Below are 57,671 nucleotides of genomic sequence, written 5' to 3'. Positions count from 1 at the left end.
CCGGCTCCACCCCTGAATACCATGCGATAAAGAATTCTGTAATGTATGCCACACCTACAATGGAACCAGTGATAATGATGACAATATTCATCAATTCAATGTGACCGATGGTAATGTAGTCTTCCAGTTTGAATACCTTTCTCGTGACAATCATCAAGGTCAATACCATGGCAAAACCTGAGAAAATCGCTCCAGCAACAAAGTAAGGAGGGAAGATCGTAGTGTGCCATCCTGGAATTACTGAAGTTGCAAAGTCAAAGGATACAATCGTGTGTACAGAAAGTACAAGTGGTGTTGCCAAACCTGCAAGGATCAAGGAAACTGATTCATAACGCATCCAAGTTTTTGCAGCGCCATCCCAACCGAATGAAAGTGCACCATAAATAGTCTTTCTAAGTCCTGTGGCTCTATCTCGGATGGTAGCAAAATCAGGAATCAATCCGATGTACCAGAATACCAAAGAAACTGAGAAGTAAGTAGAGATTGCGAATACATCCCAAAGGAGCGGGGAGTTAAAGTTAACCCAGAGCGAACCAAATGTATTTGGAAGCGGAAGAGCCCAATAAGCACCCAACCATGGGCGGCCCATGTGAATCACAGGGAACATCGCTGCGCAAATTACAGCGAAGATGGTCATCGCTTCAGCTGCTCGGTTGATGGATGTTCTCCATTTTTGTCTGAAAAGCAACAATACCGCTGAGATCAAGGTACCGGCGTGACCAATACCAACCCACCACACGAAGTTGGTGATATCCCAAGCCCAGCCTACGGTTTTATTAAGACCCCACATACCAATCCCTTCCCAGAGTGTGGCAATAAGGGCAATCGAACCAAGTGCTAGAACTCCGGCTGCGGTAAGGAAAGCCAAAAACCAAAGCATGGAAGGTTTTCCCTCTACCTGACGGGACACATCATGTGTCACATCATGGTAGGTTTTACCTCCGGTAACTAACGGTTGGCGTACGGATGAAGTAACCTGCATAGTTTATAAAATTATGATTACGCTTCGTTTTTTTCTTTATTTCTGATTTTGGTGAAATACCAAACGTTAGGGCTAACGTTGATGTCCTCCAATACGTGATACGCTCTTTCCTCTCCCACTTCCTTCAAGGCTGAAGTGTTTTCTTCAACTTTCAAAAGCCTAGAGACTTTACTGTTTGGATCATTCATGTCACCAAAAACCAAGGCATCAGTAGGACAAGCCACAGCGCAGGCCATGTTGATTTCTCCATCTTGAACAGCACGCTTCTCACGTTTTGCGGTAAGCTTTCCAGCTTGGATTCTTTGCACGCACATGGAGCATTTTTCCATTACTCCTCGTACACGAACCGTCACGTCTGGGTTCAAGACCATTTTACCCATATCATCGTTTTGAGCAATGTTTACTGCTGCAAAGTCTTTGTTATCATGGTATTTAAACCAGTTGAATCGACGCACTTTATATGGACAGTTGTTGGCACAATATCTAGTACCGATACATCTGTTATAAGTCATTTGATTGAGACCTTCTGAGGAGTGCGTAGTCGCAGCCACCGGACATACTGTCTCGCAAGGTGCATTGTTACACTGCTGACACATCATTGGCTGGAAAGTCACTTCAGGATTTTCCGCAGCAACTTCCATTGCTTTTAGATCGTCCGCTGGGGCATCCGAAGAATAGTAGCGGTCAATTCTGATCCAGGCCATTTCTCTTCTGTTGAGCACTTCCTGCTTACCGACAACTGCCACATTATTTTCAACCTGACAAGCCACTGTACATGCTCCGCAACCAATACATGAATTCATGTCGATTGCAAGACCCCAATGGTGCTGACTGTATTGATGTCCCTTCCAAAGCGAAAGCTTAGATGGCTTTACAAATTCGCCATCCTTATAAATTTTCGGTCTATATCGACCGGCAGAATTATCAAGTTTATATTCAGACAATACTGATTCTTGGATCACGTTCTCACGCCCCATGAAAGTCTGATGAGTTTGGGTGCGGGCGATTTTATAGGAATCTCCAGTGGCGGCAACTTCAACTCCAGTAATAATGTCAAAATTGACAAAACCTTTAGAAGCATCCAGCAATTCGTAAGCATTAACACCGACTCCATCAGCAACCCGACCAGCTTTAGTTCTTCCGTAGCCAATTGCCAATCCGAAAGTTCCGTTTGCTTGTCCTGGCTGAATCAAAATTGGGACAACCAACGACTTTCCATTTACAGTTATGGAAGCTTTTTGGGTGTTTTCCTCATACATGGTAACTCCATTGTCTGCAGCCCATTTTTGTGACACGGTAAGGTAGTTATCCCAAGTGGCTTTGGTAATTGGATCCGCCATTTCCTGAAGCCAAGGATTGTTGGCAAAAGCTCCATTTCCAATTCCGACCTTTGAGTAAATCACTAATTCAGCACCGGCATTGTCTGCTTTGTAGGCTTGGGCAACTGCAGCCGCTGCAGCAGAAGCATCACCGGAGGCTGATCGAGCGCCAAGTGTAGTTTCTACTGAAACCACACCATTATATAATGCCTGATCCCAGAACTCTTGGAAAGAAGCACCCTTTCCTGCTACAGGGAATAGAGTTGCATTCCAGTTCGCCTGAAGATAGTCGTAGTAATTGGTGGTAGAACCAGCCCAAACCAAGAAGGATTCCTGAGCTTGTCTAGTTTTGAAAAGTGGAGAAATTGTCGGCTGAGACAAAGAAAACTGTCCTTGCTTCGGCTGGAAATCATTCCAAGATTCTAAGAAGTGATGATCTGGAGCTACAATTTGAACCAGAGATGAAGTCTCATCCAAGGTGCCGTTAGTAGAGATACTTACTCTGGCTTTTGCAATACCTTCAGCAATTTCAGCTCCACGAGCATGATCATAGACAGGGTTACAATTGTAAAAAACAACTCCACCCACTTGACCAGACTTCAATTCGGTCACAAACTGATTCATTCGCTCGTCATTTCCTCTTCTGAAGAAAACAGGATTTGCGAAATCTACCGTTGCTCCGTTATTTCCAAGCAATTCATTGATTGCGTTGATTACTATTTGAATGTTTGGATCGTTTGATCCGGAAACGACAAGAGAAGCTCCTTTTGAAGCCAAGAGGTCAGTTGCTGCTTTATCAAGGTTCGCAATTTCAACTTTAGGGGCATTTACCGTAGCCGCACCTGATTTTCCTGCGATAGCATTGTAAAGTGCCAAAACAGCCAAACCACTTTGCGAGGCTTTGATTGGCGTTCTGTAATCAGCATTCGCACCAGTCATTGAAAGGTTGGATTCAAACTGATAATGTCTTGACATTTCAGGCTTCTCCGAACTGATTTTCCTTGTTTTAGCGTAATCAGCGGCAAATTCAATCGGTGAAATCCAAGTTCCTAGGAAGTCGGCACCGAAAGAAACGATGGTTTTTGCCTTATCGAAATGGTAAGATGGAATTACGCTAGATCCAAAATAGGTCTCTGCTGCTTTTGCAATACCATAATTTGAAATCGGATCATACATGATCAATTCAGCACCACCAAAAGCTGCTGCAAATTCCTGAAGCGCTTTTTCAGTAGATGGAGAAAGAATTGTGTTCGCAACAAATTTAACAGTACCGGCAGAAGCTAATTTGCCTTTTACTTCGGTATCAACAGCCGCCCACTCAGCAGCAGCGCCACCGATCATTGGACCAGCTAATCTTTGCTTGTCGTATAATGAAAGCACTGAAGCCTCTACAATAGCATTGACTTTACCTTTATTAATAGGAGAAAGGTCATTTCCATCAATTTTGATTGGACGACCTTCTCTAGTTTTCACTACTACAGCCGCATAGTCACCACCTGAGGCAAATGTCGATGCATAATAATTAGGAATAGAAGGGTTGATATCAATCGGCTTATTTACATAAGGGATTGCTTTTCTAATCGGAGCTTCGCAAGCTGCCAAAGAAGCTGCTGCTAAGCTGAAACCCATTACTTTGAGAAAATCTCTTCGGGATGCACTTCCGTCTTCGCCAAGAGTTTTAGGCATTTCTGCAAACTCCCCGTCGGCGTGCTTTACAAACTCCGGATCGTTGCTGAGTTGCTCGAGCCCTTTCCAGTAGGTTTTTTTATTTTCCTTCATTTTTATTTCTAGGAATGAATTAGCAAATAGGATAAGGAATTAATAGTGGCACTTTGCGCACTCCAAGCCACCGATGTCTTTGACTTTCAAAGCATCCTTGGAATCGGAATGAAGTTGAACCAACTTATCGTAATAGGCATTGCCTTGAGTGGCAACTTCAGTCTGTCTGTGGCAATCAATACACCAGCCCATTGTCAATGAACTATGCTGTCCTACCACTTCCATCTCTTGAATTGGTCCGTGACAAGTCTGACATTCAATACCACCAACAGCTACGTGTTGAGCGTGATTGAAGTAGGCCAAGTCAGGAAGGTTGTGAACCCTCACCCATTCAATAGGCTGATTATTATCGACAGATGCGTAAATTTTTGCAATTTCTGGGGAAATCCCTTCTTTTCCACCCACATTCTGAATGTGTGTATGACAGTTCATACAAATGTTTGCGGAAGGAATGTTTGCCGATTTTCCTATCTCAACACCGGTATGGCAATACTGACAAGCTACTTCATATTGTCCAGCATGTAGTGCGTGAGAGAAAGCAATTGGCTGTGCAGGGGCATATCCTTGCTGAACACCTATTGAATACAAGCCATCAATTGCTGTCTTTGCGACGAGCGCAATTACCAAGGCAGTAATTACTATTATAAAGGCGTCACTTTTAAACACCTTAGCGAATTCAAACTTTTGAGAAACGAATTCTTTATCCTCTTCTGGAAGATCCTGCTTATTAATATACTTAGTCAGTACAGAAATAATCAGGCCTAGAACAACCAGGATAAGGATTAATACTAAAACCAAAACCCCTATGATTACTGTGAGGTATTCATTAGGTATTCCTGATCCAGCTCCACCTGCAACAGCGTCACCACCTGCTCCAACTGCTGCTGCTGCCGCAGGGTCAACTTTATCGCCATATTCAATGTAAGATAAAAGACCATCCAGTTCAGCATCACTTAAAAAAGTGTAGGACGGCATAATTGAATTATTGTACTCTTTATAAAGTGCGACTGCATAAGCATCTCCTGACGCAATCACAGCTTGCGAGTTAACAATCCATTTCTTGACCCATTCTGCGGTGTTTCTTTCTGTTGCACCCCTCAAAGCGGGACCAATATATTTTTGATCCAACTTGTGGCAAGTCTTACAGTTGGCATTAAACACTGTTTTTCCAACTGCAATAGCCTCATCACTGTCTGAAACAGAAGGATCAATGGCAAAAGCAGAGGAGCCTATCACCATGAAAAACAGCATTGCCAGCGTCTGGAAACTCAATCGAATCCCTACTAACGAGCGTTTAGATAACATATACTAGCTAATTAAATAGTTTTAAAGGTTCTCTTTAACCCCTGCAAAGGTACTACCCGAGGTTAATTATTCAAACAAGAATTCGGGGGCTTGAAATTGTCACTATTGACAAATTTTCAAGCTTTATTTTATTGATATTCAATTGATTGTAGAATATTTTTCATTCAATCAATTATTTAGAATAATTATAAATAGTGCATTTTTTTATTCAAAATCGTACACTCCTGATAATCAGGTTTTCTGGCTCAGAAAAAGATTATTTCTACTGATTTTGCTGAAAACAAATTTCAAGCTGAACCTATATTTGTAATATCAATGTTTGATGAAGTAAGGAATAATTCTAAATTTGCATTCCGAAAATTATGGTCGAGTGGCCGAGTGGCTAGGCAGAGGTCTGCAAAACCTCGTACAGCGGTTCGAATCCGCTCTCGACCTCATCCGTAAAGCATCTGCCAAAAGCGGATGCTTTTTTTGTTTAAAAAAAAGCATAATCTCCGTCAGCAATCAAACAGCCTCCTTTTTCAGACTCGACCTAATTTTTTTAAAATGTATATACGCTACTTTGCAAGTAGATCAAAATGGCCTCGACTTCGCTCGGCCACCGGATTTCAGATTAATTAAGGAAGGGGAGGAATATGCGGCTGCGCCGCATATTCCTCCCCTTCCCTATAACAAAACTATCGGACACCGAGCAGCCTGGCCGTGGAGGGAAGACGAGGTGAAACTTATTAAAATTTGGCTACAGGTAGAATTGCGGATATACATCTTTTTTGAATCACCAATCCTATGTTCTGCCTGCCGTCCAAAAGAGAATCAAGACATAAGAACCAGTCTTAAATTGGTTTTTGCTTCTTGATTTTTTATTTTGAAGATTAACTATTCTTCAAGAAAATGACAAAAAGCCTGAAATTAAAAGTCAACTCGGTTGAAAAATCATTCACAGGAGACACCTCAGAGCCACTTTTGTACATTTTACGTGAGGAGTTTGGGATCAACAGCACCAAGTTCGGTTGCGGCCTTCAGCAATGTGGGTCATGCATGGTCCTTATTGATGGAGAGGCTCAAACTTCCTGTCTCCTCCCCTGCAGTTCAGCGCAAGAAAAGAATATTCAAACATTGGAAGGGTTGGCCAAAGGCAATCAACTTCACCCCGTTCAAGAAGCCTTTATCGAAGCCCAAGCGGCACAGTGTGGCTATTGCCTGAATGGAATGGCTATCGCCGCAGTCGCACTTTTGAAGAAAAATCCAAATCCCTCAAACGCTGAAATCCGAGCGGCCCTTCAACCGATAATTTGCAGGTGCGGAACACATTCCAGATTTATTCAAGCAGTAAAAATTGCCGCAAAGTCAACCCAAAGCCTTTAAATCATGGGAAATCACGCTAATTCAAATCTTTCCAGAAGGAAATTCCTCAAATCCTCAGGCCAACTTCTTGTCGGATTTCAGCTTGTCCCTTTGTTCGCATGCTCCGGAAATGCAAATTCACTTCCCGAATCTTACGATGGCATACCGGTTCGCCCCCACGGTGATAAAGATTTGATCGATTCCTGGATTCGACTCGATGCCGATGGGCATGTCACTATCCTTACGGGAAAGCAGGAATTGGGGCAAGGAATCCGAACTACACTTCTCCAAATAGCAGCAGAAGAACTCGATGTCCCAATTGAGATTTGCCACATCATCAATGGGGATACAGGACAGACGGCCAATGAAGGCTACACCGCCGGAAGCAATTCAGTGGAAGGAAGTGGAAAAGCGATCCGACAGGCTGCCGCTGAGGCAAAACTCTATATGCTTACTTTGGCTGCCCAAACATGGAAAGAAGATATCAACAATCTAAGGGTAGAAAAGGGAATCATCAGAAGTAATGCCAATAAAGAGATTTCGTATTGGAAGCTACTGGAAGGAAAAAATCTCGAGGGAAAAATAACAGGTAATGCAGTTCCCAAGAAGTATCAAAACCACCAACTCGTCGGTAAACCAATTTTTCGAGATGATATTAAGATTCTGGTGAAAGGCGATGCCCATTTTGTTCATGATCTTCGGCTTGATGGAATGGTCCATGCCCGAGTGCTCCATCCACCAAGCTATGGGGCAAAGCTTAAAACAACAGATTTTTCTGAAATTCTAGCTCTCCCAGGAGTGTTGAAAGTAGTTCGGAATGGGAGCTTTTTGGCTGTGATAGCTACTCGGGAATATCAAGCTGTGAAAGCTTGGCTTTACCTCAAATCGACATGCGAATGGGAAGTTACAAGAATCAAGGTTTCTCAGGAATCCCTTTTCGAAGACATGAAAACCAAGTCCATGTCACCGGAAACGATCGAGAATTCACCGGATTTGGCAGCCAAACTGAATAATGCATCCAAAAAAGTAAAACAAGAATATCACCGCCCTTATCAGATGCATGCATCCACTGGTCCTTCTTGTGCCATTGCGGAATGGAAAGCGGGTAATTTGACGGTGTGGTCACCAACCCAAGGTGTTTATCCACTTCAGAACTCGCTTTCGGATTTACTGGGATTAGGCAAGGAAAAAATCAGATGCATAGGAATGTCAGGTTCAGGGTGTTACGGTCACAATGGTGCGGATGATGTATCTGCCGAAGCGGCACTAATAGCCAGAGAATTCTCCGATAAACCAGTGAGACTTCAATGGATGCGAGAAGATGAGCATCAATGGGAACCCTATGGCTCAGCTATGGTCGTCCAACTTGAGGCTGGTTTAGATAATGAAGGTAAAATCATCGCTTGGAATACGAATCTATTCTCGGATACCCACAGCACGCGTCCCAATGGAAATGGAGGACATTATATATCCGCCAGACATCTCGAAAAGCCATTTGAATTCCGAAAAGGAGGATTTTCAGGAGGATCTTATCGGAATGCTGTTCCCCTTTATACCATTCCTTCCAAACGGCTTTTGCTTCATAATTACGAAGGACCGCTTCGTACTTCGGCCTTGAGAGGATTGGGAGCTTTTGGGAATATTTTTGCACTAGAATCCTTTATGGATGAACTGGCTTTGGCAGCTGAAATGGACCCGATTGATTTCCGAATAAAGAATCTGGATGATGGTCGCGCAAAGGCAGTATTGCAATCAGTTGCTGAAAAAACAAACTGGAATTCTGCTCAGCAGACCGCAAACAAGGGTTTTGGAGTAGCCTTTTCCAAGTACAAAAACTCAGCATCCTACTTTGCTGTAGTGGCAGAAGTGACTGTTGACAAAGTTTCCAAAACCTTCAAATTGGAGAAACTAACAGGGGTTATTGATTCAGGTCAATGCATCAATCCTGATGGGCTGAAAAATCAAACTGAAGGAGGAATGATCCAATCTGCAAGTTGGACTTTGCTGGAAAAGGTCAACTTCGATGAGGACGGAATTCAGAGTATTGACTGGAACTCCTATCCAATTCTCCGAACCAAGGAAGTTCCCATTGTCGAAGTACATATCATAAACAGACCGGAACTTGCTCCAATGGGTGCGGGTGAGGCTGCCCAAGGACCTGTTGCTGCGGCAATTGCAAACGCTGTTTTCAACGGGACTGGGACGAGAGTTCGGGATTTACCGATTCAGTCAGAAAAGATTGATTGGGGAAAAGTCTAAGTTTTGACAAGGTTAAAACCTGTATCCTTATCCAAATTGAACCCCAAACTCCTATAAAAAAAACTCTCCAAGGGATTTTAAACCCTTGAAGAGTAAAAAAAAACGCTGACTTTTCAGCCAGCGTTCTTCTATTTATTTAAGATCTTAAGTCTTTCGTCTTAAGTTTTACTTTTTACCACCTTCCATTTTCTCCTTCAATTCAGCAAGAGCGCCGATGTCACCAAAGGTTGATTTCTCAGCTTGGGCAGGCATTTCAACTGAATCTTCCTTCTTCTTCGCAGCAGGAGCCGCAGCAGCTTTCTTAGGCGCTTTAGCTTCTTCTTTGAAAGTAGCAGTGTGAGAAAGTACAATTCGCTTATCGTCTTTAGAGAATTCGGTCACTTTGAAATCCAAAGATTCGCCGATCTCAACCTGAGAACCGTCTTCTTTCTCCAGATTCTTCACAGTTGCGAATCCTTCAAGTCCATAAGGAAGCTCAAGAACAGCACCTTTGTCATTCTTAGAGTTTACTGTACACTTATGAACAGAACCTACAGGGAATACAGTTTCGAAAGTATCCCAAGGATTCTCTTCCAACTGCTTATGACCTAGAGCCAATCTTCTGTTGTCAACGTCAAGTTCAAGAACTGCAACGTCAAGCTCATCACCAACTTTTACAAATTCAGATGGATGCTTGATTTTCTTAGTCCAAGAAAGGTCAGATACGTGAACCAAACCGTCGATTCCCTCTTCCAATTCAAGGAAAAGACCGAAGTTGGTCAAGTTTCTTACCACGCCTTTGTGCTTAGTGCCGACTGCATACTTAGCAGACATGTCACCTTTAGTCCAAGGGTCTTCGGTAAGCTGCTTGATACCCAAAGACATTTTTCTGTCGTCCTTGTCCAAAGTCAATACTACTGCTTCGATTTCGTCACTCACTTTCACGAAGTCAGCTGGGTTTCTCAAGTGCTGAGACCAGCTCATTTCAGAAACGTGGATCAAACCTTCTACACCAGGAGCAAGCTCAAGGAATGCACCGTAGTCAGCTACGTTTACAATCTTACCCTGTACTCTTGAACCGATCTCAAGGCTAGATGCCAAAGAATCCCAAGGATGAGAAGTCAATTGCTTCATACCCAAAGAAATTCTTCTCTTGTCGTCATCAAAGTCAAGAACAACAATCTGAACTTTCTGATCAAGCTGCAATACTTCTTCCGGGTGGTTGATACGACCCCAAGAAATATCCGTGATGTGAAGTAGACCATCTACACCACCCAAATCGATGAATACACCGAAATTGGTCATGTTCTTGATCACACCTTCCAACACTTGACCTTTTTCCAGGTTGTTGAGGATTTCCGCTTTTTGCTTCTCCAAATCCTTCTCGATGAGGATCTTATGCGAAACAACTACGTTATCATTTGCGTGGTTGATTTTCACCACTTTCACTTCCATTTTCTTACCTACATAGATATCGAAATCTCTGATAGGCTTCACATCGATCTGCGAACCTGGCAAGAAGGCTTCTACACCGTAGATATCTACGATCAAACCACCTTTGGTTCTTCGCTTCACAAGACCTTCGATCACGCTGTCATTTTCAAGCGCTCCTTCGATATCTGCCCAAGCACGAACGATTTTTGCTTTCTTACGGGAAAGGATCAATTGACCCAAAGCATTTTCCTGCTCCTCGATATATACTTCAACTTCGTCACCTGGCTTGATGCCGGCTACGTCACGGAATTCAGAAAGCGGAACAAGTCCGTCAGATTTGAAACCGATGTTGATAATTACATCTTTGTCATTTACTCCAACTACCACACCTTTGATCACCTCTTTTTCAGTGATTTCGCTCAAGGTGCCGGTGTACATGGCTTCCATCTGAGCTCTTTGCTCTTTGGTATAGCCTTCTCCGAAACCTTTGGTATCGAACGCTTCCCAATTAAATTCTTTTGTACTAGACATAGTAAAATTTGACTCTGATTAGCCTCGGTCTTAGAGTCGTGGGACCGAAGTTTTGTAGTTAGAAATCAGCACTTTGAACCTTCAAAGCACGCCGCTCACCCGAACGGACTGCAAAAGTACTGATTTTCTTTTATTTCAGGTTAAAAAGATGAAAAAAACCAATCCATGGGATTTACTCTAAAGTCCACTGACTTGCAAATGTTCAAGTAGAAATTAACAAGGAATAGAGTCGGTAAAATCGAAGGCGAGGCTACTTTGGTCATCGTTCATCGGTGCTCATGCTGAAAAAAATTGAAAATATAGTTTACTAAAATGCCGGAATTACACTGGAAAATTGGATTTTTAAAACACTTTAAATCTGCAAGCATCTGCGATTTAATCTACGTTTATCTGCTGGAATTTTTTCTACTTTAAAAAAATAAAAGCCCCTGATCGCTCAGGGGCTTTGCAAGCAAAGAGTTAAAGGATAATTTTCGAACCCAAATTTAACGAATATTCCGGATGATCAAATTCTTCCAATGGATTTATACCATTTATTCAGTACTCATATTTTATGTTTTAATGCTGATTTTTGGACTGTTTATCGTACTTCCACTCTTAATCAGCCAAAAAGGCGACAAAATTTCATTCTTCTTTATCCGACTTTGGGCCAGTATTTGGTCTTTTCTTTCGGGGATTCGCTATGAAGTTCATGGGCTAGAGCACATTGACCGAAGTAAACCCTACATCTACATTTTCAACCACCGCTCCTTTATCGATGCTCCGGTGATTCCCATGGTTATTCCACAGGAAGTCCGTGCGATTGGAAAAAAGGAATTGTCAAAGATCCCCGTGTTCGGTCAAGTTATTGGGAAGCTTGCTGTATGGGTAGACCGCAGTGATGTCGAATCCAGAAGAATCAGTTTGGAAAAGCTCGTCAAATTTCTCAATCAGGGAAGTTCGATTGTGGTTGCACCGGAAGGAACAAGAAATGATACGAGCGAAACGCTATTGCCTTTTCAAAAAGGAGCTTTTCGGCTTTCCATCGAAACAGGAATTCCGATTTTACCCATGGCTGTAATAGGAGCAAATCAGATTATGAAGCGAGGCTCACTTTTGCTTTCTCCGGGAAAAGTAAAGGTTTACTTTTCGGCACCAATCAACCCACCAATGACTTCAGAAGATGCTGTGAATGACTTTACAGAAAAGTGCAGAAATCGGCTGGAAGCTATGATTGTGGCTCATGAGTAAAACAGTTTAAATTTTTTGGTTACAAAAATTTAAAATTTTCATTACTCCGTTTTCAAACTCCGAACAGGATTCTCTTGTGCTGCCTTGTGAGCAATCACTCCTACAAGTAAGCTCACAAAACCTAGAATGGATATTCCCACACCGACAAAGATCCAATGCTGAATCTCTATCCGATAAGCAAAATTTGACAGCCAGGAATCTGCTATCCAATATCCTATCGGCCAAGCAATTACTAAAGCTATTGCTACCATGATCACATATTCAGAAGTTGAAGAACGAACAATTGAATAGGCTGAAGCCCCAAGGACTTTGCGGATTCCAATTTCTTTTCTTCTGGCTAATGTCAAAAACATGGTAACACCTACAATCCCCAATCCAGCTAAAAAAATTGCAAAAAAATTGAAATAAAGAAGTAAATCAGCAGTCCGACGATCCTGCTGATATAGCGAATTGAGATTTTCTGAAAGGAATTCCATCTCAAGTGGAAAAGCTTCTTTCATCTCAGAATAAACAGATGCCACGGATGAAACAACCTCCTGCTCAAGTGTGGGATCGTAGGAGACTATACTTCTTCCGTCCATGGCAAGATTTTCCTGAATAGTCAAAAAGTAAGGATCCATTCGCTCGTGAAGGGAAAACAAATGAATATCCTCCACTATCCCTGCAATCGTAAATGGGAATCCCTCCTGCCCAGTTTCAGGATCTGTGTACTCAGGCTCGTTGAGAACTTGAGTTCCAATCAAATCATTAGCTTGTACCCCTTTCAGCCGAGCAAATTTCTCCGCAGCAGTTCGATTGATTAATGTAAATCTACCTGAAGGAATTTGAGTCAAGGAAGTCCTCAATTCATAAGCATTGACCCCTTCCGGATCTAAATAAAGTTGGTTTGCATCGTCAAAGACTGTTTCTACACCCTCAATCTTGTAGGTGCCTTGATTGAAAACCTGAATTCCAAACGAACTTCCGTTTCCAACCGCAGAAACACCTGGAATTTGTCGAATCTTTTGTTGAAATAAACCAGCGTTTTCAGGTGAAGTATAAGCGTAAATTATTCCTTTCTTTTTATAACCCACATCTTTTTGTTGGACAAAATCAAGTTGCCGAGAAATCAAAACAGACACACTAGTAATCCCAATAAGTATTACCAACTGACTTATTACGAGATATTTTCTAACAGGAAAAGATTGAAAATTAGGTTGCTTCCAATCCTCTTTAAATAGATCCACTACATTTCTCATACCCAAGAATATGGCAGGACTTAGACTTGACAGGAACCCTATTCCAATAGCTAAACCAATTAAACTCAAAAGTGATAGCGGGTCTCCCAAAAGATTAGGAGAAATACTCGTCTCCATGAGTGAATTGAAAAATGGAACAAGAACTGAAATCAAAATACCAACAAAAGGGATGGCCAAAAGAGAAAGTAGAATTCCCTCAAGTAAAAACTGAAATCCTATCATCCTGTTTCGGGCACCCAGTGCCTTTCGGACTCCAATAGATTTTCCCTCTTTTGACTTAATTGCCAAAGTAATATTGGCATAATTAAATAGTGTGATGAAAAGAATCAGGATTGCGAAAAATCCGATCAATGTTATGTAAAGTCTACTCCCGGGAGATTTGGACTCGTATAGCACATTTGAATTCAAATGAATGTCTACTATAGGCTGGAGGAAGTGACCACTATAAAGTTCATCCTGAGCCAAATTGGGATTGAGCAATGCAATTGTTGCATTGAGCTGTTTTTCAACTTGCTCAGGATTAGAATTCTGATCCGTCTCAACATAGATTCGACTACCCCAATAATTAATTCGATCTGCACTTAGGGCCAACTGAAAATCAAAATGGGAATTGTCAGGTATATCTTCAATTATTGCCGCCAGTTCATAGAATTCTGATCCAACAGATATCATTTCCCCTATCAAGGCTTCTTCATTCATAAATTCCGAACCAAATAGCTTTTCTGCCAAAGTGGAAGTGAGCAGGACTTTTCTGTTGCCCGAACCAAAATTTTCGAGGCCACCCAAAGTTGGTTTCCAAGTAAACATTTGGACAAAAGCAGATGGCGTATTGGTTGTCAAAATCCCCTTTGTCGGAATTTGCTGCTCCCCATACTTTACAAATTCAGAATATGGTGATACAAGGAATTGAGTCACATCAGTGACACCGGGAGAAGATCTAAGAGATTCATATTGAATTTGCTGAATTTCAGAAGTAGATTCCGACCAAGAAGGAAATCCAATAATGCTATATTCCTGAGATCGGTAAGTCCGGATAAGCCTGAAGATGTTTTCTGACTTACTATGGAAGTTTTCAAAGCTGGTTTCGAATCGGATATAGGCCATCCCCATATACGCCACAAAAAGTCCGGCGATCAAACTCAATAAAATCAATCCCGTGAATTTTTTGTTTCTGAGGTAACCCCTGAAGGCAATTTTTAGATAGGATTTCAACATTTGTAGAAAGATTTTAGAGTGTTTTTATTTTTAGGAAATATGCAGATCATCCAATCCCTATTCATTTTTTATCGCTTCTACAGGATTAGAGTTAGCAATCTTAAAAGAATTAACCGAAACGGTCACATAAGCTATGAGTAGGGAAACTGTAGCTGAGCCAACAAAAAAAACCATAGAAATTGGCATTCTATAAGCAAACTGTTCAAGCCAACTGGACATCAGAAAATAACCCAAGGGGAGCGCAATGAATAGAGAAAGAATCACAGGCAAAAGAAACTCCCCAGTAAGGCTATTGACAATCTTTGAAGCTGAAGCTCCAAGGACTTTTCGAATCCCTATCTCTTTTTTCTTGGTCTCGGCGGTAAAGATGGATAGTCCAAGTAGGCCCATAGCCGAAACTATTAATGTAATTAAAGCGAAAAATCCCAGTAGCTTACTTACCCTTGCTTCCTGTTCGTACTGAGCCTCGATTGTTTTATCCAAGAAATTATAGTCAAATGGTAACCCTGTTTCAGCTGTTTTCCATTCAGCTTTCAAGTCCTCAACTAATGCCTCTTCAAATTCACTTATAGTTTTAATTAATAGATATCGACTAGCATCAAAAGCAGCATTGATGACAGGCAAATAGACAGTTGGTGCAATTTTCTTTTTCAAACTTTCGGTATGGTAATCTTTGACTACGCCTACAACCTTTCCTTTGTAATTGGAAAAAAGCTGCCCATTTTCCTCGGTAAATACACGAATGTCACTCCCTAGCACACTGTCCTTATCTTTGTTCATCCATTTGACTGCAGATTCATTGACGACCACACCTACTTCATCAAGTGCTGCAAACCGCTCCCGCATCATGGATTTAATGCCCTGATCATTAAATTCTTCGGTAAATTCTCTACCGGAAACAATTGGTATTTCCAGGCTTTTGAAGTAGTCTTTGTCTACATATTGAACATTGAGGTATTCCCCTTGACCTGATACCATTCCTGGAAAATCAACTGAGGGACTCCAGCCAGGATCAATTCCCGGTTGATCACTTGTCAATTGGACCGAAGCCACTCCCCCTACTTTTTCCAATTCTTGTTTCAGCATTTCGCCTTTTCCACCAAAACCTCCCAATCTTATGGAAACCAATTTACTGGCATCAAAGCCCATCGATGCTTTGGACATAAAATCATGTTGGAAATAGGCCACGGAAGCGCAAAACACAAGCAGGGTAGAAAGCACAAACTGAAATACCACTAAACCTTTTCGCAGGCTTACTTTTCCCCTTCCAATTGGTACTGATTTCAAAATCATCTCAGGATTAAATCCGGAAAGATAAAATGCTGGAAAAACACCAGATAGCAACGAGGAAACCACCCAAATTGTAAAGAGTAAAGATTGTAACTCCAAATCTTCTAAAAGCTTAAATGGTATTTCTATTCCAAGTGAACCGCTGATTAAAGGAAGACTCAAATAAACTAGAAACAGTCCAAAGACCATAGCAATCAGATTTACTAAAAATGCTTCAGCCAAGAACTGACCAATCAATTGTTCTCTGTTTGCTCCATTTACTTTACGAATTCCGATTTCCTTCATTCGCTTAATCGCCCTCGCTGTGGACAGATTAATGAAATTGATAGCGGCAAGAATGAGAACAAATACCCCAATAGATAGAAAAATCCAAAGTGTTCGATCTGATATACTCGGAGTCCAATCCGATTCCATGGATGTATCTAAGTGAATACTGCTAATCGGTTGGAGATAATGCACATAGTTTTTGGCTTCTTCTGGATTTCGATATTCCCCGTTGATTTTAGGAATTCTTTGGCTTATATCAGTAGAGTTCTGTCCGGGTTTTAGCTTAAGGTAAGTATAAACCTGAGGCCACCAAAAACTTCCAAAATCAGCAGTCAAGGGCATGCCGTTCAATGACTTGAAGCTCGACATTCCAGTGACAAAGTTGAATTTCATGTGTGTGTTAGTCGGTAAATTTCGGATAACTGCCTTTACTTCATAAGGAGTCTTATCTACAAGTAAAATTTTACCAAGCGGACTTTCACTTCCAAAGTATTTGATAGATGCGGCCTCTGTAATTGCCAACTGAAATGGATTTTCAAAAATCCCCTTCCACGAACCCTGAATTAATCCGAACCCAAAAACTTGATCGAAACCCGGATCTGAAAAAATGAAATTATCCTCACGAAAACTCTCTTCTGGACTGTTTCCTTCGGGCGCAGAAATAAATGTGCTTGTTTGATGCAGGCTTACTACTTCATCAATATTTTCTGGAAAGGCCTTTCGCATCATCGGAGCCAAGGCACCGCCAGTCCATGACCAAGTCGAGCTCAAATTAGCCGTTTGAGCAATCCTAAAAATTCGATCATAATCAGGGTGAAATGAATCGTATGATCGCTCATGTTTAACAAACGCCATTAAAATCAGGCAAGAAGCCAATCCCAGAGAAAGACCAAGGATATTGATTACTGAGAATACACGTTGTCTAATTAGATTTCTCCAAGCGATTTTTAGATAATTCGAAATCATTTCCTATTCAAGTAAAGTTGTTGAGTGAATCAACTTTTTCCACTTCTGTGCCAGATCAAATCACTTAAATTGACCTAGAAAGGGCAATGATATTCTAAACCAGAAAAAACACCGAACGTTTTTGATCGCTTTCGGACAATTCGAAAAACTTCTGAAAAACTATAGAGATATGCCGAATTCCGGCACTTAACGAATTATTTCTTCAGAATCGACTGGAAGCTATGATTGTGGCTCATGAATAATATTAAGTTGAACAAAAAAATGAAAATAAATGGTTTACAGAATATAACCACTCTGAATCCTTAAATCAATGACAATCTTTATTTTCGATTGTTAGATTAATTAGAGAGAAACTCACGAAAACCCTAGAAACTATGAGAACACAATTTGTAACCGACGATCAAGGAGAAAAAGTTGTTGTTATTCTCTCTATTAAAGAATATAGTAAACTGATGGAAGACCTAGAGGAATTAGAGGACATCAAACTCTATAATGCTGCAAAAAAGGGGGAATCGGAATTTATCGATGCCGACCAGGCTTTTAGAGAGATTGAGCAAAAACGCGGACAAAAATAATTAAGATGTGTAAAATCCGCATTGAACGGAAAGCTCAAAAAACTGTCCAAAATTCCTGAGCCACAATACGCTAATATCAAAATTGGCATCCTTGATTTAGAAAATAACCTACGACAAAAAGGTTGCAAAAAACTAAAAGGTAGGGATGGTTGCCGTACTCCGACCAAAACTATGGGCTTTAATTGTGTCTTATAATTATATAATTTTGCTATTACTAATAAATATTATGAATGCATGCGAGATTCCACCTGCCTGCCGGCAGGCAGGTGTGGGCATTAAAAAACAAATTATAAACAAATGAAAACGGAAAACACTTTCATTATCCATCCAGAGACCATCGAGCAGGAAAACGCTCTAAAGGCATTTGTCAAAGCACTCAAAATGAAGTTCGAGGTGGCCAAGGAAAAACCATATGATCCTGAGTTTGTAGTCAAAATTCAGGAGAGTAGACAGCAGGCAAAGGAAGGAAAAACGGTAAAGATGGCCCTGGACGATATATGGAAAGAATAATCGAATTCACCCTTAAAGCCCTCGAGGACATTGCTTTCTTCAAAAAGTCAGGACAGCCCAACATCCTAAAAAAAATCCGGCAACTCATTGAATCCATTCAGCAAAACCCTTTCAAAGGTATTGGTAAACCTGAATCTCTGAAACACCAACTCTCCGGATGCTGGTCCCGCAGGATCAACCGCGAACACCGCCTGGTCTATCAGATTACCGATGATAAAATCTTCATTCTTTCGACCAAAGGGCATTATTAGTGAAAAAGTCTGATCTCTCAGAGCCCCCCTACTCTTTTGGTCTCTGCTCAGCTCCTTTGAAGTCCAAAATCTAGAAAAAGTTTGCAACCCCAATATCCTTACCAATTATCAATTGGATTGATAGTATGATTTGCCTTCAGCAAATTCGTATTTATATAAAGGTGTAGATACAATCTACCCCCCCATGTTGCTTCTACTTCTAGTAAGGGAAGTCTGTTTTTCAGCACCGATCAACCCACCAATGACTTCAGAAGATGCTGTGAATGACTTCACAGAAAAGTGCAGAAATCGGCTTGAAGCTATGATTGTTGCTCATGAGTGACTTCCACCTCAGCCAAAGCATCCGCAGTCAATTCCTCAAAAATCGAATAAATCGCAAAATAACTCACGGGAATAGTCACCAACAGTCCGACGAAGAAGAATACTAATCCAAGGATGTTCATCCCAACCAAAACAATCACAAATCCGAAAAACTTCCACCAGTTCATCGTGATGAGCTTACGGCTTAATTCAAGTGAAGTCCAAAAATCCATTCCTGAAAAGAGCGCAAAAGGAATCCCAAACATAAAGGCTACTGCCAAATAAATTCCCGGTATCACCAAAGCCAGAATTCCAAAAAAGGTCAAAATCCCTGAAATTAGAGAGGTAATTATCACTATCCCCCAATAAGAAAATCCATCAAAATAATTGGAAAAGGAAACCTCCACTCCCCGACTGATTCGATTGGCAACCAAAAAGAACCCGGCAGTGAGTGGAGGTGATATAATTATACTTATCAACAGACTATAATTGTCCAAGTAATAAGTAGAAAAACCCTGAATAGTGAAAACTAGCAGTGAAAATGCAATCGTGTTCAACCACTGCACTTTGAACATCTCCCAACCCTTGGAAATACTTTCTTGAATACTAAATTCCGGAAACTGCCGAAATAGCTTTTCGATCTGAGTTGGGGTCATTATTTCAAAATATGCTTTGGCTCAATTAGAGGGAATTTTGAAGTCCCGATATTTTAGATTTTTGATTTACGAATTACGGATGGACAACAGAGGTAAACTCCTTAACGACTTCCGACTTAGTAACTTTCTAAACCTCCTGGGTTTGCACCAAATTACCGATCTTAAACCTCCGATGTTGAATATTGGATCACCAAGTCAACTCCTTTGTCTTGTGTCTTTTGTCTTGCTTCTCCCGTCTCTTATTTCGTAAATGCTTCCAAAATATCGTGTTTGGTAATGATATGGATGTTGTTCATGGTATCTCTCACTAGCACGGCCTTTTCTTTTTCTACCATAGACGAAAGCACATCCAAGGTAGAGTCCAAAGCCACGAACTTCATGGAAGCTTCCATGACATCGGCCACTTTCCCATCTTTCAAATCTGGGTTATCAATAATTTTGGAGAGCAACTTATTGTCTGTCAAGCTTCCTACTACTTCGCCATTTTCCATTACTGGAATCTGAGAGACACTTTTTCCATTCATGATTGCAATCGCTTCTTTGACAGAATCAGACTTTTTCACACCCAATAGCTGATAACTTCCATTACGCTGCGCAATAATATCACGGGCAGTAGAATAGGTTTTGTCTTCCAAAAAGCCGTGGTTTCTCATCCACTCGTCATTGTAAACTTTACCCAAGTATCGCGTGCCATGGTCCGGTAAAATGATCACCATCCGATCACCTTCTTTCAGGTGTTCTTTGGCATATTCCAATGCGCCATGGACCGCTGATCCACATGACCAACCCACAAAAAGACCCTCCTCTCGCGCTAAGCGACGAGTCATCACTGCGGCATCTTTATCAGTCACTTTAATAAAATGATCAATCAGGCTGAAGTCGACATTTTTCGGCAGTATGTCTTCTCCGATTCCTTCAGTCAGGTATGGATAAACCTCTTTTTCGTCAAAAATCCCTGTCTCCTTATATTTTTTAAAAACTGAACCATAGGTGTCAATACCTACTGTTACCACATTCGGATTTTGCTCTTTCAAGTATTTGGCTGTACCGCACATAGATCCACCTGTACCTACACCGGCTGCATAATGCGTGATTTTGCCATCGGTATCTTTCCAGATTTCCGGTCCTGTCGTCTCGTAGTGAGCCGCAGTGTTGGAAAGGTTATCGTATTGATTTGGATAAAAGGAATTAGGAATATCAGCATTCAGCTTTCTCGCCACTGAATAATAAGATCTTGGATCATCGGGGGAAACGTTTGTTGGGCAAACGACCACTTCAGCACCTACTGCTCTCAGGATATCAATTTTTTCTTTGGACTGCTTGTCTGCCATGGTGAAAATGCACTTATAGCCTTTAGCGATAGCAGCCAAAGCCAAACCCATTCCAGTGTTTCCGCTTGTACCTTCGATGAGTGTTCCACCTGGTTTCAGAATCCCGGCTTTTTCGGCATCTTCCACCATTTTGATCGCCATTCGGTCCTTCATGGAATTACCCGGATTGAAGTATTCGACTTTGACCAAGACCTCTCCTTTGATGTCTTTGGCAAGTTTATTCAGGCGGACCATTGGTGTATTTCCGATGGTGTCGATGATGGAATTGTAGATCATAATGAAGTTACATTTGGATGAGTCAAAATTACAGGATTTTTTCTGCACTCAGCCAATAGCTGATTTTTTAACCAAATAATATTTTGTGAAAAATTCTAATCTGCTGCTACCAACTGCTGTCTTTCAGTTCTCGATCTTTCAGCTTTCATACTTTAGCTTTCATACTTTAGCTTTCAATCTTATAACTCACCAGCTGTTCTATAGGAATCTGCCTACTGAGACTGCTCACTGAACACTTTTTTCACATTTCCTTAAACTCCAATCGCTTCAGCACATCCAAGGAAACATGAAGTAAAATCGCAGCAACCAATGTCATCCCAATTACACAGGTAAATAATGTCCATACAAACTGCTTGGTAATAATAAATACCAGCACGCTCATGACCACAGTTGGAATGATTCCAAAAAGGAAAATCCCACCTATCATGAATGGTTTGATCAGTTTTCTGTCCCAACCTTCGTCCAAAGCAACCTGCGGAATAAGGTTAATCGCAAATCCGATCAAGTAAAATACCACGATCCCAATCAAAAACAAGGGGATCAAACCGAGGCTGATATGAGATAAAAATACGGAAGGCACAATCAAAACTGCTGCGAAAATCAACGTTTGCACAATATCAAGCTTGATCATATTCCAGAATTTGACAGACCAACTCGCAGGCACAAGAATGAAAAATGGCTTTTTCAGGTCTCCAATATTTGCTCTTCCTATTCCTGCCATAAAATAAAAAAAGAGCATAAATAGTAGATAGACATAAAACACTTTGTGAGAGAACCAGTCAAAATTAGACAGTCCTGCCATCACAATTCCGATCCCAGCCATGCTGAGTGAATAGATTCCAAACAAAGGGTGAAAATCCTGCCTACTGCTATGGACATAATTCCTCCAATAAAAAGCCTTTGCGCCAGCACCAAAATCAGGTAAAGCCAATTGCTTTTTGGCATTCAAGCTGTAAGTTCCTTCGTCCACTTCCTGCTTGCCTCGAGCCTTATCCAGCTTGTCTTCATTGGTTTTGGTAGCTTCTAGGACATCTTCATAATAATATCCAGCATATTGAATTACCAACTTGACTATAGTAAAATAGGTCAGGCCATATAATCCAATAAATGCAATGGAAAGTAATGCATTGCCATGAGCAACATACCCCATAATCCCTCGACTCCAACCTACGATCGGGAATAAATCAAACCAAGGGGAAGCAATCCCAGAAAACATTCCTTGCCAGAATTTTTCAGCCATAAACCCCGGAATCAAAATTATGAGTGCCAAGCCGACACCCAAACCAATAATTCCTCCCCTTATGTATTCCATCACCCCATATTTGGTATGAAGTGTATAAATCAGGAATCGGATCGGGAAAACCATAAAGAGAAACAAGGCAAATCCCACTACCAAAAATGTAGCATTGCCAAAAGTGATTTCAAACTGACCTGCCATCTGACTGCCACCATAAATTAAAAAGAGTAGGGATCCACCCAAGGAAGGTAAAATGGATCTTCCCATGTAATAAAGCAGCAGGTTTTCAGGCTTTACCGGAGCAGTGAAAAGCAAATTCACATCGGCCATTTTGAAAAAACTTACGTTGTTTTTGGTGGCTCGATAGAGCTGAAAAACCAAAAACCCCAAAGCTAAAATGGTGATTCCTCCGATGATATTCTGAACAGCAAAATCCACTTCAGGCATTCCATCGATGTTCAGGTTTTGGACATCGTCCAATCCCCTATCTTCTCGGTTTTTGGTCCGCTGCCAATAAATGAATGAAAAATAACCAATCAGCGCACCGTAGGGAAGAAGTCTAAGCGGATTTCTTAAAATAAGCTTGAGATTATTCAGGAGGATAAAAAGATCCTTCCTTAGTAAAAGTCTTATTTCATGCATCTTTTGTCATTTCTAGAAACAGATCCTCAAGGGATGAAATCTCACTTTGCGCAGCCTGTAGCTTAAGGTTTGCAATGGTATCGTTGCCGATGATTTTACCATCTTTTAAAATCATAATCCGGTCAGCTATTGTCTCCACACTATCGATCAAGTGGGTACTAACCAAAATAGTTTTACCGACTTCTTTGAGGTTTTTAAATATTTGCTTGGTGTTCTTTATCGCTTTTGGATCCAGCCCAATCATCGGTTCATCAAAAAACAACAGCTGAGGATCAGGTAACAAAGCACAGCAAATAGATACTTTCTGACGCATCCCTTTGGATAAATCACGACCCAGTTTATTGGCTTTGTCATCCAATTCAAAAAGCTCTAAAAGTTCCGCTCCCCGACCTTCCCAATCATGGACACCGTAGGCCTGCGCCACAAACTGCAAATGTTCTTTGACTGTGAGCAAATCATAGACATAAGGTGTTTCGGGGATGTAGCTGAAAAACCGCTTTGCCTCCACGCTAAGATGGTCATGACCTCCGATTAGTATGTCACCTGAAGTTTTGCGAAGCAGGCCCACGATACACTTCATCGTCGTACTTTTCCCCGCACCATTAGGACCAAGTAAACCAACCACTTCTCCCCCATCGAGATGAAATGAAATATCATCCACCGCATTTTGCTTTCCGTATTTCTTGATCAGATTAGTTACTGTAAGCATCTCAAATTATTTTTCTTGATTTTCGGCAAATTAGCGAGGATGTCCTAGTATCCTGTGGAGAAGTGCAGAAAATAATCCATCAGCGAGGAATTAAAAAAATAACTCATTAATACTAAGGGTAGTTTCGAATACTTGGACTCTTTTTTGGTATTAGATATTAAAAAATGACAGAATTATGAAAAAACTTTTCGCAGTGATGCTTATCATGTTTATGATGCAAACAGGTTTTGCACAACAAGCAGGAGGATTTAGATTTCAAATGGATTTGGGAGCAGCCATTCCAAAAGATGGAGGAATCGGAGCTCTGGTAAATCTGGAACCACAGATTTTGATTTTAGACAACCTTGCCTTCGGTCTCCGTCTAGGAATGGCTGGATTGGCAAAAGACGTAGTTTATACTAATAGTACTGAGGATTACGATGGAGATATCGCTGGAAATGCTTCAATCGTTAGTACACTAAATTACTATCTAAACAATGGCAGTAGTCGAGTAGCACCATACGTTGGTGCTGGCTTTGGATACTATGGATTGAGTAATATTAAAATTGAAGATTCTAATATTGCCAAAGAAGATATTGGAGATTTGGAAGCTGCTTTTGCTTGGGCCCCTATGGCCAGAGCGGGTGTAGAAGTAGGGAAATTTCGGATGGGAGTTGAATATAACTTTATCCCAAATAGTAACCTTCAGAATGTAAACGGTCAGGTGATTGGTCAGGCGGTTAATAAGTACTTTGGTTTTACTCTCGGGTTCTTCGTAGGAGGAGGGAAATGGGGGAAGTGATTTCTGATACTTCGACAAGCTCAGCACAAGTTTGAGATTTCGGATTGCAGATTTCTAAATTAAAAATGGCCGTGAAACTCAATTCTCGGCCATTTTTTATTAAAGGATTAGCACAACTATCCTTTGATTCCTGCCAATAAATATAAGACAGCCATTCTGATTGCAACTCCATTTTCTACTTGATTGAGAATGATGGAATGCTCAGAGTCAGCAGCATCTGAACTCAATTCCACTCCTCGGTTGATCGGACCGGGATGCATGATTACGATTTCTTTTTTCAGTGCCTGAAGCATTTTTTTATTAATCCCGTAGTAGAGCGAGTATTCCCTCAAGCTCGGGAAATATTTGATTTGCTGCCGCTCTAATTGAATTCTGAGCACATTGGCCACATCGCACCATTCCAATGCCCTTTTTACATCCAATTCCACTTTCACTCCTAAGCTGGAAATGTACTTTGGCAATAGTGTGATCGGTCCGCAAACCATCACTTCAGCCCCGAGTTTTTGAAGGCAAAAAATGTTTGAGAGTGCAACTCTTGAGTGTAGAATATCCCCAATGATTGCAACTTTCTTCCCGGTAAGGTCCCCCAGTTTTTCCTGCATAGAAAATGCATCCAGTAAGGCTTGAGTCGGATGCTCATGGGTTCCGTCTCCGGCATTGACGATGTTTGCATTGATATTTCTCGAAAGGAAATGTGCAGCTCCAGGACTGGAATGTCGCATCACCACCATATCCACTTTCATCGCCAGGATGTTGTTAACCGTATCGACGAGTGTTTCGCCTTTTTTTACCGAACTATTGGCAGATGAAAAGTTTACAACATCAGCGCTTAGACGCTTTTCGGCGAGTTCAAAGGAAAGTCGAGTTCGGGTAGAGTTTTCGAAAAAAATATTGGCAATTGTGATATCTCGCAGGGAAGGGACTTTCTTGATCGGACGGTTGATCACTTCTTTGAAATTGGCTGCCGTCTCGAGGATCAGACGAATATCTATCTCAGTGATGTCTTTGATTCCTAGCAGGTGTTTGGTGCTGAGTTGCGACATGATTAACTTTTAACTTTCTCTGTGATCCAAATTGCATCTTCAGGATGGCCTTGCTCTTTCCATTCCACCACCACGTATTGACTATCCAGCGTATTCACTTTTACTCCAAAGTAATCCGGCATGATAGGATAATCCCTAGTCAACCGGCGATCTACCAAAACCATCAATTCCACTTTCTGAGGTCGTCCAAATGCGATCATCGCATCCATTGCAGCGCGTACAGACCTTCCTTGATAAAGGACGTCGTCGATCAGAATGACTTTCTTTCCTTCAACCAGAAAATCAATTTTGGTTTCATTGGCTTTAAGAGGAAGATCTCTTCTTCTGAAATCATCCCGATGAAAAGTAGCATCGAGGTAGCCTGAGGGAACTTTTATGCCGGCAATCTCTTCGAGCAAAGCAACAATTTTATCTAAAAGTAAAGTACCTCTTGGCTGAAGACCAAGAATTACGGTATTGTCAAAATCGTCGTGATTTTCTATGAGTTGGTAGCAAAATCGCTTCAGAGTGATGGCAATCTGCTGCTGATCGAGTACGAGCCGCTTCTGCATGGGTTGGATTTGGGCATAAATATAGAAAATAAAACTAGTCCCGAACTTTCTCAGGCTGATACAAATCCCCATCCACCAGAATTTTACTCATAAAGAAGACATCACGAGTTTCTTCCCTATTGCTGGAATTGAGAAATCGGATAGATTGCTGACCTGTCAGAATAAAATACCGATCATACCAATGAACCAGTCTTAAGGTACCTCCGTCTGTATTTTTCAGTCGGTCACCAGGATCAATAAGCTCCAATTCAAAACTCAAGAAATCAAACTTTTTCTCACCATTTCTGAAAAAACTAGCCATTATCACATTGTTATCCACATATAGATGATAAAGGTCATCCCCTACGATAGCCATTTCTCCAAAGGGCTCTGGATAGTCTGTGGTAAAATTTTTATAAGTCGCTGAATTATCCCAGATCACTTGCCCTTCTTTGGATACTTTGATAAAATGTGCGGACTGATATTGGTACTCATTGCTCATATTGAACGACTGAATTGGCATAATTGGTGAAAGTAATGGATCCATATAAAATGGTGCATATCCCATCCGGGTCGTTCTATCGTAGCGGTATGCATTGGTGGGTGAAACTCCTCCCGGTCGTCCACCTCTGGCACTAACAATATTAATCTGGTCAAAATAAAGGTAATAGGCATCAGGAGTCTCCCTGACATCCCGGATGGAAAAGGTATTTCTTATCACAGGAATTTTTGACTTGCCCAACTCCCTGATGACTTCCTGATCCCGTTTGTTTTTTTGCTTTTCCGGGAGATAATTGAAGAAATTAGGAAGGTCTTCCAGCGTATAAAGCTTGAATCCATATTCACCAAACTCATTGATCTCCATAATATAAGCGCCCTGGTAGGCATTTCGGCCATCCAGTCCAAATGACCCGATCATTACTTGCTGATAATTCTGATCCGCCAGAAGCAGGCCCTCCAGAATCTCCTGACCTGGATTTCCAAACTGATCCACCTTCACCTCGCGAATCAGATTCCCTAACATATCAAATGTAATAATGGAGGTTTCACGGTTTTTGTAAAGCCCTCTTCTGCTTAACACGACTTCAAGCGATTCCAATTCCGGTATTTTTCGAATTTGCAGCACTTGAGTATTGTTGCCATATATACCCTGAACCGTGTGGATGCTTTTATCATCCAAATCAAAAATCTGAAGCGCCGGTCTTCCTTCAGCATTACCCATGAAGACAGCTTTTCGATTTTGAACAAGAAACTCCACTAGCTCCATATTGAGGAGGTTTTCTGCGGAAAATTCAAAACCTTGAGATGTCTCCAAATTGACCTGCAGGATATACTTTTCAGCATTGGTATTGTAGCCCCTTGAAAATAAGACAAATAGATACTTTTCGTCTATATCATATCCTACCATTTCAAACCCCGGCCTGATAGTTAGCTCAATCAGTCCCTTGGTATTGAGGTCCAAATCAGAAATAAAAAATTGGAAGACTTTACCTTTGGTAAAACTCCTTTCTTGATAAGTACGAAATGAAACCAAGCCGTCTGGAATTCGCATCATTTCAAAAACAGGGTCAAAAGGCTGCCCCGGCACCTCAAATCTGGACAAAAACTTCACTTGAGCCTGTAGCGCAACAATGCAACTCAAAAATAGAAAAAGGGTCAGAATGCGCTTCATTTGCTCAAATTCAAGATTAAGTTAAACTCCTCTTTGGTCACAGACATCACCGATAGCCTGGATTGCCGAAGCATCAACATGTCAGAAAGTCCGTCTTCCGATTTTATCATTTCCAATGTCACGGGATTTTTCAGGGCTTGTTTTACTTTCAGACTTATAGCTACCCATGCTTCATCTTTTGGATCAGGAAATGCCTCTTCTGACACTTCCGCCAAACCCACTACTGCTTTATCTTTCCCACTGTGGTAAAATAAAACCGGATCACCTTGATTCATTTCTTTAAGGAAATTTCGTGCTTGATAGTTTCTTACTCCATCCCAGACATCTTCTCCCTTTTTTGAAAAATCCTCCCAGGAATAAGAGCTAGGTTCAGTTTTGACCATCCAGTAGTTCATAGGTAATGCTTGGTTTTTGGGTTCTTTTAGTTAACTGTAAATAGTAAATTGTAAGTGGTCTCGGAAACTTCATTACCTCTTACAACTCACTACTTACTTTTAATTTTTCTAATACCGACCACATTTTTATAACTGCCAGCCGACATGCATCGGTCTCCTGCCAACTTCCCACTGTGACTGAATACTGTCCACTGGCAATCTTCCGACATAAGTTACCCTAATGGACTTTAAATTGAAACAATAATTAAAGACATTTGTCTCACTACTGACACGAAAATCTGACTGTTTTGGATCATAAAACAATATTAAAGAAACTAAAGCTGAGCATTCAGCTCATGGAGTTGCACGACGAGAATTCATTTAAAATCCGTAGCTACCAAAGTGTCCTGACTTCGTTGGAGCGTGGTGATCAGGATATTATGGGTCTCAGCGATGCCGAACTCAGTCAGATTAATGGAGTTGGAAAAAGCATAATTGAAGCCATTCAGAATCTAAAAGCCACCGAAACTTTTCCTGCTTTAGATTTACTCTTAGAGAAAACTCCCACAGGAATTCTTGAAATCCTTCAAATAAAAGGCTTAGGTCCGAAGAAAGTAAAAACACTTTGGGAGGAATTGGGAATCACCTCCACGCACGAGCTAATGGAAGCCTGCCGAAGTGGGCAGGTGGCGCAGATTAAAGGGTTCGGAGAAAAAACTCAGGACACCATCATCCAAAATCTGGAATTCAAAGCATCCAATGCAGGAAAATGGCTGTATGCAGACATTGATAAAGTCATTGATTCTTTAGAGTCGACTCTGAAAAATCTGATTCCTACTGCTCAAATTGCTTTGGTTGGTGATTTTGCACGAAAAATGGAAATCATCTCCTCAGCCCAAGTTTTAATCGGATCAGCAGACCTAGCTCAAACCAAGAAAAGTATTAAAACGCTGGAATCAATCCATTGGGATTGGAATATCTCAGGACCAAAAACCTGGAGAGGGAAACATGATGAATTGGACTTGTTGATCGTTCTTCATTTTTGTTCGGATGATGACTTTTCATGGAAGAAATTGACTTTTACCGCTTCCAAAGGACATCTTTTGAGCTTGGTCGATGACAATGAAACTTTAGCCGAGAGGCTTATTAAGAGGGATTATGCATCCGAGGATGAATTTTTCTCCAAAAATCAACTTCAGTTTATTCCTGCTGAGATGCGGGAAGGCTACGGAGAAGTAGCTCTTGCTAAGGAAAATAAGATCCCTGAACTACTTCAGGACTCTGATCTGAAAGGAATCCTTCACAATCACTCCACTTACAGCGACGGGAAGCACAGCCTGAGGCAAATGGCTGAATATTGCAAATCGCTCGGCTACGAATACTTGGGAATCTCTGACCACAGCCGAACCGCCAGCTATGCAGGAGGATTGGATATCGAGAAAGTGATGAAGCAACTGGCTGAGATTGATATCTTAAATCTAGAATTGGCACCTTTCAAAATCTTCAAAGGGATCGAAAGCGATATTTTAGGAGATGGAAGTTTGGACTATCCTGCGGATGTACTGGCTAGCTTTGATTTTATAGTGGCTTCCGTTCACTCCATTTTGAATATGGATGTCAAGCGGGCAACTGACCGCTTGATTCGGGCGATTTCAAATCCATATACTACGATTCTTGGCCATCCTACGGGCAGACTTTTACTCAGAAGAGAAGGCTATCCGATAGATCATCGGGCGGTGATTGATGCCTGTGCTGCAAATAACGTAGTCATCGAAATCAATGCCAATCCTTGGAGACTGGACTTGGATTGGAGATGGATTCGCTATGCAATGGACCAAGGTGTCAAACTCTCTATCAATCCCGACGCACACGAAATGGAAGGTTATTCCGACATGAAATATGGAGTTCTTATCGGAAGAAAAGGAGGCTTGACCAAAGAAATGACACTAAATACACTCAGCGGAGAAGAAATTGCTGCTTACTTTGCGGGCCGTAAGGCTGAGTTAAAGTAGGGAGTATGCAGTGGCAGTTTGCAGATGGCTAAAGGGTAAGTGGTTATTAGTTATTGGTTATTGGTTAGCTGTACACTAGGGACCTACATCGGTCATCCAACACCCGACATCGGTCCATCCAGCCTCGCTTCTCATAAGACACCTTTCATTGTCTTGATACTTGATACTTGCATCTTAATACTTAAAAATACTAGATACTAAAAAATGAAATGGTCTGACCTACCTGAACCCGTGCTATTGCAGCGATCCTTTATTTTTGGAATCGTAGGAATTGTATTGGGTGCACTTTCAATTCTGAATACTACCTGGCGATTTGTCGAAGCCCCAATGGGACCGCTCAATGGAGTCAGTTTACTTTTGCAATTTGCAGGCTTGGGAATGGCAATTTTGGTTTTGCGAAAGCGAAAAGTTTCAAAGGAATTCAAAGAGAAGTCACAAATGATGATCCTGATCTTAGCTGTAGCTTTGGTCTTTTTCATTCTTTCACTTTAAAAAATATGGATAGACGGAATCCTGCCAGTAGGCGAATTTTCATAGGTTGTTGGCAGGAAGACCGGAGGCCGAAGAGCGCTTGAAAATTAGATTTTAAGCCTATTTCCAGTATTCGTTTTTATGTACTGGCAAAGAAGCGGATAACCATAATTACAAAATCAAAAAAACTTATGGCTGAAATCAACTGATTTCCAGCCCTTTATTTTACGGGGAAATATTTTTAACTTTTTTTCATATCTCAACGCAACCAATTTTTATAAGCCCGCATCTACCTATTTGAAAGCCAACCGGAATGTTTACCAGAACCAATTTTTCTACTGAAGAAGGACTTATCAAGGGATGCCTCAAGGGTGATCGGTCAGCCCAGCGTCACTTGTATGACACCTATTCAGGGAAATTTTTGGCCATCTGCATGCGATATCTTAAGGATCGCGAACATGCCGAGGATGTGATGATTGAGAGTTTTATGAAAATCTTCGAAAAGCTTCCACAGTTTCAAGCTAAGGGAAGTTTCGAAGGATGGATGAAGCGAATCGTCGTCACTCAGGCGCTCATGACCTTGAGAAGCAATCGTCATCTGATGATGGAAGTCAATCTGGAAGCGGAACAAGAATACAGCAACCATCACTACGAACTGACTCATTTGGAGGCAGCCGAGCTGATGGAGCTGATTCAAAGTCTGCCTGTCGGATACCGAACGGTATTCAATCTGTATGCCATCGAAGGATATGCACATCAGGAAATTGCGGATCTGCTCGGAATCACGGAGAGCACTTCCAAATCTCAACTCAATCGGGCTCGAACAGCCCTAAAAGAAAAAATTGCCAGTCTGCAACCCAAAACCAAGACGAATCATGGCTAAGACAAACGAACAATTCGATCAGCATTTCAAGGAAAAGCTGGACGGACACCTCGAAAAACCAAGTGCTCTCGCATGGGATAGGCTCGAAAGCCAACTTCCTAAAGAATCCAAACCCACTTTCGGGATTTGGTGGGCGGTCGCTGCCTCGGTTACTGCATTGCTTGTGGCTGGTTATTCATTTTGGCCGCGGGAGACTGGAATATCTGAGGAAATACTATTGGCAGAAAAGACCGAACTACCGATGGTTGCTCCAAATGAAATAACAGCCGAATCAACAATTGAAACCTCACAGACACCAGCTGAAAAAATTGAACCGACTCTGAAATCAGAAGTAACACCTGAAATTGAAAGCACTCAAGCCCAACCTCAAGTAACCTCAAAAACCCCAGAGAAAACTAAACCAACTCCTTCACCTGCATTATCCCAAGCTCCAAGAAACCTGGTTGCGCAGGCTGAAACTGAAACGATCAAAACATCAATTACAGTCGCTGTTCCTGAACTTAAGACCGAAGAGATTCAGGTAGTATTGCCAGAACTGAAAGCTCCGATAATGGAAAAAACCATTGCCCAGACTGCTCCTGAAGATGATGCGCCCCTCTATCGAGTGAGCATCTATTCAAACGGAGTGAAAAAAAGTGAGCCACAAGAGAAAAACCTGATCACCGAACTTGGTAAGACTGTAAGCCATGTGGAGGGACTTCTCAGTAAAGTAGATGAAGGATTGATCAGTCTTCAGGACAAAAAAGACAACCTATTCGCTTCGCTAACAAGCAAGAAAAATCAAGCGGACGAAAAACCTTAAACTAAGCCAACCCACCTCATTAAATAGTCTCTAAATCATGAAAAAATACCTGCTTTTATTTTGCCTAATGGCAGTGGTTCAGGTTGCATTTGCATCCAACCTGACAGCATACTCCCACTTAACCGAACACAAAGTTTCGAAAGATAGCGTAGTGATCGAATTCGGGAAATCCGGAAAAGTAGTCATCATCGTTGACTCCAAGGAAGACTTTGAGAAACTTAAACTGATGAATATCAATCAAATCATCAGCGAATTGGACCTCGAGGAAAACAAAGAAACCGGTGAACTCACCATCGTCGAAATAAAGAAGCGTGATGGATCGATAAAAGAAGTCGTCAAGGTCTACGAAGACGGCGGAAATACTGAAGTAAAAGTCGGGGGAATGAGAGTGTACGTCGACGAATCCGGATCAAACACCCGAGTCAAAGTCGAAACCGGGGCCAAAAAGAGATCAGACCCTCAATTCAGAACTTATTTCAATCTGGACCTCGGCATCAACAATTACTTGGAGAATGGTTCATTCCCTACTTCTGATAATCCTTACGCTGTAAAAGGCTGGGGTAGCTGGATGGTTGGCCTCAACTGGATGGCCTCTCAGCGAATTGCCAAAGGTTTTCACTGGGATTTTGGGGTAGGGTTCCAGTTCAATAATTTCAAATTCGAAAATCGCGATTTCCAAGCAATCCGTGGAGAAGAAGGCATTGGCTTCATTCAAAGAACTGATGTGAGTGGTTTCAAAAGCAAAATTTCCGCGAGCTACTTAACCGCAATGACCATGTTTAAACTTGATTTGGGCGGATCTGACGGATCCAGCGATCGAGGCTTGCATCTCGCAGCCGGACCTTATTTAGGATATCGACTAGGAGGCCAGTCAAAGTTTGTCTATCGTGATCTTGATGGGTCTGGCCGAAGAAAAGACAAGGAGAATACTGGACTTTACCTTCAAAACCTACGCTATGGAGTTCGCGGAGAATTAGGAATTGGTCGAGTGAAATTCTTTACCACTTATGATCTAAATGAGCTTTTCCAGGATGGAAAAGGTCCAGCACTCAATCCGATCACCTTCGGAGTTATATTTTAAATCAAGAGGCGGTCTTTTAAAGGCTGCTTGTCACATTGAGCGAAGTCGAAATGTATTTGTATTCTCTAAAAATAGTCTTCGTACTGCCCAACTCTCGTTGGTCAGGTTCTCAGGCTGACATCTTGAAGCATTTTAAGACAGCCTCTTTCTTTCTCCCTTTAAACTAGATCAACAAATGAAATCATTTTACATTTCCGCCCTTTTATTCCTCTTTCTAGCTCAACCACTTATAGCTCAAGAAAAAACAGCTATGGAGGGAGAAAAAACCAAAGTCTATACCATGTTTGGCAAAACATGGCAAGTCACCAAATATGCCGATGGCTCCAAGACTTACGAATGGGATGTAAAGGACATCGACTACAGCAATCACGAAAGTCATAAATCTTCAAAATTTGCTTTTAATTTTCCTGAGTCTGAAGTAGGGATCAATATTTGGCCCTCCAATCAAGGGGCACCTGCGGTGAAACCATGGGGAAGCTGGTATGTAGCCTTAAACTCTACCGGAACTTATAAGGCAAGCAAAAATTTCCACTTGAAATCCTCCTTAGGTGTGAATTGGTATAATTTCAAATTTGAGGATCGCAATCAAATTGCTGTAAAAACGCCTAACGGCTTGGAATTTCAGGATTTTAGAGACGACCTAGGAATACTCAATGGTACCGCAACAAAATCAAAGATCTCTGCATCTTTTGTCAACCTTACTCTTGTTCCAACTATCCTCTCCAATGATGGAAATTTCAGATTTGGTGCCGGTGGATACGCTGGCCTGAGAGTAGGCGGTAGAGGAAAATATGTGTATGAAGACGCTGAAGGAGACAAAAAAAAGCGCTTCGAAAAGTCCAATATGTTTGTTTCTAACTATAGATATGGCCTGCGATCTGAAATAGGAATCGGAAAAGCCACTGTCTTTTTCAATTATGATCTCAACGACCTCTTCCAAGCGGGCAAAGGTCCCGCCTTCCAAGCTATGAGCTTCGGAATATTTCTTGACCAATAAACAACCCAACAATTATGAACACGCTATACTCAAAACTTTCCCTTGCCATGGTTCTGCTACTGATAAGCATGACCACATTTGCACAAAATGTCCTCATAGACACCAAAAAAACTTATCCAGGAATCAAGAAAATAGAAGTCGACAGCGGATGGCTGACAGTATCTTATTCTGGCGGTTCCAGTTCTTCAGTGAATGTGGAGGCTTATCTCGAGTCAAATGACAATCAACAAGACATCATTTTCGTAACGATCGGTGACGTGTTGAAAATCACCCATTCCAGAAAGCAGAACAACTATAACTGGAATTCCAAAAACAAAGGTTATATCAACATCTCAGGTCCTGAAATTATTGCACTGGACCTAAAGGGTAGTTCTGGAAATATCACCGTGGAAAATGTGAAGAATGAAAACACTTCTCTTCGAGTTTCTTCAGGAAATCTGAAAGCGACCAATATCGGCGGAAACCTTACCATTAAAGCTACCTCTGGAAATCTCAACGTGACCAATGTGGATGGAAATGTGGTTGCTGGAATAACTTCAGGCAATGCGAATTTCTCAGGAATCGGTGGAAATCTGGATTATGAATCGACGAGTGGTTCACTTGAGGCCAATGAGGTGATTGGAGAACTCAATGTGAGCCTCACTTCAGGAAATGCCAAACTGAATACAATCGGTTCACTTGGATCAATCAAGTTTACTTCCGGGAATATTAAAGCAACTAATGCCGGATTGGGTGGGAATACTCGATTCAACGGTAGCTCCGGAAACTTCAATATCCAAACTCCATCTAACTTGAAGGACTTCAATTTTTCACTTAAAGCTTCTTCGGGAAATCTCAAAGTAGGGGGAGTAAATACCGGAAAAACGCTGGAACTGGAAAACGGTTCAGGACCATGGGTCAGAGGCAATATCACCTCAGGCAACATCACAATTGTGAATTAATGAATTCGAAATTTGAAGTTTGAAATTTCAAATCTCAAACCGTTATGCTGAGCGAAGTCGAAGCATCAAATCTCTAATTATCTCGAGGCCGGGAAGCTTCTCTAATGAGTTCCCGGTCTTCTTTTTTCAACTTCATCAGACGCGCCATCCGATCCGGACTGGGTTTGGCAAGTGAAAAAAACACAAGCGTCACAGCAAAAATCACGGTGTACACAGGATTTTGATTAAAAAGCAGGCCGATTGTCGCAAAAATCGAAACAATAAACAGAAAAAGGTATCGCTGGTTTGTAGCCTCTGAATAGATCCTTACTTTTTCCAACAAGTGCTCAGATGAAAAGGTCAGCTTCAATTTTTGGTGAAAAATCAAATACTGTCCAATCAAAAATACAACACTAAACCCGATCAAGAAACCATGGATAAAACCAGGCAATCGGGGTAGATCCCAATTCAAATTACCTGATGTATCATAAAGATATACGACACCAAAAAGTGGCAGCGCTACCATTAAAATAAGTAAAGTTAACCGCTCAGTTTTGCGATAAATTACGCCTATTTCTTCCTTGTCCAAAGTGATGTTTGAATTATTCAATGGTGATTTTGATGTCATCTGTCAAAGGTCTAGATACACAGCAAAGTACATATCCTGCCGCAATTTCCTTTTCGCTCAGTCCTGCATCCTCATCCATTTTCACTTGTCCACTGAGCAATTTACCGCGACATGCCGTGCAAAGTCCACTTTGGCAGCTGTAAGGCATATTCAATCCGGAAGCCAGCCCTGATTCCAAAACAGTTTTGCCCGGTTCTACGGTCACTAAATGTTCATCGCCTTCCAGGATTACAGTAATATCCCGCGAAAGGGCACCCACATTTATTCCTTTGAGTGCATCTTCATGCGCTTGGTGTGCAGCTGCAGAAAAAAAGCTTTCCCGATGGATTCTTTCCTTATCGATTTCCAGATCATTCAAGACATCGTGCGCGATGTCCATGATTCCATCAGGACCACACATGAAGTATACCTCTTCGTAGCGCTGCTCGTATTCTGCCCTGAGGAAAAGCTCCCGAAGCAATTCAGAAGAAAGCCTACCCTTTAGTCCGGTCCAGCTTTCTGTTGGCTGACTCAGGTTATGAATGACTTTTAAGCGGTCTGGATTTGCTTTTTCAAGCAAACTCAGCTGGTTTTTGAAGATAATTTGCTCTTCATTTCGGCTGCAATAAATCAGCGTAATGATAGAATTCGGTTCATTAACCAAGACAGTTTTAAGGATCCCCATAATTGGAGTAATCCCACTCCCTCCTGCAATCATGAAAAAATGCCTTCTGTTTTTGGAATGAAAATCTGTGGTGAAATTCCCAAGAGGCTTCAAGACATTAATTGTCTTGCCAGGAAAAATCTTTTCATTTAGGAAATTTGAAAAAAGGCCTTCCTTCACCCGCTTCACAGAAATTCCTGGAAATGGATCTACAAAAGGTGAGGTACAAAGACTGTAAGATCTGCGCTGCTCTTTGCCCTCAAACTCCATCACCAAAGTCAAAAATTGACCAGGCTTGTAATCCAAAATTGGATCAGGTTGCTCAAAATAAATGGTAACAGTATCCTCTGTCTCCCGCACTACCTCCCGCACTTTCAAAGGCAAATAGGTATTTGCTTTTGGCTCTTCTTTCTTTTTCTTAAATAAATTGAACATCTGCTATTATCTGATCTTTTTGTTCGGCTGCAAAATTACGCCCCAAGTCGGTATAATTGCTCACTTCCTTGAGAAATTCCCCTTCAGAACCCCAAATCCTAAAAGTAAGTTTGGACCAATGGGAGAATTTCTGCGCCCCCAACCTGATTTTGATCCGAATGACCTAAATTGCACGCTCCGAATATCGGAGCTGATTCATCTCTTCGAAGCAAAATCTAAAAAAATGGAATTAACCGCCCTCACAGCAGTATCCTCGGTGGATGGCCGCTATGCCGGTAAAACTGCACCTCTTCGCGCCTTTTTCTCAGAATTTGCGTTGATAAAATATCGAGTTCACGTCGAGGTAGAATACTTTATCGCCCTTTGCCAATTGCCTTTGCCGCAGCTTGCCGAATTTGATCATGACCTGTTTCCAAAGCTTCGTGCAATCGTCAAACAATTCAGCATCAATGACGCCGAATGGATCAAAATCACCGAACGCACCACCAATCACGACGTCAAAGCAGTTGAATATTTTTTGAAAGATAAGTTTGATCAAATGAATCAGGGTGCATTCAAAGAATTCATTCATTTCGGACTTACCTCTCAGGACATCAACAATACGGCAACACCGCTTATGTTGAAACTTGGGCTACAGGAAGTGATTATGCCTTTTTTGCAGGAAATCATTGAGCAATTGAACGATCTCGCTGAAGAGTGGAGCGTGATTCCAATGCTGGCCAAAACACACGGACAGCCCGCCTCTCCTACCCGATTGGGCAAAGAGATCAATGTCTTTGTAGTCCGATTGAAAAAGCAAATCGAACTCCTAGAGCAGGTTCCTTATTCAGCCAAATTTGGTGGCGCAACAGGAAATATGAATGCACATCAAGTCGCCTATCCGGACATGGATTGGAATGAGTTTGCTTTTCACTTTGTGGAAAATTACCTCGGACTAGAGCGCTCCTATCCCACTACGCAAATCGAGCATTACGATAATATTGCAGCCATTTTTGATGGATTGAAGCGTATCAACACCATTTTGCTGGACCTGTCAAAAGACGTGTGGCAATACGTGGCGATGAATTATTTCAAGCAGAAAATCACAGCAGGAGAGGTAGGTTCCTCTGCTATGCCACATAAAGTTAATCCGATTGACTTCGAAAATGCAGAAGGAAATCTTGGGATCGCAAATGCACTTTTGGAGCATTTATCAGCCAAACTTCCGATCTCCAGGTTGCAGCGTGACTTGACGGACAGTACCGTTTTGCGAGTCATTGGAGTTCCCCTAGCGCACATGTTGATTTCCTTTGAGTCTTTAGAAAAAGGCTTGGGCAAGCTCGAACTGAATCTAGCCGCCATTGATGCTGATTTGGAGGACAATTGGGCAGTGGTTGCTGAGGCGATTCAGACGATTCTGAGAAGAGAAGGCTTTCCAAAACCTTACGAGGCACTTCGCGATCTGACCCGCACCAATTCAAAAATCACCAGATATTCCATTGCCGAATTTGTGGATGGTTTAGACATTACGGATGAAATCAAGGCGGAATTGAAGGCGATTACACCGTTTAATTATACTGGAATTTAAAGAAATAGTTATCAGTTATAAGTCGCAGTGGGTAAGTAAGTAGTAATGGGTAAGTAAGTAGCAAATAGTAAGTTGTTTTGAATCTTTCAAAATCTGCGATAATCTGCGCCTTTTTCTGCGGGGATCAGCGGGAAACAAAAATTCCTTCCACAAAAAAACCGATAGCATTCCCACTATCGGTTTTTTAATTTCCCCGCTTGAAATTTCAATTCTTCGGTCTCACGTCGCTTGTACTGAGCGGAGTCGAAGTATCGGTCTCCCAACTGCTTCAATTAATCGTCATCAGTTCAATTTCAAAAATCAAATCCTTGCCAGCTAGCTCGTGATTTGCATCTAGGACGATTTTTTCTTCCGTCATATCCACAACAGTCACTTGCATAGGTTGACCTCCACCACCCTGAAGGGTCAATTGAAGACCGATCTCAGGCTCAATATTAGGCGGAACTTGGCTCAAAGGGACATCGATCATCATATCCTGTCTACGCTCTCCATACGCCTCTGCAGCCGGGATTGTCACAGTTTTCTTATCTCCGATGACCATGCCGTACACTGCAGCGTCAAAACCCTTGATCATATTACCGTCGCCCAGCGTGAAGCCAAGCGGTTCACGGGAAACCGATGAATCAAAAACACTTCCATCCTCCAGTTTACCTGTGTAGTGGACTTTCACGGCATCCCCTTTTTTAGCTTGCATATTCTTTTGTTTTTGTGATTTACAAAGGTAACAAAATGATTATGACCGCCCAAGCGGACAATTCTGTCCGAAAACAGTATACTTGTGTACATTTCCGTACATTTTCTATTAAAAAAAGCGCTCAATTCCCCTTATTTGCACTTGGCATCATTTTCCCCCTACTGAGGCAAAACAATCAACAATGGAAGCTCAAAACTTAGGTAAGATACTTATCATCGACGACAACGAAGACCTGCTTTTCGCAGCAAAAATGCTCTTGAAAAAGCATGCAAAAGAAGTCATAATCGAAAAAGATCCCCGAAGGATTCCCTTTTTGATCAACAACAACAGCTACGATGTCATTCTCTTGGACATGAATTTCCGGGAAGACACCACCTCCGGTAAGGAGGGTTTCTATTGGTTAAATCAGATTAAAGAAATCGACCCTAAAGCTGTTGTGATTTTGATTACTGCCTTCGGGGACGTGGAAATGGCAGTGCAGGCCTTGAAAGAAGGTGCAACGGACTTTATCCTAAAGCCTTGGCAAAATGAAAAACTGATCGCCACACTTTCTTCAGCTATTAAGCTAAAGGAAAGTTACGATGAGGTGGACAAGCTTCAGAAAAAGCAAAAGCAACTTCAAACAGATCTCAAGAAGCCTTATGCCGATATCATCGGTGCAAGTGCTTCCATGAAAAACATATTTTCCATCATTGACAAAGTCGCTCAGACGGATGCCAATGTGCTGATCTTGGGAGAAAACGGAACGGGAAAGGAACTGATTGCCCGAGCGATTCATGATCGTTCACTGCGCAAAGACGAGATATTTGTCGGTGTGGACATGGGAGCAATTACCGAGACGCTATTCGAATCGGAGCTTTTCGGACATAAGCGTGGTGCTTTTACCGATGCCAAAGACGACCGTGCGGGCCGATTTGAGATTGCTGACCAAGGAACCCTTTTCCTCGATGAAATTGGGAATCTCTCCATGCCGCTTCAGTCCAAACTCCTTACAGTGCTTCAACGTAGAGAGGTGACTCGCATCGGAACAAACAAAGCCATTCCGGTTGACATCCGATTGATTTGCGCCACCAACATGCACGTGCATGAGATGGTGATGGAAAATACCTTCCGCCAAGATTTACTTTATCGAATTAATACCGTGGAGATTTTCCTTCCTCCGCTTCGCGAAAGACAGGACGACATTCCAACTTTGGCCAATCACTTCCTGAAAAGCTACTCTCAGAAATACCGAAAGAATTTCACCGGATTCCGTCCTGCTGCCATGGAGCTTTTGCAGCGGTATCAGTGGCCGGGCAATATCCGTGAACTACAACATGCTATCGAGCGGGCGATCATCATGGCCGAAGGAGACGAGTTGGATTCGAGGGATTTCTTTTTCCTTTCGGCAAAGCCGGCATCTGAAAAAGCTCCGACCGCAGTCACGCTAAATCTGGACGACATGGAGCGAAGTACCATCCGGCGCGCGATCGACAAAAACGGTGGCAACATCTCCAAGGCGGCCAAGGAACTCGGACTGACCCGGGCTTCCCTTTACAGAAGATTAGAAAAATATGGATTATAGAGTTGGGTTGCTGGGCCGAATCGCACTGGTCGCAGCATCACTGTTTTTGCTTTCGTACGCCATGATTGACGGTTGGGGAGTCTTCATGATTTCCCTTTTCCTGATTTTGGTGGTTTTTCAAATCATTTTTTTGGTGCGGTACTCTGAGAGCTCTTTCAAAAAAGTGCGGCTTTTCCTCGATAACATCAAGCAGGACAAGTATTCGCAACTCTATCCGGTCAAGTTTGACGGGACGGAGACGGATGATCTGCACATTGAATTCAATGCGATTTTGGCGAAGTTGAAGGAAGATCAAGCGGAAAAAGAAGCCAATTACCAGTACTTCCGATCTGTATTTAAGCATCTGAGTATTGGCTTGATCACCTTTGGGGAAAATGGAGAAATCCAAATCCTAAACGTCGCTGCTAAACGAATCCTCAATGTCGATGACCTCAAAAGCATCTCCGATATCGAAAGAATTAACAAGGAACTTCACCTTGCGATCCAAAATCTCAGAACAGGTGGCTCCGAACTGATCAAAATCGCCCATCCGGACGGAATTATGCAGCTCTCGGTCTATGTTATCGAGCTCTTGATGCGTGGTGAAAAATTCAAACTTGTTTCACTGCAAAACATCCAATCCGAACTCGAAGAGAAGGAAATGGAAGCTTGGCAGAATCTCGTCAAGGTGCTTACACATGAGATTATGAATTCCATTGCACCAATTTCTTCCTTGGCTGGCACGCTCAAGGGCGAGATCGAATACAGGATGGATCATAACGAACCGCTGAGTCCTACCGATATGGAGGACTGTCTTTTGGGCATCACGACGATCGAAAAGCGAAGTGAAGGTCTGATCAGTTTCGTGTCGGATTTTCGAAGTTTGGCTCATATCCCCACGCCGAAATTTGGGAGTATCGGTATCTCTAGGTTATTTGATCAGCTGGAAGTATTGCTTCAAAATCAGTTGGAAGCGTATGAAATCAAATTCGTTAAAGAGCTAAATCCGAAGGAACTGATCCTCTTTGGAGATCAGATGCAGATCGAGCAGGTGATGATCAATTTGCTGCAAAATGCGATTCAAGCGGTGGAAGATTCCGAAGAAAAAGTGATTACGCTGCGAGCATTTATCGACGAAGCTGGCAAGATAATCCTGGAAGTCAGCGACACTGGCAAAGGCATCGAAGAAGAAGCCTTGGGCAAGATTTTTATTCCATTCTTCACTACCAAAAAGAAAGGTTCGGGCATCGGACTAAGTCTCTCCAAACAAATCATGCGCCGCCACAAAGGCAATATCCAAGTGAGATCTACCCTTGGCGAAGGGACGACTTTTAAGTTGATTTTTAATGGGTAGAGGGATTAGTTTTGGCGAAATTATATCCAATCAAATAAGGAGAAAATTTTAACACCTGATTTCCCCTGTCAATCATTTCACTCCTTAGAGAAAAATTAGTAATTTCTACGAATGAATTTTGATTGTTTCCTATGCAAAGATTTTATTTTGACACTTCAGTTTTCGGAGGTGCATTCGACAAGGAATTTGACGAAGTAACTTTGCAGCTTTTTGAGAGAGTAAAATTGGGAAAAGTTGCCTGTTTATTTTCAGACTTAACTGAAACCGAATTACTTAAGGCGCCAGAAAAAGTGAAAGGCCTATTCAAGGATCTACCTAAAGGTAGCATGGAAAAAGTAGTAGTAACAGACGAAATATTGGGCCTTGCCTCGACCTATGTGAATGAAGGAGTTGTAGGTAAAACCAGTTTTGACGATTGCATTCATATTGCAACTGCAACAATTTACAAAGCAGATATTTTGGTAAGTTGGAATTTCAAACATATCGTGAACGTTTACAGAATTAGAGGCTATAATTCAATAAACATTCGTTTAAATTATCAAGTATTAGAAATAAGGTCACCAAAAGAAATTTTAGAATATGAAGACTAGAACCAAAAAAACTGAACCCGAAAAAGGATTTGATACGGTTAAAACCTTCAGAGCCATAAAAGAAAAAATTTCTTTAGAAATGGCTGACATGAGTTTTGACCAAATCAAAGAGTATTTAAAAACAAACAGCGCTAAGCTTTACGAGAAATAACTTTAATAAGGTATCTGACGAATTGATTATTGAATTGCTTTTGATCAACTGAGCCTTACCTCCTCCAAACAAATCATACGTCGCTACAAAGGCAATATCCAAGTCCGATCTACACTGAGTGAGGGGAGGACTTTTAAGTTGATTTTTAATGGGTGATTTGGAAAGTTTTAGTGAATAATCTTAGGAACAGGATTCCTCAGCTTTCATTATTTTCTTAAATTGATGAAAAAAAGCATGGCTACTCTCACGCTCAGCAATAAGATTTTGGAAAAACATGTAAGCCTTTTGAAGGTGCTTGATACTGATTCGAAGAGAAAAATCATCGCTAGGTTGACTGAATCTCTAGATACAAAAGAAGAGAAAGTGGATTCAAGTACACTTTTTGGGGCTTGGGAAGACAATAGAACTTCCGATGAAATCATTAATGACATTAGAGAGTCTAGGATTGAAAAAGCTGAAAAAATAAGCTTTGAATGAAATACTTGCTTGACACCAATATCTGCATACACTTTTTACGAGGGCAATTTGGCCTTTTGGAAAAATTCAAGGAAATCGAATTAAACAACTGTGGGATCTCTGAAATAACCTTTGCGGAGTTAGTTTATGGTGCTGAAAAAAGACCAAATCCTACTAAAAATTTAGCCTTAATTGAAGCATTTACCAACCAAGTGGTAATACTCCCTATTTTCAACGCCGTTTATCTTTATGGTAAAGAAAAAACTCGGTTAAAAACAAAAGGAATAATGATAAGTGATTTTGACCTGTTTATTGGTTGTACCGCTGTTGAAAAAGACTTGGTCATGGTCACTGAAAACCTTAAAGAATTCGAAAGAATTTCAGAAATTAAAATTGAAAATTGGGTTAGAAGATAAGGTACAATTTCAATAGCAGCCTTCAGATTTCTTCTCTACTAAAAAGAAAAACTTTGGCATCGGCCTCAGTCTCAACAGACAAATCATGCGTCGCCACAAGGGCAATATCCAAGTCCGGTCTACCCTTGGAGAAGGGACTACTTTTAAGTTGATTTTTAATGGGTAGAGGGAAGTTGGCAGTTTGCAAGTATGAGGTCAATGCTAGAAAAATCAGATTATGCAAATCAAAAGTAGTTATATGAAAGTTAAAAAATTAATGCTTATATTATCTATACTGACCTCCTGTGTAAATAAGAATTATACTAAAATTGAAAATCTTGAAAAAATTACCCTTCCCATTGAAGTAGGAAATGCTAAAATAATTGGTTTAGGTGAAGCAACCCATGGGACAATAGAATTCGCAATCACTAAATCTTCAATCATAAAAGATCTAATTAAAAATCACGAATTTAATCTTTTAGCGATCGAAGCCCATAATTCCGATGTTAAAGAAATCAATAGATGGTTAAATGGTGGTGAAGGTGATATTGAAATATTAATAAAAGGTCTTAAATATTGGGCCTTCAACAACTATCCTTTTTTAGAACTACTCAATTGGATTAAAGAACATAATTCAAAAAGTCAAAATCCTGTAACCATTTACGGAATCGACATGCAATTTGTCCAAAAAACAATACATGAACCTTTTGAATATGTCAAAAATTATTTACCGAGTGATTCAAATACATTTTACCAACTTCAAGAATTGGACACCTTAGCTTTAGATCAACTTGGAAAAAAATTTTCTAATACCTCTTTAGATGAGTTCCAGCGAATAAAAAAATCAATAAACCTTGCTCTACAAATAGTTGATGAACATCTTAGAGAAGATAAAATATCCGATAGTTTAGCTTATTGGCATCAATTTGATTTAAACAATTCGATGAATGCTATAAATATGTATGAAAATGATGTATATTATTTGGAGAACTCAAATTATATAAATATTAGAGATTTTAGCATGGCAAACAATTTAGGTTCGATTATTCGTAAATCTCCTGAATCAAAAATTATTATATGGTCACATAATTTCCAAATAAAGAATAAAGGAGATGTAATGGGAGGTCACCTCAAAGAGCAATTTGGAGAAAAATATATAAATTTTTGCCTAACTACTCGAAAAGGATACGTAACAGCATATGATTTAAATGATTCAAAAGAAAACTTATCTAATTTTAGTTTGAATATGAATAATGAAAATACATTAGAACAAGAAATCACGAAATCTGAATTACCAAAACAATTCTTAATGGACACTAGGAAATTAATAGATCTACTCAAACTAAAGGATTCGATTTTCATGCTGGACATTGGCGCTGTTTACGATCAAGAGGTGAAAGAAAATAATTTAGTAATTACATTTTTAAATAAAGAATATGACTATATAATTTATTTGGATTCGACAAAAGGATATTTAGAACAATAAAAAAACACTCAACGGATTCGGTTTATTTTCATCTTAGGAATCCCGCTAAGGCTTGATTAGATAATTCTTCAACTTTTCATTTTTTTGGATTTGTATTTCCATTTTCAATAAGTTCAACACCCTTCGGGGTTGTTATTCTGTTACCCGTTTACATTCATCCCTAGGTTTCACCTAGGGCTATTGAAAGGTTCGACCACTCCGTGGTCATTATTCAAGTTCCTTACATATTATTTCCGGTCTTTTTCTCGACCCCGAACGAGGTCAAACTTCTCAATACCTGTGCGCTACGCCACTGGCGCACAGGCGTGGCCTAGCCGCGGGTGAAACCCGTGGATTTGAAACCAATGACAAGAAACCTCACGGCCCTGAAGCGACAGTCCCGATGAGCAATGCGATTTCGGGAGGTGTCGAACTATTTTGGATTTCACTTTACATATCAGACCTAATTCTCCCTCACCTCATAGACCGGCACTATCTCGCGATACCATTCTTGCAACGAGTTATTGGCAAATACAAAAAGGTAAATTTCCCTTTCCTGTGGATAGTTACGATAGGAAAGCACTTCGATAAGATTTCCTTCTTCTATTCGTTTTTCCGCAATGGTGTATCCTCTGCCCAGTACAGCTGTCAGCTGTTGTTTGGACATTCCCAGTTCTAGTTTGTCCATTTTATTCCCATTCATATGAGAAAAAACCGCCGGGGAACAAGAGTATAAAATGGTGCCCAAGATAACTGCAAGAAGGATCTGCTTCATTTTTAACTTTTTATTCAGGAAACGTAAATCAAGGTTTCTGGAGTTGTCTTTTGAGAAAAGAGATCTTTTTCTGGACTGATTATCAGGGCAAAAAAATTCGCTTCAATTTTTATTAATTTGGTTGACAAATTCATACTTGCCTGAGTAAGACAGGCTCGAAAACTAATTTCTCCAACCTCCTGAAGCACTATGAAAGCTGCCGTTCGATATTCTTATGGTCCGATCGATTCCATCCAAGTCCTAGAAATTCCAGTTCCCGAACCCAAAGCAAATGAGGTACGCATCAAGGTGATGTCTGCGACTGTCAACCGAACAGATTTGGGCGTGTTGACGGGAAAACCATACATCATGCGAGCTTTTGCTGGTTTCCCAAAACCTACCAAACCAGTCACCGGGACGGATTTTGCGGGAATTGTGGACAAAGTCGGTGAAAAAGTGACTGAATTCAAAATTGGGGATCGAGTGTGGGGATTTCAAGACAATGGTGCCGGTACTCAGGGGGAATTTGTGTGCATTTCAGTGAAAACTGCCATAATGAAAATTCCTAAAGAAATCAGTTTTGCGGAAATCGTGGCCTGCGCTGAAGCTGCTCATTATGCTTACAATTTTCTGAATAAAGTAAAATTAGTACCTGGAAATCATGTTTTAGTCAATGGTGGAACAGGTGCAATCGGTTCGGCGGCCATTCAGTTAATGAAAACTCAAGGAATCTTGGTAACGGCCGTTTGCCATGAAAACAATGTGGAGAAAGTAAAGGCCCTCGGTGCAGATCGTGTCATTGCTTTGGAAAAAGAAGATTTTACAAAAGAGAAAATTGAATACGATATTGTGTTAGATGCAGTTGGGAAAAGTAGGTTTTCATTATGCAAGTCAATTTTAAAGCCGGGAGGAATCTATATTTCATCTGAACTTGGTCCTAACTGGGAAAATCTGACATTAGCATTGACCACTCCGATTTTTAGAGGAAAAAAAGTAGTATTTCCACTTCCATTGGACATTTTGAATAGCATGAACCACATCCAAGACCTGCTGTTAAAAGGTCAGTTCAAACCTTTGATGGATAGAACTTTTCCACTTGATCAAGTTCGGGAGGCTTATACTTATGTGGCTTCTGAAAAGAAAATCGGGAATGTGATTCTTGAAATTTCAAGAGACTCATAGTTCTAGCTACTTCTTAAAGCTTTTTCTGCCTAAAAAAATATCCAAGAATACAGCATCACGCTGGCAAAAGCCATCAGTGGACCTATCAGAATCATTAGCAATCCACCTGGTCTGAACGATTTTTGTTCGACCATTCCTGTCGAAAAAGCAATGGCATTCGAAGGCGTAGAAACAGGCAAAAGCAAAGCACAAGAACAACTCAAGGCTACAATCAATGGCACGGCCATGCCCCAAATTCCGGGAAGAGACAATCCGAGTGGGACCAAGATTGATGCAGCAGCGGTATTGCTCATGATGTTGGAAATCAAGACTGCGATCAGAGCAAAAACCAAAGCAACACCGAAAAACGGGATCGGAAGTGCATCTATCTTTGACATAATGATATCCGTAAGCCCTACTTCCACCATGGCAATACCCAAAGAAAGACCTCCTGCGACGAGCATCAGCGTATCCCATGGAAGTCTTCGGACATCTTCGGCCTTGATTACCTGAAGCACAGTCAACAATAAGATTGGGATGGCAGATGTGGCGGCAATCGGAATCCCATGTATGGGCTCTGTTATCCACATCGAAACTGTCACAAACAATACAAAAATGACTGCATTTCGTTCGAATTTCTTGTGTACTGATCTTTCTCCCATGATTTGGTTTAGATCAACTCCAAGTTCTCCCAAGTTCATTTTCCGCTGCAAAAATCTCCAAAAAATATAAATAGAAATTAAAGCCATCGGAACACCAAAAATCATCCATTCAACAAATGTCACATGAATCCCAATTCCTTGAAGCCCGCCCACTGCAATGGCATTTGGAGTACTTCCTATTATAGTTCCCATTCCGCCGAGTGTGGCGGCCGCTGGAATTCCCACTAAAAGGGACTTGGCGAAAGCAGAATTTTTACCTATCAAATGAACAAGTGGCAAAACGGATGAAACCATCATGGCCGTAGTAGCTGTGTTGGACATCACCATACTGCCACATGCCGTGGTCAACATCAACCCAAGCAAAAGGCGGTCGGGTTTTGTACCAAATTTTCGAACCGCAAAGCGAAAAAGGGAGCGATCCAATCCTGCGATGCTCATACCTTCAGCCAAAAAAAATCCGCCCAAAAGCAGCCAAATCACGCTGCTCGTCCAAGTACCGAGGTACATCTCAACTGGTGTTTTAATTTCCGTTGCGATAAAGTCAGTCCCGAATCCAAAGACCAAACCGACTATAATAAAAATCCCAACTGCAAATGGTGGTATCGCCTCAGTCACCCAAAGCCCAATAGCCAAAACACTTAAGAAAAAAACATAATTAATATCAACACCATAATCCAACTCCCTGAAAAATGAAGTGAGAAGCAATGCCATTCCAAAATTCCCCACAAAAGTGGTAGAGGTATAAATCCACCCAAATCTAATTTTTCGAAAAAGCCGGATGGCGGCAAGCCTTGAATCACTATAAGCCATAAAAGTTTAATCTTTTTATGTAGGAACTAATCAGAAAGAGGAAAGACAAGAAATCTTAACTCTGAGTAACCAGCAATTTTGAAAAAAATCGAAAACTATAATTTATTTAGAAAAGGTTAGCTTTTCTTTTTTGTTCGATTTTAGTTTCATGAAAGCCCCATAAATAGAGCCAATAATTCCAAAAACCGAAGAACGGGTAGTAGAATTAAACATTAAACTGGATAAACAGGCAAGTCTTACTCCCATTTCAGAAGCTACTTGTGCCTAAACCAACAATCTGTCCGCTCGGCTTCATAGCTTTTGAATCGAGTATTGATTGGTGGTCCATGTTTGAGTCGATCCCCAAATTGGGTTCTCGCCACGAAATTAAACGCACCCATGTCCAGGGTAAATGGCGTCTGATTACTGATTGTGTACCGAGTATGAATCCTGGCTAATTCCTCCATCAGCGAAAGCACCAATTCAATTTTCCCACCCATCACACCACAGTTCAGGAGGGTCTCGGCTCTATTCTTTCGTTCAAATTCGGCAAACTCAGGGATCAAATTCCTCAAATGCGTACAGTGGTCTCGCATCCATGCATTGTCCAATAGCTTATCTTCATCTCCACAAAAAAGACCATCAAAATTTTTAATGAAAAAGGGATCGATAAATGGATTTTTTACAACTTCTACATCTGCAATGTCGGTGAAAAAGACATTTTGAATTTTATGTCCATGCTTTTTTAAAAAATCCAAATAAACCAAATAGCGATACACGTTTGCATTGAGCTTAGTATTGAACTCCACCTTGATAAATCGAATACACCTGTTCTGAACTTCTGAAATCGTTTTTTCTGAGAAATTATTGTGAAACACTAAACCGATTAATCCAAGATTTTGAATGGACTGGCACCATTTTTCAATTAGTCGAAAATCATCTCGTGGAAGGATCTCACTCCGATTTACATCAAAATTTCCAGTGAAAAGTGACGCGCAAACAAGATTACCAGAAAACTCCAACATCCTTTAATTTTGCAATACTCTACTTTTCTTATGAAGAGCCGTGATGCTGGAAGAAATATTTCGATAGTAGATATAAGTCCGCTTTAGGGATTTTTTGACGGTGTATTTCTTCGAAGCCTGCTCATAAAAATGTGAATCAGCGGAGTATTTATTTTCAAAACGAATACTTTTGAACACTTCTTTTTTGCCAAAGAGCGTTGCAAAAAGAATACAATCATCTACGTGGATATTTTTGTGCAAATCGTATTTATCTGCCACATAATAATCTTCATTGCTAGAAACTACGGTTTCGGTAAGCGACGAAATCAGATCAGCATGAGCCATTTCTTGTAGGCAAGAAGACAAGTGATTTGGCTTATACTCATCATCCGCATCGATGATGGTAATGTATTCTCCTTTGGCAAAATGAACAGCTCTATTGATGGCAAAGGATTGCCCTTCATTTCTACTTCGGATATAGCTGACCCTATCTTCATAATCAAAACTGTATCGAATCAGAGCATGACTCAAATCTACACAACTTCCATCATCCACAATTAAAAGCTCAAAATCCCTAAAATCTTGATTGATCACTGAATCCAGTGCTCTTTTCACCAATTCAAATGGGGTATTAAATACCGCCATCAACACACTCACCTTCACTTTAGACATCACTTGGGAAATAAAGACTCCTTGCAGAGTTTGAAAACTTTTTGCAAGAACTAGCTTTATTTTAGTTTTTCAGAGGAAAAATTGAAAAGTTCACAATAATAAAACATAAACTTACACCCACCACCAGTCTTTGCCTTCCATTAAATTGATGGAAATCAGATAATTCTGAATCCGTGTTCGCTCATTTTCAGATGGGTATACCGCAAGCAAAATCTTAGGTTTCTGGATCTTCTCCACATTCCTGTAATCCTGCAAGTCATGATGTTCAAAAGGAATATCTCTCGCTTCCAAAATCATCGATATCAATTTTGATTTCGGATTTTTACCCCAAACGATCAGTAGATTTTGACGAAAATCAAGTCGCAAAAACGCTTTGATTTTCAATTCAAAAAAAGCTTCTTGAGCATAGTTTTCAGAATTCCTGGAAGTGCGCTTCGAATGCTCCCTCCAGAGCAAAGTGACTTCCGGTACCACCCGGAAATTCACCGCTTTTTCATACCATTTCAATACCAGATCATAATCCTCCGGATAGCTCAGCTTGCTAAATCCGCCGACTGAATCCATGACTTCACGGCTTGTAAGCCAATTGGGCGAAGCTATCACACATTCCCGATAAATGTTCTCGGACTGAAGGCCTTTAAGATTGATCTCATTGATCCAGCTTTCGTAGGATCGATATCCTTCACTGATGGGCTGATCCGCAAAATACTGAACCAAACCTGTCACCACGGTATTTTCTGGACTATCTAAAATTAAGTTCCGCATCTGCTCCAGCCGTTTTTCAGGCATAAGATCATCAGCATCAATCCGCGAAATGTACTTTCCTTCACTTTGGTGAAAAGCAAAATCCAAGGCTGGAATTATTCCTTTTCCGGGATTTTGGAAGGTTTTAAATCGAGGATCATTTTTCTGAAACTCCCTGAAAATCTCTTCGCTTTCATCTGTGGAAGAGTCGTTGACTCCGATCACTTCCCAGTTTTCAAAACTTTGATTTTGGATGGAAATCAGACAATCAAAGATCCACTCAGCCGCGTTTTTATACGGCATTAAAATACTGATCTCAGGAATTGGCATCCAAACTTAGTATCTAAGGTTTTCAAATTCCTTCTTGCTCCAATAGGTAAACCAAGGCAGCCATAGCCGCAGCACCCAGTTCAAGTTCTCGCTGATCCACCGCCTCAAAGACATCAGCTGCGGTGTGATGATAGTTGAAGTATTTCTGAGAGTCAGGCTTCAAACCAATCAAAATCAGTCCTTGATCCCGTAGAGGACCAATGTCCGCACCGCCACCCGGCCTATCCAAATTCCAGATTTGATACGGTAAAAAGTAAGGTTTCCAACTCAATAATTTTGCCCTTTGCTCCTCTGTACCGGTAGATGAAAAACCCAAAGGAAGAAATGCGCCGGAATCTGATTCAATCGCAGCAATGTGCTTTTCGCCTTTTTCTTTGGCTACCCGAGCATACTCCTGACCTCCACGAAGCCCATTTTCCTCATTCATCCACATCACCGCACGGATGGTACGCTTAGGTTTCCAGCCTAGCTCCTTATACAATCTTAGCACTTCGATTCCTTGCATGCAGCCTCCGCCATCATCATGAGCACCTTCTCCCACATCCCATGAGTCCAAATGACCTCCCACTGCAATGATTTCTCCAGGTATTTCTGATCCTCGGATTTCACCAATGACATTGAAGGAAAGCTTGTCTTCCAGCATTTGACCATGAGATTCGAGGTAAAGCTTCAGGTTAGGCTGCTCGCTAAGAAGTTTACTCAGGAGTTCGGCAGCCTGAGTGCTGATCGCAATAGCCGGGATTTTTGGATAATCAGAATTATACCGCTGATTTCCGGTGTGAGGAACATCGTCGATTCGGTTTGTCACAGATCGGATCACCACGCCTTTTGCTCCAAGTTTTGAAGCTTCGGATGCCCCCGCTCCACGAAGTCCGACTGCACCGCTGTAAGCTTCAAATGTGTCTATTTTCGTAGGATCCATCACCCCATTCAGGAAAATAATTTTGCCCTGTGTTTTTGTTCCAAGGTTTCTTAATTCCTCCAGACTTTTTACTTCGATCACTTCTCCAATTAAACCTCCGGGCCCTGTACCTTGGGTATTCCCGAGAGCAAGTGCGGTAAGTTCCACCGATCCGTGCTTTTCAGAATTGGTGATTCGCACGATATCCTTGCCCCCTCTGACCCAATGCGGAACCATGACCGGCTGTAGGTAAACCGTATCAAACCCATAGCTTTCCATCAATTGGCGAGTCCATTCCACAGCAGCCGCAGCACTTGGCGATCCGGCAAGACGATGCCCAATGTTTTTGGTGAGGTAGCGGAGATTTTCATAGGTATGCCCCTGAGAAAGTTCTGCATCAAAAATTTTCTTGATGTTGGCTTCATGATTTTGAGCAAATGAAAATGCCGGAAGGAGGAGCAGGAGAATTAGTATTTTTTTCATTTTCAAATTGACTTAGACCAAAATATAGAAAATTGAAAAATGGGTTGTCGCATTTTTTTACAAATGGAAAAACTGCAATTCCTCATTACTAAAAATTGAAGTCTAAAAATCTCGCTATCCCCCAAATAATCAATCATTTCCTCCCTTCATTTATCCTGCTTTCAGACCGCCTCAGAAATAACTATTGGAATTTGATATTCTTATGTTCAAAATTGAGACAATAGAAAAATGCTCTTACTTCAAACTCAAAAACCTATGTTAAATAAATTCCTTTGGAAGGTACTTCCGGTACTTTTCTTAAGTGTGGGATTTTTATCCTGCAAGTCCGAGGAAGACTCCAAAATAAAACCTGAGGACAATCGCTTTACCAAAGTGGTCTTGACCGAAGGGATGGACGAACCGATGGAAATGACCTTTTTGCCGGAAAGCCGAATTCTCTTCGTGGAAAGAAAAGGCGGAGTGAAAATATTGGATGAAAAAACCGGTGAAGTAATGCTCGTAGCCACGATCCCCGTCAATACCAAATACACCAACAAAGCTGGAGTGGTGCGTGAAGCAGAAGAAGGCCTAATGGGTGTAATCGCACACCCTGACTACGCCAAAAACAACTGGATCTACATGTATTATGCAGATCCGACTGATGCTAAGCATATCTTGGCAAGATGGGAACTCAAAGGCAACGAATTGATCGATTCCTCCAAGAAAATCGTCTTGGAATTCCCAACCCAACGCGAAGAATGCTGCCATACCGGTGGAGGAATGGTCTTTGATGCGGAAGGAAATCTTTTTCTAACTGTTGGAAACAATACGGTCAATCCACGCGAAGGAACTTCAAATCTTGACGAAAGACCGGGAATGGAAAATGCCGATGATCAGCGTGCACCGGGCAACACCAACGATTTGAGAGGAAAAATCCTAAGAATCCATCCGGAAGATGATGGAACATACACCATTCCTAAGGGCAATCTTTTTCCCGTAGGAACAGAAAAAACCAAACCTGAGATCTACACCATGGGTCATAGAAATCCTTGGAGACCGACATTGGACAGCAAAACTGGCTACCTCTATTGGGGTGAAGTCGGCCCGGACGCTTCGGTAGATTCTATCTGGGGTCCAAAAGGATATGACGAATTCAATCAGGCAAAAGGCCCAGGATTCTTCGGTTGGCCATATTTTATTGGTGACAATTTTCCCTACACAAGGCATAATCACGCAGATAGCTCCTATGGTGCTCCCTACGATGTCAATGCACCCGTCAATGAATCTGTCAACAATACTGGATTGAGAGAATTACCTACTCCGGTTATGCCCGCTATGATTTATTATCCTTATGGTGTTTCTGAAGTATTTCCACAATTGGGAAGCTCGGGCCGTAGCGCTACAGGTGGACCGGTTTTCAGAAAGGCTGATTTTAAAGCTGATTCACCCTATACATTACCCTCATATTATGAGGGAAAGTGGCTTATCGTGGACTTGATTTATGCCGTTTCGATGGATAAAAATAGCGACTACGAAAGCATGGAGCGATTTCTACCAAATGAAACTTTTAGCTCGGCAATTGATATGGACTTCGGACCGGATGGCTCGCTTTATATCCTTGAATATGGCTCGGCTTGGTTCCGGGGTAATGCCAATTCCCGCATCATTAAAATCCAGTACAACAAAGGCAACCGCAAGCCGAATGTCAGTGTCGGAGCTGACAAAACCTCAGGAGCTGTTCCTTTGACTGTCAATTTCTCTTCAGAGGGAACGAACGACTTTGATGATTACGATCAAGGCAAACTTTCCTATGAATGGAAAATAACCAATGGATCGGGATTTAATCAGACTTTGACTGAAGTTAATCCAAGTTTCACCTTCTCTGAAGCCGGAACTTACCAAGTAAATCTTACTGTCACCGATACCAAAGGAGAGAAAAATTCATCTTCTTTAGAAGTAATCGCAGGTAATGAGCCGCCTGTAGTTGCCATTGATTTTGGAGGTATGAACCGAAGTTTCTGGTTTGGGGAAAAAGAACTAAACTATAGTATTTCCGTGGCTGACAAAGAAGATGGAAGTACAGCTGACGGAAAAATTAAAGCTGAGGAAGTAGCCGTGACTTTTGATTACGTTCCGGCCGGATTTGACCCGATTGAGATTGCTTCCAAGCAAAGTGGTGTCGAAAATGCAGCAATTCTGAATCTTGGTAAAAACCTGATCGAAGCAAGCGACTGTAAGTCTTGCCACCAATACAATGAAAAATCAATCGGCCCAAGCTATCAGGCAGTAGCAGAAAAGTATCCTAACTCTGAAGAAAACACCAAATACCTAATAGGTAAAATCATCAATGGAGGTTCTGGAGTTTGGGGAGATCATGGCATGAGCGCTCACCCTTCGATGAGCGAGACAGATGCCAGAAGAATGGTCGATTACATCTTGGCGATGGATGACACCCAAGCCAACATCGCTTCCTTGCCTTTGAGTGGGCAAGTAAATGCAGTAATTCCTGAAGGAGAAAACGCCCAAGGCAGCTTCCTACTCAGAGCGTCTTATTCCGATAAAGGCGCTGGAAATATCGGTTCATTGTATGGATTAGACTTCGTTGCTTTGAAAAATCCATTTATTGATCCTCAGAGCTCGGTTGATAGAAAAGGAGTTCAACTCTTGACAACACCTAACATTAGTTTCATGATGGTGGGCGATAATTCCCAGTTTTCCATGAAGCAGATAGACCTCACGGGTGTGCAGCAAATCGATGTGTTGAGTACTATCACTGAGCGAAACGGCGCAATCGGAGGTTCGGTGGAAATCCGCTCAGGATCACCGACTGGAGAGCTACTCGGCCAATCGGTGAAGATCGGCAGAAAAGCACCAGCAGGATTCAGACCTCCACAGGGTGTGAATCCGATAGACTGGAGAAGGCAAAATGCAAGTCGTGCAATCGTCAAAATAAAACCGACTAAAGGCATGCAGGATCTCTACTTTATCTTCAAAAATTCTGACGCCAAAGGAGAAGAAGTACTAATGAGTATCTTGGAGATTGAGTTTAAAAATAAGATTGAAGAGTAAACCACTTTCCCCTTGGCATTAAAAAGTCAAGGGGATTTCTTTTATTCCGACCTTTTTATCTAAAAAATTGTACTAGTCACTCTGAACTTGAAAAAACTATTATTTAAAATCGGTGAATGATGATTACGGATATATGACCAAGCTGGGGTCACCCTGAGCGGAGTCGAAGGGTCCTCGACTTCGCTCGGCTTGACCCACCGTTTATGCCTTTTTAATTTTCCATTAATCGTAGCAACTTTACCAACCATGCATTTGTATTCTTAACCTCACCCAAACCCAGCAAAAATGAAGTTACATAACCCAATTCTCATACTAGCATACATCATATCCCTCTCAATTTGGTCCTGCCAATCAAAAACCCCAGAAACATCTACTTCAGAACCTGAAATGATTAAGGACAATCACCTTTCTAATGCTGAAAAAGAAGAAGGCTGGAAATTGCTGTTTGACGGGTCCACTTTAGATGGATGGCATATTTATAACAAAGGAAAAGGCGAATCTGCTTGGGAGGCAGTCAATGGAGAGCTTAAATGCAATCCGAAAAAAACCAATGATCCTGCTGACTTACTTACTGACGCGCAATACGAAAACTTTGAATTTGTATTTGATTGGAAAATCGAAGAGGGAGGGAACAGCGGTGTATTCATAAACGTAGTAGAAAAACCGGAAATCAAAACAGCCTGGGCAACGGGTCCGGAATATCAACTGCTGTCAAATTCACATGCGGAAGTGGATGTGCCTTTGAAAAAATCAGGCTGCCTATATAATTTCTATCCTCAAAAAAATCCTGCCGAGACCAAATCATCTTCTGAGTGGAACAAATCCAAAATCATTCAAATAGACGGAAAAACACAGTTTTTCTTGAATGGCGTATTGACGACAGAAGTGGACTTTAAGTCACAGGCTTGGGCTGACACCGTTGCTAACTCAAACTTTAAAGACTATCCGGAATTTGGAAAATCTTCCAAAGGACATATTGCCCTGCAAGACTGGGCTAAAGGAATTTCTTTTCGGAATTTGAAAATAAGAGAGTTGTAGTCAGAATCGCCAAAAATTTACATAATCACCGACTATGCACTCGGTTTGGTTATTGTGCATCCTGATCTATCTAATTCAACCCAACGAAAGCCTGGCAAAGTACTCGGAATGGATTATTCAAATCAAAAACATTATCAAACGCCTCATAATCCGCCCAAACAAATCCACCATCACCCCAGCCGTCTCCCCCAAGAGTTTTCACAGCCCATCCAATATTCTTCACCCGATTCATCTATAAAAATTTCACCATTTTTAGTCAGTGGATCAGTTTCAAGTACGGATGCAAACTCATTTTTTTCAATGCAGCTAGCGATAAAAATCAGACAGGCTAAAAATAGATACGATGATTTCATATATCAGTGGTTGGTTTTTGAGCTAAAGACGGAATAACCTTCTTTCTCGCTACAGGCTTTCAAAATTTTCTCTTCTAAATGGATAAAAAGCCGAGCTAAGGACGGATTAATAAGCATAAAGGCTTATATTTTTGGTTCATGAATTTCAGAGGATGGCTTCTATGATTGGCTTGTTTTTAGTTTACCATTTAATGGAATCGATTCCCATTTCCACACTTATTCTTGTTAGTAATTTACTTTCGGATTTCTGGCCACTCCAACTATTCGGCAGACTTCACCCCATGCTGGTCCATTTCCCTATTGGGCTGCTGTTGGTAGCAGTCTTGATGGAGCTTTTTACCCTAGGCAAATTCCGTCATCCACTACGAGCAGGAATCAAGTTCTTGGTGGTTTTGGGAGCCTTGTCTGCTGTACTTACTGCTTTTATGGGATTGCTTTTGGCCGAAAATGAAGGGGTAACCGGAAGCACCGTTGACATTCATCGAATTATTGGAATTGGCAGTGCCGGACTGAGTCTTTTACTTTTGATTTTCTTGAGAAAAAGTGAATTGGTCCCTTCTGAATCTGCGATCAAAACATACAGGACACTTTTGTTTTTCACAGGAATAGGTATCGGAGTC

51 protein-coding genes, 1 tRNA gene and 1 pseudogene (2 of these 53 cut by a window edge) are annotated in these 57,671 nt (G+C 41.3%); 29 read left to right on the top strand and 24 right to left on the bottom strand.

Translation table 11 applies throughout. The features are described 5' to 3' along the window. The 3 genes in view from nrfD to ACK4HU_RS04795 are tightly spaced (at most 39 nt apart) and all read right to left on the bottom strand, a layout consistent with a single transcriptional unit that may run on beyond the window. A protein-coding gene (gene nrfD / locus ACK4HU_RS04805; RefSeq protein WP_409803801.1) for an NrfD/PsrC family molybdoenzyme membrane anchor subunit crosses the window boundary here: on the bottom strand, positions 1-982 show its 5' portion. 383 nt of this gene lie to the left of the window's left edge; the window shows 982 of its 1,365 coding nt (coding positions 1-982); its start codon is at positions 980-982; the stop codon falls past the left edge of the window. A 17-nt stretch (positions 983-999) separates the two neighbouring features. Continuing rightward, positions 1,000-4,080: a TAT-variant-translocated molybdopterin oxidoreductase gene (locus ACK4HU_RS04800; RefSeq protein ID WP_409803799.1), complete on the bottom strand. Its 3,081-nt coding sequence runs from the start codon at positions 4,078-4,080 to the stop codon at positions 1,000-1,002. A 39-nt stretch (positions 4,081-4,119) separates the two neighbouring features. Then, a complete protein-coding gene (locus ACK4HU_RS04795; RefSeq protein WP_409803797.1) occupies positions 4,120-5,385 on the bottom strand; it encodes a c-type cytochrome in 1,266 nt (421 codons plus the stop codon). A 364-nt stretch (positions 5,386-5,749) separates the two neighbouring features. Here ACK4HU_RS04795 and ACK4HU_RS04790 point away from each other — a divergent pair. The 3 genes from ACK4HU_RS04790 to ACK4HU_RS04780 all read left to right on the top strand — a co-directional run bounded on the left by ACK4HU_RS04790 (position 5,750) and on the right by ACK4HU_RS04780 (position 8,988). Beyond that, positions 5,750-5,820: transfer RNA gene (locus tag ACK4HU_RS04790), tRNA-Cys, on the top strand. A gap of 456 nt (positions 5,821-6,276) precedes the next feature. Continuing rightward, a complete protein-coding gene (locus tag ACK4HU_RS04785; protein ID WP_409803795.1) occupies positions 6,277-6,750 on the top strand; it encodes a (2Fe-2S)-binding protein in 474 nt (157 codons plus the stop codon). 3 nt (positions 6,751-6,753) lie between these two features. Then, complete coding sequence (locus tag ACK4HU_RS04780; RefSeq protein ID WP_409803793.1) at positions 6,754-8,988, top strand: molybdopterin cofactor-binding domain-containing protein; 2,235 nt, start codon at positions 6,754-6,756, stop codon at positions 8,986-8,988. 165 nt (positions 8,989-9,153) lie between these two features. On the opposite strand, the gene rpsA is transcribed toward ACK4HU_RS04780, so the two are convergent. Beyond that, entirely contained in the window at positions 9,154-10,932 is a 1,779-nt protein-coding gene (gene rpsA, locus ACK4HU_RS04775) for a 30S ribosomal protein S1 (RefSeq protein ID WP_409803791.1), read from the bottom strand. 501 nt (positions 10,933-11,433) lie between these two features. Between rpsA and ACK4HU_RS04770 the strand changes: the two genes are divergently transcribed. Further along, complete coding sequence (locus tag ACK4HU_RS04770) at positions 11,434-12,162, top strand: lysophospholipid acyltransferase family protein (protein WP_409803789.1); 729 nt, start codon at positions 11,434-11,436, stop codon at positions 12,160-12,162. Between the two features lie 41 nt (positions 12,163-12,203). On the opposite strand, the gene ACK4HU_RS04765 is transcribed toward ACK4HU_RS04770, so the two are convergent. Together ACK4HU_RS04765 and ACK4HU_RS04760 are read right to left on the bottom strand one after the other, a co-directional pair. After that, the gene (locus tag ACK4HU_RS04765) at positions 12,204-14,615 is read right to left on the bottom strand and encodes an ABC transporter permease (protein WP_409803787.1); all 2,412 of its coding nucleotides are present in this window, start codon (positions 14,613-14,615) and stop codon (positions 12,204-12,206) included. Positions 14,616-14,672: 57 nt separating this feature from the next. Then, positions 14,673-17,138 carry an FtsX-like permease family protein gene (locus tag ACK4HU_RS04760; protein WP_409803785.1) on the bottom strand — a complete coding sequence of 822 codons (2,466 nt, stop codon included), beginning with the start codon at positions 17,136-17,138 and terminating at the stop codon, positions 14,673-14,675. A 374-nt stretch (positions 17,139-17,512) separates the two neighbouring features. On the opposite strand from ACK4HU_RS04760, the gene ACK4HU_RS04755 reads away from it, so the two are divergent. From ACK4HU_RS04755 to ACK4HU_RS04740, 4 genes are all read left to right on the top strand, one after another. Further along, complete coding sequence (locus ACK4HU_RS04755) at positions 17,513-17,713, top strand: hypothetical protein (RefSeq protein ID WP_409803783.1); 201 nt, start codon at positions 17,513-17,515, stop codon at positions 17,711-17,713. A 297-nt stretch (positions 17,714-18,010) separates the two neighbouring features. Beyond that, positions 18,011-18,223: a DUF2683 family protein gene (locus ACK4HU_RS04750; RefSeq protein WP_409803781.1), complete on the top strand. Its 213-nt coding sequence runs from the start codon at positions 18,011-18,013 to the stop codon at positions 18,221-18,223. Further along, a complete protein-coding gene (locus ACK4HU_RS04745; RefSeq protein ID WP_409803779.1) occupies positions 18,211-18,474 on the top strand; it encodes a Txe/YoeB family addiction module toxin in 264 nt (87 codons plus the stop codon). Before ACK4HU_RS04750 ends, ACK4HU_RS04745 begins: the two co-directional genes overlap by 13 nt. A gap of 184 nt (positions 18,475-18,658) precedes the next feature. After that, positions 18,659-18,796, top strand: coding sequence for a hypothetical protein (locus ACK4HU_RS04740; RefSeq protein ID WP_409803777.1), 138 nt, complete (start codon positions 18,659-18,661; stop codon positions 18,794-18,796). On the opposite strand, the gene ACK4HU_RS04735 is transcribed toward ACK4HU_RS04740, so the two are convergent. The 4 genes from ACK4HU_RS04735 to ACK4HU_RS04720 form a co-directional block, all read right to left on the bottom strand. Continuing rightward, entirely contained in the window at positions 18,774-19,430 is a 657-nt protein-coding gene (locus ACK4HU_RS04735; RefSeq protein ID WP_409803775.1) for a hypothetical protein, read from the bottom strand. The genes ACK4HU_RS04740 and ACK4HU_RS04735 overlap by 23 nt on opposite strands. A 239-nt stretch (positions 19,431-19,669) precedes the next feature. After that, the gene (locus ACK4HU_RS04730) at positions 19,670-21,037 is read right to left on the bottom strand and encodes a cystathionine beta-synthase (protein ID WP_409803773.1); all 1,368 of its coding nucleotides are present in this window, start codon (positions 21,035-21,037) and stop codon (positions 19,670-19,672) included. A 241-nt stretch (positions 21,038-21,278) separates the two neighbouring features. Beyond that, complete coding sequence (locus ACK4HU_RS04725; RefSeq protein ID WP_409803771.1) at positions 21,279-22,916, bottom strand: putative ABC exporter domain-containing protein; 1,638 nt, start codon at positions 22,914-22,916, stop codon at positions 21,279-21,281. Further along, positions 22,909-23,625 carry an ABC transporter ATP-binding protein gene (locus ACK4HU_RS04720; RefSeq protein WP_409803769.1) on the bottom strand — a complete coding sequence of 239 codons (717 nt, stop codon included), beginning with the start codon at positions 23,623-23,625 and terminating at the stop codon, positions 22,909-22,911. Before ACK4HU_RS04720 ends, ACK4HU_RS04725 begins: the two co-directional genes overlap by 8 nt. Before the next feature lie 175 nt (positions 23,626-23,800). Between ACK4HU_RS04720 and ACK4HU_RS04715 the strand changes: the two genes are divergently transcribed. Continuing rightward, positions 23,801-24,406, top strand: a complete 606-nt coding sequence (locus tag ACK4HU_RS04715; RefSeq protein WP_409803767.1) for a hypothetical protein — start codon at positions 23,801-23,803, stop codon at positions 24,404-24,406. A gap of 116 nt (positions 24,407-24,522) precedes the next feature. On the opposite strand, the gene ACK4HU_RS04710 is transcribed toward ACK4HU_RS04715, so the two are convergent. Genes ACK4HU_RS04710 through ACK4HU_RS04695 form a run of 4 tightly spaced genes read right to left on the bottom strand, consistent with a single transcriptional unit; the run spans position 24,523 to position 28,046 of the window. Beyond that, positions 24,523-25,449: an aspartate carbamoyltransferase catalytic subunit gene (locus tag ACK4HU_RS04710; protein ID WP_409803765.1), complete on the bottom strand. Its 927-nt coding sequence runs from the start codon at positions 25,447-25,449 to the stop codon at positions 24,523-24,525. A gap of 2 nt (positions 25,450-25,451) precedes the next feature. Further along, entirely contained in the window at positions 25,452-26,000 is a 549-nt protein-coding gene (pyrR, locus tag ACK4HU_RS04705) for a bifunctional pyr operon transcriptional regulator/uracil phosphoribosyltransferase PyrR (protein WP_409803763.1), read from the bottom strand. 34 nt (positions 26,001-26,034) lie between these two features. Then, a complete protein-coding gene (locus ACK4HU_RS04700; protein WP_409803761.1) occupies positions 26,035-27,651 on the bottom strand; it encodes a transcriptional regulator in 1,617 nt (538 codons plus the stop codon). Continuing rightward, positions 27,648-28,046, bottom strand: coding sequence for an EVE domain-containing protein (locus tag ACK4HU_RS04695; RefSeq protein WP_409803759.1), 399 nt, complete (start codon positions 28,044-28,046; stop codon positions 27,648-27,650). Before ACK4HU_RS04695 ends, ACK4HU_RS04700 begins: the two co-directional genes overlap by 4 nt. Positions 28,047-28,333: 287 nt before the next feature. On the opposite strand from ACK4HU_RS04695, the gene ACK4HU_RS04690 reads away from it, so the two are divergent. The 7 genes from ACK4HU_RS04690 (at position 28,334) to ACK4HU_RS04660 (ending at position 35,212) form a co-directional block, all read left to right on the top strand. Then, the gene (locus ACK4HU_RS04690) at positions 28,334-30,037 is read left to right on the top strand and encodes a helix-hairpin-helix domain-containing protein (RefSeq protein ID WP_409803757.1); all 1,704 of its coding nucleotides are present in this window, start codon (positions 28,334-28,336) and stop codon (positions 30,035-30,037) included. A 204-nt stretch (positions 30,038-30,241) separates the two neighbouring features. Then, the gene (locus ACK4HU_RS04685) at positions 30,242-30,529 is read left to right on the top strand and encodes a hypothetical protein (RefSeq protein WP_409803755.1); all 288 of its coding nucleotides are present in this window, start codon (positions 30,242-30,244) and stop codon (positions 30,527-30,529) included. Between the two features lie 292 nt (positions 30,530-30,821). Further along, positions 30,822-31,391, top strand: a complete 570-nt coding sequence (locus ACK4HU_RS04680) for an RNA polymerase sigma factor (RefSeq protein ID WP_409803753.1) — start codon at positions 30,822-30,824, stop codon at positions 31,389-31,391. Beyond that, positions 31,384-32,193 carry a hypothetical protein gene (locus ACK4HU_RS04675; protein WP_409803751.1) on the top strand — a complete coding sequence of 270 codons (810 nt, stop codon included), beginning with the start codon at positions 31,384-31,386 and terminating at the stop codon, positions 32,191-32,193. The genes ACK4HU_RS04680 and ACK4HU_RS04675 overlap by 8 nt, the downstream gene beginning before the upstream one ends. A 37-nt stretch (positions 32,194-32,230) precedes the next feature. Further along, the gene (locus tag ACK4HU_RS04670) at positions 32,231-33,274 is read left to right on the top strand and encodes a hypothetical protein (protein WP_409803749.1); all 1,044 of its coding nucleotides are present in this window, start codon (positions 32,231-32,233) and stop codon (positions 33,272-33,274) included. Between the two features lie 175 nt (positions 33,275-33,449). Continuing rightward, on the top strand, positions 33,450-34,271 hold the full coding sequence (locus ACK4HU_RS04665) for a hypothetical protein (RefSeq protein WP_409803747.1): 822 nt from the start codon (positions 33,450-33,452) through the stop codon (positions 34,269-34,271). Between the two features lie 14 nt (positions 34,272-34,285). Further along, entirely contained in the window at positions 34,286-35,212 is a 927-nt protein-coding gene (locus ACK4HU_RS04660) for a DUF4097 family beta strand repeat-containing protein (protein WP_409803745.1), read from the top strand. 73 nt (positions 35,213-35,285) lie between these two features. Here ACK4HU_RS04660 and ACK4HU_RS04655 read toward each other — a convergent pair whose 3' ends face one another. Both ACK4HU_RS04655 and ACK4HU_RS04650 read right to left on the bottom strand, forming a co-directional pair. Further along, positions 35,286-35,819, bottom strand: a complete 534-nt coding sequence (locus tag ACK4HU_RS04655) for a hypothetical protein (RefSeq protein ID WP_409803743.1) — start codon at positions 35,817-35,819, stop codon at positions 35,286-35,288. Further along, positions 35,794-36,897 (bottom strand): 2Fe-2S iron-sulfur cluster-binding protein, encoded by a 1,104-nt coding sequence (locus ACK4HU_RS04650; protein ID WP_409803741.1) that lies wholly within the window; start codon positions 36,895-36,897, stop codon positions 35,794-35,796. The genes ACK4HU_RS04655 and ACK4HU_RS04650 overlap by 26 nt, the downstream gene beginning before the upstream one ends. Positions 36,898-37,120: 223 nt before the next feature. Here ACK4HU_RS04650 and purB point away from each other — a divergent pair, with 223 nt between their 5' ends. Beyond that, entirely contained in the window at positions 37,121-38,464 is a 1,344-nt protein-coding gene (gene purB / locus ACK4HU_RS04645; protein ID WP_409803739.1) for an adenylosuccinate lyase, read from the top strand. Between the two features lie 268 nt (positions 38,465-38,732). Here purB and ACK4HU_RS04640 read toward each other — a convergent pair whose 3' ends face one another. After that, positions 38,733-39,158, bottom strand: coding sequence for a peptidylprolyl isomerase (locus tag ACK4HU_RS04640; protein WP_409803737.1), 426 nt, complete (start codon positions 39,156-39,158; stop codon positions 38,733-38,735). A gap of 181 nt (positions 39,159-39,339) precedes the next feature. Between ACK4HU_RS04640 and ACK4HU_RS04635 the strand changes: the two genes are divergently transcribed. The 8 genes and pseudogenes from ACK4HU_RS04635 to ACK4HU_RS04600 all read left to right on the top strand — a co-directional run bounded on the left by ACK4HU_RS04635 (position 39,340) and on the right by ACK4HU_RS04600 (position 45,133). After that, a complete protein-coding gene (locus tag ACK4HU_RS04635) occupies positions 39,340-40,722 on the top strand; it encodes a sigma-54-dependent transcriptional regulator (RefSeq protein WP_409803736.1) in 1,383 nt (460 codons plus the stop codon). Then, the gene (locus ACK4HU_RS04630; protein ID WP_409803734.1) at positions 40,712-42,055 is read left to right on the top strand and encodes a sensor histidine kinase; all 1,344 of its coding nucleotides are present in this window, start codon (positions 40,712-40,714) and stop codon (positions 42,053-42,055) included. The genes ACK4HU_RS04635 and ACK4HU_RS04630 overlap by 11 nt, the downstream gene beginning before the upstream one ends. Positions 42,056-42,186: 131 nt before the next feature. After that, on the top strand, positions 42,187-42,645 hold the full coding sequence (locus tag ACK4HU_RS04625) for a hypothetical protein (RefSeq protein WP_409803732.1): 459 nt from the start codon (positions 42,187-42,189) through the stop codon (positions 42,643-42,645). Beyond that, positions 42,635-42,796: a hypothetical protein gene (locus tag ACK4HU_RS04620; protein WP_409803730.1), complete on the top strand. Its 162-nt coding sequence runs from the start codon at positions 42,635-42,637 to the stop codon at positions 42,794-42,796. Before ACK4HU_RS04625 ends, ACK4HU_RS04620 begins: the two co-directional genes overlap by 11 nt. A gap of 222 nt (positions 42,797-43,018) precedes the next feature. After that, positions 43,019-43,273, top strand: coding sequence for a hypothetical protein (locus ACK4HU_RS04615; RefSeq protein ID WP_409803729.1), 255 nt, complete (start codon positions 43,019-43,021; stop codon positions 43,271-43,273). Then, entirely contained in the window at positions 43,270-43,668 is a 399-nt protein-coding gene (locus ACK4HU_RS04610; RefSeq protein ID WP_409803728.1) for a PIN domain-containing protein, read from the top strand. Before ACK4HU_RS04615 ends, ACK4HU_RS04610 begins: the two co-directional genes overlap by 4 nt. Before the next feature lie 28 nt (positions 43,669-43,696). Next, positions 43,697-43,834 (top strand): annotated as a pseudogene (locus tag ACK4HU_RS04605) (ATP-binding protein); the annotation flags it as partial. 72 nt (positions 43,835-43,906) lie between these two features. Next, positions 43,907-45,133, top strand: a complete 1,227-nt coding sequence (locus tag ACK4HU_RS04600; RefSeq protein ID WP_409803726.1) for an erythromycin esterase family protein — start codon at positions 43,907-43,909, stop codon at positions 45,131-45,133. Between the two features lie 442 nt (positions 45,134-45,575). Here the strand turns inward: ACK4HU_RS04600 and ACK4HU_RS04595 are convergent, their stop codons facing one another. Next, positions 45,576-45,887 (bottom strand): hypothetical protein, encoded by a 312-nt coding sequence (locus ACK4HU_RS04595; protein WP_409803724.1) that lies wholly within the window; start codon positions 45,885-45,887, stop codon positions 45,576-45,578. 189 nt (positions 45,888-46,076) lie between these two features. Between ACK4HU_RS04595 and ACK4HU_RS04590 the strand changes: the two genes are divergently transcribed. Next, positions 46,077-47,048, top strand: a complete 972-nt coding sequence (locus ACK4HU_RS04590) for an NAD(P)-dependent alcohol dehydrogenase (RefSeq protein ID WP_409803722.1) — start codon at positions 46,077-46,079, stop codon at positions 47,046-47,048. 29 nt (positions 47,049-47,077) lie between these two features. On the opposite strand, the gene ACK4HU_RS04585 is transcribed toward ACK4HU_RS04590, so the two are convergent. The 5 genes from ACK4HU_RS04585 to ACK4HU_RS04565 all read right to left on the bottom strand — a co-directional run bounded on the left by ACK4HU_RS04585 (position 47,078) and on the right by ACK4HU_RS04565 (position 52,612). Then, the gene (locus ACK4HU_RS04585; protein WP_409803720.1) at positions 47,078-48,499 is read right to left on the bottom strand and encodes an SLC13 family permease; all 1,422 of its coding nucleotides are present in this window, start codon (positions 48,497-48,499) and stop codon (positions 47,078-47,080) included. Between the two features lie 254 nt (positions 48,500-48,753). Next, positions 48,754-49,503: a hypothetical protein gene (locus tag ACK4HU_RS04580; RefSeq protein ID WP_409803719.1), complete on the bottom strand. Its 750-nt coding sequence runs from the start codon at positions 49,501-49,503 to the stop codon at positions 48,754-48,756. Between the two features lie 3 nt (positions 49,504-49,506). Continuing rightward, entirely contained in the window at positions 49,507-50,154 is a 648-nt protein-coding gene (locus ACK4HU_RS04575; RefSeq protein WP_409803717.1) for a glycosyltransferase family 2 protein, read from the bottom strand. A gap of 111 nt (positions 50,155-50,265) precedes the next feature. After that, the gene (locus ACK4HU_RS04570) at positions 50,266-51,201 is read right to left on the bottom strand and encodes a glycosyltransferase family 2 protein (protein WP_409803715.1); all 936 of its coding nucleotides are present in this window, start codon (positions 51,199-51,201) and stop codon (positions 50,266-50,268) included. Positions 51,202-51,250: 49 nt separating this feature from the next. Further along, positions 51,251-52,612 carry a M20/M25/M40 family metallo-hydrolase gene (locus ACK4HU_RS04565; protein ID WP_409803713.1) on the bottom strand — a complete coding sequence of 454 codons (1,362 nt, stop codon included), beginning with the start codon at positions 52,610-52,612 and terminating at the stop codon, positions 51,251-51,253. Between the two features lie 255 nt (positions 52,613-52,867). Between ACK4HU_RS04565 and ACK4HU_RS04560 the strand changes: the two genes are divergently transcribed. Beyond that, the gene (locus ACK4HU_RS04560) at positions 52,868-55,660 is read left to right on the top strand and encodes a PQQ-dependent sugar dehydrogenase (RefSeq protein ID WP_409803711.1); all 2,793 of its coding nucleotides are present in this window, start codon (positions 52,868-52,870) and stop codon (positions 55,658-55,660) included. Between the two features lie 285 nt (positions 55,661-55,945). Further along, the gene (locus ACK4HU_RS04555; RefSeq protein ID WP_409803709.1) at positions 55,946-56,698 is read left to right on the top strand and encodes a DUF1080 domain-containing protein; all 753 of its coding nucleotides are present in this window, start codon (positions 55,946-55,948) and stop codon (positions 56,696-56,698) included. A gap of 70 nt (positions 56,699-56,768) precedes the next feature. On the opposite strand, the gene ACK4HU_RS04550 is transcribed toward ACK4HU_RS04555, so the two are convergent. Continuing rightward, positions 56,769-56,930 carry a hypothetical protein gene (locus ACK4HU_RS04550; RefSeq protein WP_409803707.1) on the bottom strand — a complete coding sequence of 54 codons (162 nt, stop codon included), beginning with the start codon at positions 56,928-56,930 and terminating at the stop codon, positions 56,769-56,771. 312 nt (positions 56,931-57,242) lie between these two features. On the opposite strand from ACK4HU_RS04550, the gene ACK4HU_RS04545 reads away from it, so the two are divergent. Then, positions 57,243-57,671 carry the start of a DUF1549 domain-containing protein gene (locus tag ACK4HU_RS04545; protein WP_409803705.1) on the top strand. It continues 1,986 nt past the right edge of the window, so 429 of the gene's 2,415 nt are visible here — the first part of the coding sequence; the start codon lies at positions 57,243-57,245; the stop codon falls past the right edge of the window.

Origin of the sequence: Algoriphagus sp. (assembly GCF_046296635.1) — a bacterium.
Classification (GTDB): domain Bacteria; phylum Bacteroidota; class Bacteroidia; order Cytophagales; family Cyclobacteriaceae; genus Algoriphagus.
The sequence above is the reverse complement of the archived record's forward strand: the minus strand, read 5'-3'. Positions and strand labels throughout refer to the sequence as shown.

Bases quoted from the DNA above. Each gene is read 5' to 3' on its own strand.
- ACK4HU_RS04800 (WP_409803799.1), bottom strand. From the start codon at position 4,080: ATGAAGGAAAATAAAAAAACCTACTGGAAAGGGCTCGAGCAACTCAGC.
- ACK4HU_RS04795 (WP_409803797.1), bottom strand. From the start codon at position 5,385: ATGTTATCTAAACGCTCGTTAGTAGGGATTCGATTGAGTTTCCAGACG.
- ACK4HU_RS04785 (WP_409803795.1), top strand. From the start codon at position 6,277: ATGACAAAAAGCCTGAAATTAAAAGTCAACTCGGTTGAAAAATCATTC.
- ACK4HU_RS04780 (WP_409803793.1), top strand. From the start codon at position 6,754: ATGGGAAATCACGCTAATTCAAATCTTTCCAGAAGGAAATTCCTCAAA.
- rpsA (WP_409803791.1), bottom strand. From the start codon at position 10,932: ATGTCTAGTACAAAAGAATTTAATTGGGAAGCGTTCGATACCAAAGGT.
- ACK4HU_RS04770 (WP_409803789.1), top strand. From the start codon at position 11,434: ATGATCAAATTCTTCCAATGGATTTATACCATTTATTCAGTACTCATA.
- ACK4HU_RS04765 (WP_409803787.1), bottom strand. From the start codon at position 14,615: ATGTTGAAATCCTATCTAAAAATTGCCTTCAGGGGTTACCTCAGAAAC.
- ACK4HU_RS04760 (WP_409803785.1), bottom strand. From the start codon at position 17,138: ATGATTTCGAATTATCTAAAAATCGCTTGGAGAAATCTAATTAGACAA.
- ACK4HU_RS04755 (WP_409803783.1), top strand. From the start codon at position 17,513: ATGAGAACACAATTTGTAACCGACGATCAAGGAGAAAAAGTTGTTGTT.
- ACK4HU_RS04750 (WP_409803781.1), top strand. From the start codon at position 18,011: ATGAAAACGGAAAACACTTTCATTATCCATCCAGAGACCATCGAGCAG.
- ACK4HU_RS04745 (WP_409803779.1), top strand. From the start codon at position 18,211: ATGGAAAGAATAATCGAATTCACCCTTAAAGCCCTCGAGGACATTGCT.
- ACK4HU_RS04740 (WP_409803777.1), top strand. From the start codon at position 18,659: ATGTTGCTTCTACTTCTAGTAAGGGAAGTCTGTTTTTCAGCACCGATC.
- ACK4HU_RS04735 (WP_409803775.1), bottom strand. From the start codon at position 19,430: ATGACCCCAACTCAGATCGAAAAGCTATTTCGGCAGTTTCCGGAATTT.
- ACK4HU_RS04730 (WP_409803773.1), bottom strand. From the start codon at position 21,037: ATGATCTACAATTCCATCATCGACACCATCGGAAATACACCAATGGTC.
- ACK4HU_RS04725 (WP_409803771.1), bottom strand. From the start codon at position 22,916: ATGCATGAAATAAGACTTTTACTAAGGAAGGATCTTTTTATCCTCCTG.
- ACK4HU_RS04720 (WP_409803769.1), bottom strand. From the start codon at position 23,625: ATGCTTACAGTAACTAATCTGATCAAGAAATACGGAAAGCAAAATGCG.
- ACK4HU_RS04715 (WP_409803767.1), top strand. From the start codon at position 23,801: ATGAAAAAACTTTTCGCAGTGATGCTTATCATGTTTATGATGCAAACA.
- ACK4HU_RS04710 (WP_409803765.1), bottom strand. From the start codon at position 25,449: ATGTCGCAACTCAGCACCAAACACCTGCTAGGAATCAAAGACATCACT.
- pyrR (WP_409803763.1), bottom strand. From the start codon at position 26,000: ATGCAGAAGCGGCTCGTACTCGATCAGCAGCAGATTGCCATCACTCTG.
- ACK4HU_RS04700 (WP_409803761.1), bottom strand. From the start codon at position 27,651: ATGAAGCGCATTCTGACCCTTTTTCTATTTTTGAGTTGCATTGTTGCG.
- ACK4HU_RS04695 (WP_409803759.1), bottom strand. From the start codon at position 28,046: ATGAACTACTGGATGGTCAAAACTGAACCTAGCTCTTATTCCTGGGAG.
- ACK4HU_RS04685 (WP_409803755.1), top strand. From the start codon at position 30,242: ATGAAATGGTCTGACCTACCTGAACCCGTGCTATTGCAGCGATCCTTT.
- ACK4HU_RS04680 (WP_409803753.1), top strand. From the start codon at position 30,822: ATGTTTACCAGAACCAATTTTTCTACTGAAGAAGGACTTATCAAGGGA.
- ACK4HU_RS04675 (WP_409803751.1), top strand. From the start codon at position 31,384: ATGGCTAAGACAAACGAACAATTCGATCAGCATTTCAAGGAAAAGCTG.
- ACK4HU_RS04670 (WP_409803749.1), top strand. From the start codon at position 32,231: ATGAAAAAATACCTGCTTTTATTTTGCCTAATGGCAGTGGTTCAGGTT.
- ACK4HU_RS04665 (WP_409803747.1), top strand. From the start codon at position 33,450: ATGAAATCATTTTACATTTCCGCCCTTTTATTCCTCTTTCTAGCTCAA.
- ACK4HU_RS04660 (WP_409803745.1), top strand. From the start codon at position 34,286: ATGAACACGCTATACTCAAAACTTTCCCTTGCCATGGTTCTGCTACTG.
- ACK4HU_RS04655 (WP_409803743.1), bottom strand. From the start codon at position 35,819: ATGACATCAAAATCACCATTGAATAATTCAAACATCACTTTGGACAAG.
- ACK4HU_RS04650 (WP_409803741.1), bottom strand. From the start codon at position 36,897: ATGTTCAATTTATTTAAGAAAAAGAAAGAAGAGCCAAAAGCAAATACC.
- purB (WP_409803739.1), top strand. From the start codon at position 37,121: ATGGAATTAACCGCCCTCACAGCAGTATCCTCGGTGGATGGCCGCTAT.
- ACK4HU_RS04640 (WP_409803737.1), bottom strand. From the start codon at position 39,158: ATGCAAGCTAAAAAAGGGGATGCCGTGAAAGTCCACTACACAGGTAAA.
- ACK4HU_RS04635 (WP_409803736.1), top strand. From the start codon at position 39,340: ATGGAAGCTCAAAACTTAGGTAAGATACTTATCATCGACGACAACGAA.
- ACK4HU_RS04630 (WP_409803734.1), top strand. From the start codon at position 40,712: ATGGATTATAGAGTTGGGTTGCTGGGCCGAATCGCACTGGTCGCAGCA.
- ACK4HU_RS04625 (WP_409803732.1), top strand. From the start codon at position 42,187: ATGCAAAGATTTTATTTTGACACTTCAGTTTTCGGAGGTGCATTCGAC.
- ACK4HU_RS04620 (WP_409803730.1), top strand. From the start codon at position 42,635: ATGAAGACTAGAACCAAAAAAACTGAACCCGAAAAAGGATTTGATACG.
- ACK4HU_RS04615 (WP_409803729.1), top strand. From the start codon at position 43,019: ATGAAAAAAAGCATGGCTACTCTCACGCTCAGCAATAAGATTTTGGAA.
- ACK4HU_RS04610 (WP_409803728.1), top strand. From the start codon at position 43,270: ATGAAATACTTGCTTGACACCAATATCTGCATACACTTTTTACGAGGG.
- ACK4HU_RS04600 (WP_409803726.1), top strand. From the start codon at position 43,907: ATGAAAGTTAAAAAATTAATGCTTATATTATCTATACTGACCTCCTGT.
- ACK4HU_RS04595 (WP_409803724.1), bottom strand. From the start codon at position 45,887: ATGAAGCAGATCCTTCTTGCAGTTATCTTGGGCACCATTTTATACTCT.
- ACK4HU_RS04590 (WP_409803722.1), top strand. From the start codon at position 46,077: ATGAAAGCTGCCGTTCGATATTCTTATGGTCCGATCGATTCCATCCAA.
- ACK4HU_RS04585 (WP_409803720.1), bottom strand. From the start codon at position 48,499: ATGGCTTATAGTGATTCAAGGCTTGCCGCCATCCGGCTTTTTCGAAAA.
- ACK4HU_RS04580 (WP_409803719.1), bottom strand. From the start codon at position 49,503: ATGTTGGAGTTTTCTGGTAATCTTGTTTGCGCGTCACTTTTCACTGGA.
- ACK4HU_RS04575 (WP_409803717.1), bottom strand. From the start codon at position 50,154: ATGTCTAAAGTGAAGGTGAGTGTGTTGATGGCGGTATTTAATACCCCA.
- ACK4HU_RS04570 (WP_409803715.1), bottom strand. From the start codon at position 51,201: ATGCCGTATAAAAACGCGGCTGAGTGGATCTTTGATTGTCTGATTTCC.
- ACK4HU_RS04565 (WP_409803713.1), bottom strand. From the start codon at position 52,612: ATGAAAAAAATACTAATTCTCCTGCTCCTCCTTCCGGCATTTTCATTT.
- ACK4HU_RS04560 (WP_409803711.1), top strand. From the start codon at position 52,868: ATGTTAAATAAATTCCTTTGGAAGGTACTTCCGGTACTTTTCTTAAGT.
- ACK4HU_RS04555 (WP_409803709.1), top strand. From the start codon at position 55,946: ATGAAGTTACATAACCCAATTCTCATACTAGCATACATCATATCCCTC.
- ACK4HU_RS04550 (WP_409803707.1), bottom strand. From the start codon at position 56,930: ATGAATCGGGTGAAGAATATTGGATGGGCTGTGAAAACTCTTGGGGGA.